General features: G+C 60.6%; 57 protein-coding genes, 1 other RNA gene and 1 riboswitch (1 of these 59 running past the window's edge). Of the genes, 21 read left to right on the top strand and 37 right to left on the bottom strand.

Annotation, left to right across the window (positions count from 1 at the left end; translation table 11 throughout):
* The 3 genes from E4680_RS07330 to E4680_RS07340 form a co-directional block, all read right to left on the bottom strand.
* A partial coding sequence (locus tag E4680_RS07330; RefSeq protein WP_479688844.1) for an arsenate reductase/protein-tyrosine-phosphatase family protein occupies positions 1–226 on the bottom strand: 226 nt, incomplete at its 3' end.
* A 147-nt stretch (positions 227–373) separates the two neighbouring features.
* Positions 374–700 carry a hypothetical protein gene (locus E4680_RS07335; RefSeq protein WP_135281761.1) on the bottom strand — a complete coding sequence of 109 codons (327 nt, stop codon included), beginning with the start codon at positions 698–700 and terminating at the stop codon, positions 374–376.
* Positions 701–750: 50 nt separating this feature from the next.
* Positions 751–1,512 (bottom strand): hypothetical protein, encoded by a 762-nt coding sequence (locus E4680_RS07340; RefSeq protein WP_205688808.1) that lies wholly within the window; start codon positions 1,510–1,512, stop codon positions 751–753.
* A gap of 565 nt (positions 1,513–2,077) precedes the next feature.
* On the opposite strand from E4680_RS07340, the gene E4680_RS07345 reads away from it, so the two are divergent.
* Both E4680_RS07345 and galE read left to right on the top strand, forming a co-directional pair.
* Positions 2,078–2,776: a sugar transferase gene (locus E4680_RS07345; protein ID WP_135281762.1), complete on the top strand. Its 699-nt coding sequence runs from the start codon at positions 2,078–2,080 to the stop codon at positions 2,774–2,776.
* Positions 2,777–2,938: 162 nt separating this feature from the next.
* Positions 2,939–3,946: a UDP-glucose 4-epimerase GalE gene (galE, locus tag E4680_RS07350; RefSeq protein WP_135281763.1), complete on the top strand. Its 1,008-nt coding sequence runs from the start codon at positions 2,939–2,941 to the stop codon at positions 3,944–3,946.
* Positions 3,947–3,979: 33 nt separating this feature from the next.
* Here the strand turns inward: galE and amoB are convergent, their stop codons facing one another.
* From amoB to E4680_RS07370, 4 genes are all read right to left on the bottom strand, one after another.
* Positions 3,980–5,296: a bacterial ammonia monooxygenase, subunit AmoB gene (gene amoB / locus E4680_RS07355; RefSeq protein WP_135281764.1), complete on the bottom strand. Its 1,317-nt coding sequence runs from the start codon at positions 5,294–5,296 to the stop codon at positions 3,980–3,982.
* 21 nt (positions 5,297–5,317) lie between these two features.
* Positions 5,318–6,106: a methane monooxygenase/ammonia monooxygenase subunit A gene (locus tag E4680_RS07360; RefSeq protein WP_135281765.1), complete on the bottom strand. Its 789-nt coding sequence runs from the start codon at positions 6,104–6,106 to the stop codon at positions 5,318–5,320.
* Between the two features lie 132 nt (positions 6,107–6,238).
* On the bottom strand, positions 6,239–7,036 hold the full coding sequence (locus E4680_RS07365; protein ID WP_167792427.1) for a methane monooxygenase/ammonia monooxygenase subunit C: 798 nt from the start codon (positions 7,034–7,036) through the stop codon (positions 6,239–6,241).
* A gap of 220 nt (positions 7,037–7,256) precedes the next feature.
* The gene (locus E4680_RS07370) at positions 7,257–8,807 is read right to left on the bottom strand and encodes an acyl-CoA synthetase (RefSeq protein ID WP_135281767.1); all 1,551 of its coding nucleotides are present in this window, start codon (positions 8,805–8,807) and stop codon (positions 7,257–7,259) included.
* A gap of 228 nt (positions 8,808–9,035) precedes the next feature.
* Between E4680_RS07370 and metK the strand changes: the two genes are divergently transcribed.
* From metK to E4680_RS07415, 9 genes are all read left to right on the top strand, one after another.
* Positions 9,036–10,196: a methionine adenosyltransferase gene (metK, locus tag E4680_RS07375; protein ID WP_135281768.1), complete on the top strand. Its 1,161-nt coding sequence runs from the start codon at positions 9,036–9,038 to the stop codon at positions 10,194–10,196.
* Between the two features lie 169 nt (positions 10,197–10,365).
* Positions 10,366–10,444, top strand: a riboswitch (S-adenosyl-L-homocysteine riboswitch).
* A gap of 83 nt (positions 10,445–10,527) precedes the next feature.
* Positions 10,528–11,943 carry an adenosylhomocysteinase gene (gene ahcY, locus E4680_RS07380; protein ID WP_135281769.1) on the top strand — a complete coding sequence of 472 codons (1,416 nt, stop codon included), beginning with the start codon at positions 10,528–10,530 and terminating at the stop codon, positions 11,941–11,943.
* 16 nt (positions 11,944–11,959) lie between these two features.
* Complete coding sequence (metF, locus tag E4680_RS07385; RefSeq protein ID WP_135281770.1) at positions 11,960–12,829, top strand: methylenetetrahydrofolate reductase [NAD(P)H]; 870 nt, start codon at positions 11,960–11,962, stop codon at positions 12,827–12,829.
* A gap of 85 nt (positions 12,830–12,914) precedes the next feature.
* Positions 12,915–13,898 (top strand): hypothetical protein, encoded by a 984-nt coding sequence (locus E4680_RS07390; RefSeq protein WP_135281771.1) that lies wholly within the window; start codon positions 12,915–12,917, stop codon positions 13,896–13,898.
* A gap of 20 nt (positions 13,899–13,918) precedes the next feature.
* A complete protein-coding gene (locus E4680_RS07395) occupies positions 13,919–14,692 on the top strand; it encodes a metallophosphoesterase (protein WP_167792428.1) in 774 nt (257 codons plus the stop codon).
* A gap of 320 nt (positions 14,693–15,012) precedes the next feature.
* A complete protein-coding gene (locus E4680_RS07400) occupies positions 15,013–16,281 on the top strand; it encodes a macrolide family glycosyltransferase (RefSeq protein ID WP_135281773.1) in 1,269 nt (422 codons plus the stop codon).
* Between the two features lie 132 nt (positions 16,282–16,413).
* Complete coding sequence (locus E4680_RS07405) at positions 16,414–17,436, top strand: sulfotransferase (RefSeq protein ID WP_135281774.1); 1,023 nt, start codon at positions 16,414–16,416, stop codon at positions 17,434–17,436.
* 27 nt (positions 17,437–17,463) lie between these two features.
* The gene (locus E4680_RS07410) at positions 17,464–18,171 is read left to right on the top strand and encodes a TVP38/TMEM64 family protein (RefSeq protein WP_135281775.1); all 708 of its coding nucleotides are present in this window, start codon (positions 17,464–17,466) and stop codon (positions 18,169–18,171) included.
* Positions 18,172–18,226: 55 nt separating this feature from the next.
* A complete protein-coding gene (locus E4680_RS07415) occupies positions 18,227–20,326 on the top strand; it encodes a thioredoxin domain-containing protein (protein ID WP_135281776.1) in 2,100 nt (699 codons plus the stop codon).
* A 9-nt stretch (positions 20,327–20,335) separates the two neighbouring features.
* Here E4680_RS07415 and E4680_RS07420 read toward each other — a convergent pair whose 3' ends face one another.
* The 10 genes from E4680_RS07420 to E4680_RS07465 form a co-directional block, all read right to left on the bottom strand.
* On the bottom strand, positions 20,336–21,280 hold the full coding sequence (locus tag E4680_RS07420; RefSeq protein ID WP_135281777.1) for a hypothetical protein: 945 nt from the start codon (positions 21,278–21,280) through the stop codon (positions 20,336–20,338).
* A gap of 21 nt (positions 21,281–21,301) precedes the next feature.
* Positions 21,302–22,237, bottom strand: coding sequence for a carbohydrate kinase family protein (locus E4680_RS07425; protein ID WP_135281778.1), 936 nt, complete (start codon positions 22,235–22,237; stop codon positions 21,302–21,304).
* Positions 22,238–22,260: 23 nt separating this feature from the next.
* Positions 22,261–23,763 carry an aminomethyl-transferring glycine dehydrogenase subunit GcvPB gene (gene gcvPB, locus E4680_RS07430; RefSeq protein WP_135281779.1) on the bottom strand — a complete coding sequence of 501 codons (1,503 nt, stop codon included), beginning with the start codon at positions 23,761–23,763 and terminating at the stop codon, positions 22,261–22,263.
* An 18-nt stretch (positions 23,764–23,781) separates the two neighbouring features.
* The gene (gene gcvPA / locus E4680_RS07435) at positions 23,782–25,143 is read right to left on the bottom strand and encodes an aminomethyl-transferring glycine dehydrogenase subunit GcvPA (protein ID WP_135281780.1); all 1,362 of its coding nucleotides are present in this window, start codon (positions 25,141–25,143) and stop codon (positions 23,782–23,784) included.
* Between the two features lie 15 nt (positions 25,144–25,158).
* Positions 25,159–25,551 carry a glycine cleavage system protein GcvH gene (gcvH, locus tag E4680_RS07440; protein WP_135281781.1) on the bottom strand — a complete coding sequence of 131 codons (393 nt, stop codon included), beginning with the start codon at positions 25,549–25,551 and terminating at the stop codon, positions 25,159–25,161.
* A 30-nt stretch (positions 25,552–25,581) separates the two neighbouring features.
* Positions 25,582–26,685, bottom strand: coding sequence for a glycine cleavage system aminomethyltransferase GcvT (gene gcvT, locus E4680_RS07445; RefSeq protein ID WP_135281782.1), 1,104 nt, complete (start codon positions 26,683–26,685; stop codon positions 25,582–25,584).
* 77 nt (positions 26,686–26,762) lie between these two features.
* Positions 26,763–27,977 (bottom strand): UbiH/UbiF/VisC/COQ6 family ubiquinone biosynthesis hydroxylase, encoded by a 1,215-nt coding sequence (locus E4680_RS07450; RefSeq protein ID WP_135281783.1) that lies wholly within the window; start codon positions 27,975–27,977, stop codon positions 26,763–26,765.
* Positions 27,974–29,233 carry a 2-octaprenyl-6-methoxyphenyl hydroxylase gene (gene ubiH / locus E4680_RS07455; RefSeq protein ID WP_135281784.1) on the bottom strand — a complete coding sequence of 420 codons (1,260 nt, stop codon included), beginning with the start codon at positions 29,231–29,233 and terminating at the stop codon, positions 27,974–27,976. The genes E4680_RS07450 and ubiH overlap by 4 nt, the downstream gene beginning before the upstream one ends.
* The gene (locus E4680_RS07460) at positions 29,230–30,528 is read right to left on the bottom strand and encodes an aminopeptidase P N-terminal domain-containing protein (RefSeq protein ID WP_135281785.1); all 1,299 of its coding nucleotides are present in this window, start codon (positions 30,526–30,528) and stop codon (positions 29,230–29,232) included. Before E4680_RS07460 ends, ubiH begins: the two co-directional genes overlap by 4 nt.
* Positions 30,525–31,079: a UPF0149 family protein gene (locus E4680_RS07465; RefSeq protein ID WP_135281786.1), complete on the bottom strand. Its 555-nt coding sequence runs from the start codon at positions 31,077–31,079 to the stop codon at positions 30,525–30,527. The genes E4680_RS07460 and E4680_RS07465 overlap by 4 nt, the downstream gene beginning before the upstream one ends.
* A gap of 118 nt (positions 31,080–31,197) precedes the next feature.
* On the opposite strand from E4680_RS07465, the gene E4680_RS14045 reads away from it, so the two are divergent.
* The 7 genes from E4680_RS14045 to rpiA all read left to right on the top strand — a co-directional run bounded on the left by E4680_RS14045 (position 31,198) and on the right by rpiA (position 34,619).
* Entirely contained in the window at positions 31,198–31,410 is a 213-nt protein-coding gene (locus E4680_RS14045; RefSeq protein ID WP_167792429.1) for a TIGR02449 family protein, read from the top strand.
* A complete protein-coding gene (locus E4680_RS14050; RefSeq protein WP_167792430.1) occupies positions 31,407–31,721 on the top strand; it encodes a cell division protein ZapA in 315 nt (104 codons plus the stop codon). Before E4680_RS14045 ends, E4680_RS14050 begins: the two co-directional genes overlap by 4 nt.
* 43 nt (positions 31,722–31,764) lie before the next feature.
* A non-coding RNA gene (gene ssrS / locus E4680_RS07475) (6S RNA) lies at positions 31,765–31,948 on the top strand.
* Between the two features lie 40 nt (positions 31,949–31,988).
* Positions 31,989–32,618, top strand: coding sequence for a 5-formyltetrahydrofolate cyclo-ligase (locus E4680_RS07480; protein ID WP_135281788.1), 630 nt, complete (start codon positions 31,989–31,991; stop codon positions 32,616–32,618).
* A gap of 10 nt (positions 32,619–32,628) precedes the next feature.
* Complete coding sequence (locus E4680_RS07485) at positions 32,629–33,093, top strand: EVE domain-containing protein (RefSeq protein ID WP_135281789.1); 465 nt, start codon at positions 32,629–32,631, stop codon at positions 33,091–33,093.
* 170 nt (positions 33,094–33,263) lie between these two features.
* Complete coding sequence (locus tag E4680_RS07490) at positions 33,264–33,896, top strand: PDC sensor domain-containing protein (RefSeq protein ID WP_135281790.1); 633 nt, start codon at positions 33,264–33,266, stop codon at positions 33,894–33,896.
* Between the two features lie 69 nt (positions 33,897–33,965).
* On the top strand, positions 33,966–34,619 hold the full coding sequence (rpiA, locus tag E4680_RS07495) for a ribose-5-phosphate isomerase RpiA (protein WP_135281791.1): 654 nt from the start codon (positions 33,966–33,968) through the stop codon (positions 34,617–34,619).
* A gap of 59 nt (positions 34,620–34,678) precedes the next feature.
* Here rpiA and E4680_RS07500 read toward each other — a convergent pair whose 3' ends face one another.
* The 20 genes from E4680_RS07500 to ftsY form a co-directional block, all read right to left on the bottom strand.
* Positions 34,679–36,484 carry a DUF1302 family protein gene (locus E4680_RS07500; protein ID WP_135281792.1) on the bottom strand — a complete coding sequence of 602 codons (1,806 nt, stop codon included), beginning with the start codon at positions 36,482–36,484 and terminating at the stop codon, positions 34,679–34,681.
* A 77-nt stretch (positions 36,485–36,561) separates the two neighbouring features.
* Positions 36,562–37,122 (bottom strand): cytochrome c, encoded by a 561-nt coding sequence (locus tag E4680_RS07505; RefSeq protein WP_135281793.1) that lies wholly within the window; start codon positions 37,120–37,122, stop codon positions 36,562–36,564.
* Entirely contained in the window at positions 37,119–37,532 is a 414-nt protein-coding gene (locus E4680_RS07510) for a RidA family protein (RefSeq protein ID WP_167792431.1), read from the bottom strand. The genes E4680_RS07505 and E4680_RS07510 overlap by 4 nt, the downstream gene beginning before the upstream one ends.
* Before the next feature lie 35 nt (positions 37,533–37,567).
* On the bottom strand, positions 37,568–37,924 hold the full coding sequence (locus tag E4680_RS07515) for a hypothetical protein (protein ID WP_135281795.1): 357 nt from the start codon (positions 37,922–37,924) through the stop codon (positions 37,568–37,570).
* 1 nt (position 37,925) lies between these two features.
* The gene (locus E4680_RS07520; RefSeq protein WP_135281796.1) at positions 37,926–39,155 is read right to left on the bottom strand and encodes an aromatic ring-hydroxylating oxygenase subunit alpha; all 1,230 of its coding nucleotides are present in this window, start codon (positions 39,153–39,155) and stop codon (positions 37,926–37,928) included.
* Positions 39,156–39,203: 48 nt separating this feature from the next.
* Positions 39,204–39,629, bottom strand: a complete 426-nt coding sequence (locus E4680_RS07525; RefSeq protein WP_135281797.1) for a RidA family protein — start codon at positions 39,627–39,629, stop codon at positions 39,204–39,206.
* On the bottom strand, positions 39,626–40,918 hold the full coding sequence (locus E4680_RS07530) for a styrene monooxygenase/indole monooxygenase family protein (RefSeq protein WP_135281798.1): 1,293 nt from the start codon (positions 40,916–40,918) through the stop codon (positions 39,626–39,628). Before E4680_RS07530 ends, E4680_RS07525 begins: the two co-directional genes overlap by 4 nt.
* Before the next feature lie 34 nt (positions 40,919–40,952).
* Positions 40,953–42,173, bottom strand: coding sequence for a DUF1329 domain-containing protein (locus tag E4680_RS07535; RefSeq protein ID WP_167792432.1), 1,221 nt, complete (start codon positions 42,171–42,173; stop codon positions 40,953–40,955).
* A 181-nt stretch (positions 42,174–42,354) separates the two neighbouring features.
* Positions 42,355–42,702, bottom strand: coding sequence for a hypothetical protein (locus E4680_RS07540; protein ID WP_135281800.1), 348 nt, complete (start codon positions 42,700–42,702; stop codon positions 42,355–42,357).
* A 14-nt stretch (positions 42,703–42,716) separates the two neighbouring features.
* Entirely contained in the window at positions 42,717–43,916 is a 1,200-nt protein-coding gene (locus E4680_RS07545; protein ID WP_167792433.1) for an aromatic ring-hydroxylating oxygenase subunit alpha, read from the bottom strand.
* Between the two features lie 22 nt (positions 43,917–43,938).
* Positions 43,939–45,234, bottom strand: coding sequence for a styrene monooxygenase/indole monooxygenase family protein (locus tag E4680_RS14055; RefSeq protein ID WP_167792434.1), 1,296 nt, complete (start codon positions 45,232–45,234; stop codon positions 43,939–43,941).
* 187 nt (positions 45,235–45,421) lie between these two features.
* Positions 45,422–45,940, bottom strand: coding sequence for a flavin reductase family protein (locus E4680_RS07550; RefSeq protein WP_135281802.1), 519 nt, complete (start codon positions 45,938–45,940; stop codon positions 45,422–45,424).
* Entirely contained in the window at positions 45,937–48,759 is a 2,823-nt protein-coding gene (locus E4680_RS07555; protein WP_135281803.1) for an efflux RND transporter permease subunit, read from the bottom strand. The genes E4680_RS07550 and E4680_RS07555 overlap by 4 nt, the downstream gene beginning before the upstream one ends.
* A gap of 13 nt (positions 48,760–48,772) precedes the next feature.
* Complete coding sequence (locus E4680_RS07560; protein WP_167792435.1) at positions 48,773–49,837, bottom strand: WD40/YVTN/BNR-like repeat-containing protein; 1,065 nt, start codon at positions 49,835–49,837, stop codon at positions 48,773–48,775.
* Between the two features lie 668 nt (positions 49,838–50,505).
* Complete coding sequence (locus tag E4680_RS07565; RefSeq protein WP_240696149.1) at positions 50,506–50,961, bottom strand: efflux RND transporter permease subunit; 456 nt, start codon at positions 50,959–50,961, stop codon at positions 50,506–50,508.
* A gap of 161 nt (positions 50,962–51,122) precedes the next feature.
* Positions 51,123–51,980 carry an SDR family oxidoreductase gene (locus E4680_RS07570; RefSeq protein ID WP_135281805.1) on the bottom strand — a complete coding sequence of 286 codons (858 nt, stop codon included), beginning with the start codon at positions 51,978–51,980 and terminating at the stop codon, positions 51,123–51,125.
* A 101-nt stretch (positions 51,981–52,081) separates the two neighbouring features.
* Complete coding sequence (locus E4680_RS07575; protein ID WP_205688810.1) at positions 52,082–52,522, bottom strand: winged helix-turn-helix transcriptional regulator; 441 nt, start codon at positions 52,520–52,522, stop codon at positions 52,082–52,084.
* A gap of 172 nt (positions 52,523–52,694) precedes the next feature.
* A complete protein-coding gene (ftsX, locus tag E4680_RS07580; RefSeq protein ID WP_167792436.1) occupies positions 52,695–53,720 on the bottom strand; it encodes a permease-like cell division protein FtsX in 1,026 nt (341 codons plus the stop codon).
* Positions 53,695–54,378 (bottom strand): cell division ATP-binding protein FtsE, encoded by a 684-nt coding sequence (gene ftsE, locus E4680_RS07585; protein WP_135281864.1) that lies wholly within the window; start codon positions 54,376–54,378, stop codon positions 53,695–53,697. The genes ftsX and ftsE overlap by 26 nt, the downstream gene beginning before the upstream one ends.
* A gap of 42 nt (positions 54,379–54,420) precedes the next feature.
* Positions 54,421–55,485, bottom strand: a complete 1,065-nt coding sequence (gene ftsY / locus E4680_RS07590) for a signal recognition particle-docking protein FtsY (protein ID WP_422666670.1) — start codon at positions 55,483–55,485, stop codon at positions 54,421–54,423.
* 493 nt (positions 55,486–55,978) lie between these two features.
* Between ftsY and E4680_RS07595 the strand changes: the two genes are divergently transcribed.
* The 3 genes in view from E4680_RS07595 to rsmD are tightly spaced (at most 2 nt apart) and all read left to right on the top strand, a layout consistent with a single transcriptional unit that may run on beyond the window.
* Positions 55,979–57,262, top strand: a complete 1,284-nt coding sequence (locus tag E4680_RS07595) for a bifunctional O-acetylhomoserine aminocarboxypropyltransferase/cysteine synthase (protein WP_135281807.1) — start codon at positions 55,979–55,981, stop codon at positions 57,260–57,262.
* A gap of 2 nt (positions 57,263–57,264) precedes the next feature.
* A complete protein-coding gene (locus E4680_RS07600) occupies positions 57,265–57,588 on the top strand; it encodes a DMT family transporter (RefSeq protein WP_135281808.1) in 324 nt (107 codons plus the stop codon).
* Between the two features lie 2 nt (positions 57,589–57,590).
* On the top strand, positions 57,591–57,671 hold the 5' portion of the coding sequence (gene rsmD / locus E4680_RS07605; RefSeq protein WP_135281809.1) for a 16S rRNA (guanine(966)-N(2))-methyltransferase RsmD. 534 nt of this gene lie beyond the right edge of the window; the window shows 81 of its 615 coding nt (coding positions 1–81); it begins with the start codon at positions 57,591–57,593; its stop codon lies beyond the right edge, outside the window.

Consider the following 57,671-nt stretch of genomic DNA (forward strand, 5'->3'; position numbering starts at 1 on the left):
TCCGATCAAACTGGCGCGCCCGATGCCCCGAGATATCCAAGCCCTTCAGATCTGCGACTCGGACAGCTTCCGGGTGCGCCGCTGAACCCACCAGCGCGCCGATCCCAGCAGAAGATACATTGGAAACGCTATCCGTTCGGCGATTCAAGAGGACGGCCTCTGCCAGCGGGCTACGACAAATGTTGCCGCTGCACACCATCAGTACGCGAAACCTTCTGCTCGCCATGGTGATCCCGAGAATCCTCTTGGCTAAAATTTGGCCGAATCAGCCCATGCCGACAAAAAAGCCGGGCAAAAAAAACCGTCCGGCCCCAGTCAGGGCCGGCACAACGAACACGCCGTTCGCCGAACTGTTGTCGTCGTTATGACTAACTTAGTGAACGGCGTTATAGGTTTTATAGAAAAAGCGAGCCAAACCCATGGACGGCCCGCCCCGACGACTTCCTTCCGGGTATTGCCGCTCCACAACCCGACCCGTCACTCGGCGCGTCACTGTTTTGGTATTGGCAACCGGATCGGCGATGATCTGCTTTTTCCCGGGAAACACGTACACGGTCTTGCCGGTTGCCGGGTTGAAGTCGATACCCCAGCCCTTCGTTCCCGTACTCCCGACCTTGAACCCTGCCATCGCAGGACTTGCGAACATCGCCGCAGCGCCCAGCAACACGACACCGCTGATTACACTCTTGAACTTACGCATGACCCACCTCCAAGTTTGAGGATTGCCAAAGTCCGGACTCGACAACCGGATCAGGTGAAATTAAAGCCGAATCCAACCGAGACAGCCAGCTCTGTATCTGCATCAAACCGTTCTGTCACATTCACAGCGCCAACGGTGACCGTCAGCGGCAGCCAAGAATACGGCGCAACAGATACGGCCGCATTGACGAAGCGTCCTGTATATTCACCGATCAACGCCACCTGGGGCGTCAGGTACAGCGCGCCGCTACCAAAAACGTTGACGCCCCCGTCATCCGGATCATTGAATACTTCCGTACCGGCCCCGATGGTCACGATACTGGCGAAGCGTCCGACCGGCACCATCTTCGAGTACGCTGCATAGTAGCTGGGATCATTGAAATCCTCCGCGCCACCCCAGACGCCGAACCCGTTCACGCCGACGGAAACCGCAGAATATCCCGGCAGATTCCGATGCACCTTGAACGAGAAGCCACCGGAATCCCCGAACGAGTCCTCGCTGTTATCACCAGTCAACGATGAAAACCCGACACCGAACTCAGCCCCGAGATACCGGTCCGGATCGCCGAGACCCACTGCAACCCCCATCGATGCATCAAATTCATCATCAGCAAGAGTCTGGCCAAATGCCCCGACCCCGACACTGCCCCAGCTACCACCAAACCCGACAGGTGTCTCGAGCGTGGGAGAGGCAAAGCTCTGTACTGCAATGATCGTGCTTGCCGCCTCGGGTGCTGACTGCGCCCATACCACAGAAGTCGCGCTCATCGCCAAGATGCCCGCTATTCCAAACCGATAGATATCCGCCGCCATTATCCCCTACCCCATACAAGACAGTCGTTTAAGCGTTATTTATACCGTCCCACCCAATTACAGGACCGTGCAGATCCTTTCCCGCCAGATTGGCATCGCCTGTTCTGCAATGCAACCTCCCGCGCGGCTTCGATCCATGTTCGCACGATACAAGAAGCTTGCTCAACACCAAAATGGTCACAAATTGCCCAAAAGGGGAAGAATGTGACGCTGCCGCGCACCCCCTCGAACGGTGCTTCCCGACTCGTCCCGACACTTGGCGACAGCCAGTCCCGCTTTACATGGCAGAGGATCTGTTCCATGATCCCGCACCAAATTGAAGCATGTCCTGCCCCGATTACTTACAGTTGTCGCGCCGCAGGGCTCACCGATGCGCATGTACGAACTACGCAATCCGGAGAAATGCCAATCTGCGCTTAAGATGCGGCGACACCGCCGTCGCATCTTCACACTGGCGCAATATCTGCACGCGATAATGCTCCTTGCATAGGAAGAACCGACGACCTAGTCTCCTGTAACAGCCATCCGACGTCGATTCCACTTAACACGCCTGAGAGGTGACCGCATGAATACCTCATCTTCCGATCTGGATATTCAGCTCGAACCCCTTCCTCGAGACCATCTCGATCAGCCACGAACCTTGGAATCAATGACGAGGCTCAGGACCGGCAAGCGCACACTGGATGTGATCGGCGCCTCGCTCTTGTTGATTCTCCTGGCGCCACTGATGGCATTGATCGCCATTCTGGTGCGGCTTAGCGGCCCCCAGGTCATATTCGCCCATCAGCGGGTGGGCCATTGCGGCAAACTCTTCCCCTGCTACAAGTTTCGCACCATGGTGCCCAACGCTCAGGAGGTTCTTCAGCGCCTTCTCGCCGACCGGCCCGATCTGCGGGCGGAATGGGAACGGGATTTCAAGCTCAAGGAAGACCCCCGCATTACCCGAATCGGCGGCTTCTTGCGGAAATACAGCTTGGATGAACTCCCGCAGTTCTGGAATGTCCTGCGCGGAGACATGAGCCTTGTCGGTCCGCGCCCGATCATTGCCGAAGAGTTGAGCCGCTACGGGCAGCATGCATCAGTCTACCTGGCTTCGCGCCCGGGTGTGACAGGGTTTTGGCAGGTGAGTGGTCGAAGCGACGTCGAATACGACGAGCGAGTCCGCATGGACCGGGAATACCACCACAATCAAAGCCTGCTCACCGATATTGGCATTCTGTTCAAAACGGTCACTGTGGTGATTCAACGACGCGGCGCTTACTGAACCAAACGCTATGCTGATTTCGACGCCAGAGCGAGGCCACGCGACTCTTACGCAGCGGCATTGAGCGCTTTACGCAGTCGGCCATAAAGCCGCATACACTGAGACTTGAGCTCGAGCCCTGTCCGAAGGGCTTTTTTGTTTGTAGCCTGGGAACGAGAAAGCATGACAACCAATCGAGGCCGAGTTCTGGTCGTGGGGGGCGCCGGCTACATCGGCTCGCATATGGTCAAATGTCTGAGCAGCCAGGGCTACATACCCGTCACGCTTGACAACCTCAGCCATGGCCATGCCGATGCCGTCCGCTTCGGTGAGCTGGTCGTCGGCGACATGGGTGATCGAGCCCTGCTCGACCGCCTGCTGTCCAAGCAACACTTCAAAGCCGTGTTCCATTTCGCCTCCCTGATCCAGGTGGCCGAATCGGTTCGCGATCCCGCGGCTTACTATCACAATAATTTCATCCTCACCAAGCAGCTCCTTGATGCGCTGGTGGATCATGGAATCGATCGATTCATCTTTTCCTCCACCGCCGCTGTGTACGGCATACCGACAACCGATCTGCTAACGGAAGACCATCCCTGCCACCCTATCAACCCCTACGGCCGAAGCAAGTGGATGATCGAGCAACTCTTGCAGGACTATGAAGTAGCCTATGGCCTCAAATCCGCCTCATTGCGCTACTTCAACGCTGCCGGGGCCGACCCGGACGACCGTCTGGGCGAACGCCATGACCCTGAAACCCATCTGATTCCGAGAGCGCTGCGGGCGGCCATGGGCACGGGGCCCGCGTTAACGATCAACGGGACGGATTATCCCACCGCGGATGGAAGCTGCATCCGCGACTATGTGCATGTCGGCGATCTGGCCGAGGCCCATGCCCTGGCACTCGCGCATCTCTTGAACGGCGGGCACAGCTGCCGACTCAATCTTGGCACCGGCCATGGCTATTCGGTGCTGGAAATTCTCGATGCCATTGAACACGTCGCCGGTTCGCCTGTACCCCGTACGGTCGGGCCACGTCGACCCGGCGATCCTGCACGATTGGTCGCCGACCCCACCACCGCCAAACGACTGTTGAACTGGACCCCGAAACGCAGCGATCTCGCTGTGATCCTGGAAGATGCGTGGCGATGGGAGAACCTTCAACATCAAAGCCATGCCGAGCCGGGTTAGGCTCGCCAACCCGGCTCGGCCATTTTCCCCCGTTCAGCTCACCGATTCTCGAGGCCTATTTGCCGCATGCCCTTCGTGCCGGTTCACGGGCACGAATCCGGGCAGAAAATTGGGCGTCATACGCGCGCCTATTTCGCGGATATGGCGCTGTCCATCAGTGCCATAGAAGAACAACAGCCCGGCGAAACGCAGATCCGGTTCAGCCACGATATCCGTCAGCCGCTGCTCCTCCCAAAGCGCGTCAGCCACGGTCAGATTGACGATTTGCGTTTGGCCTGGTCCGATCCATTCAACGTCGCTTCGCAACCCCGATGGCGCAACCGGATCGTAGCGGTCGGACTTTCGGTCCTGAAGCACCGCTGCGTCGACAAAACGTGCATAGCCGGTCACGAACTGGCCGATCCGCACCGGCTCGACCGACCGATTGGTCACTTGCAGCGTCAGATCCATCCGCCGAGCTGGCAGGTCGAAAAGTGCTCTTTCGACCTTGACGTCGACTTGCTGCTCAGACTCGGGCAGCGGGATCACCGGTGCCTCCACCTTCCCGGTCTGCAACGGAATCGTGATCTCATAGCGGTTGAATGACCACATCATCATGCCCAGCGTCATCCCGAGAATCGCCATCACGAAGGCCGTGCTGACTACGATGTCCTTGATGCTGATGAGCCGTCGCTCGGCTTCATGTTCACCAAACCGCTGAACGGTCACATAGCGCCGCATGATCACGGGTAAGCGCCGGAACCAATAGCCGACCCACAGCAGTCCCACAACGACCCAAAGCAGGTGAATCGACCACATAGAGGCCAGGCCATACCGCTCGACATCGACGGTCTCGCCATCCATCAGGGTGACGGTATTCGTGAAATCGGCCTTATCCCCCGTAATCTGGACGAATCGCGCCGGCCCCGATATCGGACCCGCCTCCCAGATGTTGATCAGCGGGTGAACATGCCACTCGCCTGGAACCCGGGCCTTGAGTCTGACTTCATACTCATAGAATTCACCACGCTTGAATGCCGTGGATTGATACTGCGGCATGCCGTTGACCGTGGCGTCCAAACGAATGAATACCGGACCCGGAACGCCGACATTCAGAAAGACCCATTCCTCGGGTTTAGCCACATAATCCGGCCAATGCCCCGATACCATGAACTTGCCACGGACCGTGACGATGTCGTTGACCTTGACTTGGGTGGGCTCGATCTGCGTATCGAACCAATGAATCGTCCGCATGCGGATTCCGGCCATCTGAGCGATCTCGCCGTGTCCGAATGCAACCGGCGGGACGAACGACCACATCAGTAGCATGAGGATGATCGGACGCAGGAAAATCTGACTGGTATGCTTCATGATTTGCCTCCTTTTCCCGCCTCAAACCAGCTTGCCGAGCCAGGATGGCCGGGCACCCTTGGAGCCGATCCATACGAACAGGTAATAGACCAGGATGGCAAAGAAGCCCGAAACGAAAGCACTCACCGGTGCAACATGGGTCCCAAAGGTGCGCAAGGTACCGGCTTCGATGATGCGCACGTATTCCGGCATCGCTGTCCGGATATACTGGAAGCCCATGTAATCGGCCAGCGTCATCACGTTATCGCCCAACTGCACGGGCATATGCATGGGCGCCACGACCGGCCAGTTCATGGCGGAGAAGAGCAAACCGAACAGAAACCCGCCAACCAGCCCAGTCACTGCAAAGCTTCGAGTGATGAGCAGGACCGCGTCCAGCACGACCGCCGCACCGATCCAGACCTCCGGCATGACCCAGTTCATGGGGAAAGCCGTAAAGACATGGAAATTGACATAGCGGCTGATGATCTGGGAAAGCCAGAAACCTAAAGCCAGGCCAGTTGCCGCAACCGGTAACTTGAAGTATCGCCAGAAGGCATAGGTCGCAACGGCGGGAAGGGCGAGGAGCAGGAGCGGCGTCAGAAGTGGCCACCAGCGCCGGTCACGCCAATCCATCCAGTAGCTCCAATCTCCGACCGTCAATGCACAGAGAAAAACCGCTGCGCCACCGATCAGAACGGATATCAGCGGAAAGAAAAATAAATCCGCATTGCGCCAGGCCTGTACCTGATCCTGAACGCTCAGGACCGCGCTCCCGCGTGGGGCACGGGAGGCGTCTGTCTGTTCGCCGGTATCGATTTGAATCGCCATCTCATCCTTCCTTGATATGAGGCCAACAATCGGAGCACGGTCCTCATCTCGCCGTCACCAGATCCGTCCAACCAAGCAGACGGGGAGCGAATGGGCGCTCCTTCGACCATTCGCTCCGGCGAGGTCGCCCGCTCAGTCGGTTAGGCCCATTTCCTTTTCCACCTCCTCCAGGCTGTACACCCGACTCAACTCATACATGCGCTGGATGCATTGAATGACGAAGCCAATCAGAAACACCAGAAAGAATCCAGCCAGCACGAAAAACCAATGCACGGGCGCCCCGAACAGTTCCTCGGCATAGAAAAAGGTGTGCGCCCATTCATTGAAGGCCACCACCGGCCCCGCCATCATGAAGCCGATAATCGCCAACGACAGCGGCATCGAAACGCGGTTGGCGAAATACGGTAGCCGGGTATGAACCCAGATCCACGCCATCACCAATCCACCCAATCCCGCTGGAATACCCAGATAGAATAGGAAGATATGCGTTGGCGTGAAGTCGGTATCCCGAATCACCACCTGATGCCAGGCCGCATCCGCTTCGGTCAACAACCCCAAAGCGGAGATGAGAGCAATCGCCGCCACCACGAGAATGCTGAACATCGCATAGAAGCGCCGCAGTTCATCGCGCGCCGGCAGATTGAGGATATCCCGATCACGGGTCATCCATAGCCAAAGCGCGCCGATGGCACCCAGCACCGGCAATCCGATGATTTGGACATAAAAGATCCGCATCCAGTAGGTCTGGAACTCATCGGAAAACGAATCGAGTCCGACGGACCAGGAAAAGGTATGCTGATACCACTTCACTAGAGCAATCACCCCAATGGCTATCGCCGTCACGCCAAAGGCCAGCCTCCACGGTGGGCGGGGTGCTTCCGTCGCTGCCTCGGATTTCTCCGGTACAGCGGTATTCATCACAGTACTCATGGGCCTGTCTCCTCTTGCTGTGAATGACCCTCTTTCCATGGGAAGAGGATTCGATCTATTTGTGCTTCCGGCTTGCGCCGGCGGATTCCGGTCCCAGGTGTTTGATTTCCAGCTCAGGGACCGATCCCGGGCAGTAGTCCGTGCTTTGATATATACGCCTGATTGAACGTTCGTTCAAGATCTTTCCAAAAGAAATCCGCGCGCAAAAAATCAACGGCCATCAAATCTTGCGTTCCCGACCTTCCCAATACGGATCGCGCAGAAAGCGCTTGTACAGCTTGCCGGTATCGAGGCGCGGCAATTCGACGGCAAAATCGATCGAACGGGGCAATTTGAACCGGGCTAGGCGCTCGGACGCGAAAGCCATCAGTTCTTCAGCCAGTTCGGGGCCTGGTGCAATGCCGTCCGCAGGCTGGATGACTGCCTTGATCTCTTCCCCCCACTCCTCGTTGGGAATCCCAAACACGGCGGCATCGGCCACTTTGGGGTGTTCCATCAACGCTTTTTCGATCTCCGCCGGGTAGATGTTGACGCCTCCCGAGATAATCAGATCTTTGGCGCGATCGCACAGAAACAGCCATCCATCGTCATCGACATACCCGATGTCTCCCACGGTAAACAGGCCATCCCGATGGCTTTCCCGGGTCTTGGCCGGATCTTTGTAATACTCGAACTCCCCAACCATCGATTTCATGTAGACATTCCCGGGCTCGCCTGCAGGCAAGGTATTTCCGGCGTCGTCGAAGATACGGATTTCCGTCCCAGGCCAAGGCCGGCCCACCGTGCCTGGTTTTTTCAGCCAGTCCTCGGAAGTCGCGATCGTCCCCCCGCCTTCGGTCGCGCCGTAATACTCATAGATCACCGGTCCCCACCATTCGATGAGCGCCTTTTTCGCCTCCACACCGATCGGCGCTGCACCATGGATGACGGCCCGCAGGCTGGACACGTCATATCGCTGTTTGACCGTATCGGGCAGTGCCAGCAGCCGATGAAACATAGTGGGAACCATATGGGTTGAAGTGATCCGGTGCGCTTCGATCAGGCGCAATGTCTCCTCAGCATCCCACTTGTCCATCAAGACCAGGGTGTGCCCCATATGAAGAGAAGCCGAGCCGAAACCGCCCGGAGCGGCGTGATAGAGCGGGCCCGTAACTAGATGCACCCCGTCGCCCGCACTGAGCTGAAAAAGCGCGCCCAGCATTCCCGCCATGCTGGCCACGACGTCGGGATTGCCGGGCATCAGGGGGCGCCGAACGCCCTTTGGCCGGCCGGTGGTGCCAGAGGTATAGAGCATCAACGTGCCGGCTTGGCGCTCGGCCGGCGGGGTTACAGGCTGTTCGGCCAAAAAAGCGTCATAACTGCGAAATCCCGGGATGTTGCCCACGGCAAAGCAGCGCGAGCGGTCATAGTTCAACGCTTCCACTGCCCTGATGGCCGCTGCCGCATGGCGCTCATGGGCGATAAAGGCCTTGGCCTCGCAATTCTCAATGATGTAGGCGACTTCGGGTCCGGTCAGGTGATAGTTGATCGGCGTCAGGTAAAGACCCGCCTGATGCGTCGCCAAGAAGATCTCGATCCAGGCAGGATCGTTATGCATCAACATGGCGATCCCATCCCGATATTGCAGTCCCAGCGACCGCAGGCCGTTGGAAAGCCGATTGCCGCGTTCATCAAGTTCTCCAAAACGCATGGATTGCCCGGCCGCATCGATCAGCGCAATCCTCGTCGGGTCGTTCTTCGCCTGTGCCCAAAATCCAGTCTTGACAGCCATGGCATCCTCCCAGGTTTGGCGTCCTTGAGCCGAGCGCCAACTCGGCATCATTGACATATAGTCCGAGGATCCCGCGCCTGCCAGGGCGGGATCACCTCATCCCATGTGCCCCCCGAACGCGGCCAGTCTTGGCAGCCCTATGGCCATCCGTTACGCTTTGCCGGTCAGCCCAAGCGCGGTACCCAGTGGGTGCCTTCCTCCATCCCTATCACATATGGATGACCTCATATGGCTCAAACCCGCCTGTTCACCTCCGAATCCGTGTCCGAAGGGCATCCAGACAAAGTCTGTGACCAGATTTCCGACGCGGTACTCGATGCCATCTTGGCGCAGGATCCGGCTGCTCGGGTTGCCTGCGAAACACTGGTCAAGAACAATCTGGTCATGCTGGCCGGCGAAATCACGACGAACACTCACGTCGAATTCGATCAAATCGCCCGGGAAGTTATTCGTGAAATCGGCTACACCGATGAAATGGGTTTCAGCCCAGACAGCTGCGCCGTGCTGACCGAGATCGGGCGGCAGTCACCAGACATCGCGCAAGGCGTCGATGAAGGCCGCGGGCTGGATCTGGATCAAGGCGCGGGCGATCAGGGCTTGATGTTTGGCTTTGCCACCAATGAAACAGACGTCCTGATGCCCCTACCCATCACCTTGGCCCATCGCCTGGTGCAACGCCAATCCGAAGTGCGCAAGAACGGAACCCTGTCCTGGCTTCGCCCAGACGCGAAATCCCAGGTGACGGTGCGGTACGATGCCGGTCAACCCATTGGGATCGATGCCGTGGTGCTCTCCACTCAGCATGCTCCTGGCATCGACCACAACATGCTGGTCGAAGCGGTGATGGAAGAAATCGTCAAACCCGTCCTGCCTGCGCACTGGCAGGACAAGAGCGTCAAGTACTTCGTCAACCCGACCGGAGCCTTCGAGATCGGTGGTCCGGTCGGCGACTGTGGACTGACCGGCCGCAAGATCATTGTCGACACCTATGGCGGCATGGCCCGACACGGTGGAGGCGCCTTTTCGGGCAAGGATCCGACCAAGGTCGACCGATCCGCGGCCTACGCCGCGCGCTATGTGGCCAAGAACATCGTAGCCGCGGGTCTGGCCCAGCGCTGCGAAGTCCAAGTGTCCTACGCCATCGGCGTGGCCGAACCCACTTCCATCAGCATCGACACGTTCGGCACCGGCACGCTGCCTGAAGACAGGCTGGTTACCCTGGTCCGCGAGCACTTCGATCTGCGTCCACGGGGGCTGATCCAAATGCTGAACTTGTGCCAGCCCATCTTCCTGTCCACCGCAGCATATGGTCATTTCGGTCGCGAGGAACCCAATTTCACCTGGGAACGAACCGATAAGGCGGCCGCCTTGCGCGACATGGCCGGTTGATCCGTCGTCGAAACGCCTTCAACGGTCGATCCACAATGCCTGTCGCCGCGCTGCTGCGCAGCGACAGGCACTCTGCCTTCTCGAAAACATTCAGCACCCGACGTTCAGCGCATCGCGCCGACCTCTCGGAACTATTCCACCGCCGACGATCGGCCGCTATACTCCGGATCATTCCGAGGAGCGCTGCAAGGCTCGGCTGCAACGGCCCTGCCCCAGGCTCGGAAGCGGTTCAACGGCGCTCTCCGACATCCAACCCGCTGGCGGGGTCTCATACGGATGACGGCGAGCACCTCGCCTTGCCCGTCTCGCCAGCCAATGCATGGAGACACCCATGAGTCATTTGGCTGAAGCTTCTGAGCCCGATTACGCCGTTGCCGATCTCGGTCTGGCCGACTGGGGACGCAAAGAGATCCGCATTGCAGAAACCGAAATGCCTGGCCTGATGGCGATCCGCGAGGAGTATGCCGCCAGCCAGCCGCTGCGTGGCGCGCGCATTACCGGTTCATTGCACATGACGATCCAGACTGCTGTTCTGATCGAAACGCTGCAAGCCCTGGGCGCGCAAGTACGCTGGGCCTCATGCAACATCTTCTCGACACAGGATCACGCCGCAGCCGCCATCGCGGCGACCGGGACTCCGGTCTTCGCCTATAAGGGCGAAAGTCTGGAAGAATACTGGGCGTTCACCCATCGCATCTTCGAATGGCCGGATGGCGGCCATTCCAACATGATCCTGGATGATGGTGGCGATGCCACCTTGTTGCTGCATCTGGGCAGCCGTGCCGAAACGGACCTTGCCGTGTTGAATCACCCGACAAGCGAGGAAGAGCGCGTTCTGTTCGCGGCGATCCGGGCTCGATTGGCCGCCGATCCGACTTGGTATTCCACGCGTTTGGCGCACATCCAGGGTGTAACCGAGGAAACCACGACCGGAGTCCACCGACTCTATCAAATGCACGAGCGTGGCGAGCTGAAATTTCCCGCCATCAATGTCAATGATTCGGTCACCAAATCCAAGTTCGACAACCTGTACGGCTGCCGTGAATCGCTGGTCGATGGTATCAAGCGCGCCACAGATGTCATGGTGGCGGGCAAGATCGCCGTGGTGTGCGGCTACGGGGATGTGGGCAAAGGCTCGGCGCAAGCCTTGCGCGCCCTGTCGGCCCAGGTCTGGATCACTGAAATCGACCCCATCTGCGCACTCCAGGCCGCCATGGAAGGTTATCGCGTCGTCACCATGAACGAAGTCGCTGATAAAGCGGACATCTTCGTGACAGCAACGGGCAACTATCATGTGATCACGCATGATCACATGGCACGGATGAAGGATCAGGCCATCGTCTGCAACATCGGACACTTCGACAACGAAATCGATGTCGCCTCGCTGGAACAGTACCAGTGGGAAGAGATCAAGCCCCAAGTCGACCATGTGATCTTCCCGAATGGCAAACGCATCATCCTGCTGGCGCAAGGCCGTCTGGTCAATCTCGGCTGCGCCACCGGGCATCCGTCCTATGTCATGTCTTCAAGCTTTGCCAATCAAACCATCGCGCAGATCGAGCTGTTCACGCGTGGTCAGCATTACCCGGTCGGTGTCCACACTCTTCCGAAGCATCTGGACGAAAAAGTTGCCCGACTGCAGCTGAAGAAGCTCGATGCCAAGCTGACCGAGCTTACCGATCAGCAGGCTGCCTACATCGGTGTTCCGAAGGATGGCCCCTACAAGGCCGATCACTACCGCTACTGAGCAAGGGGCGAACACCATGGGCGGCAGCCAAGCGGATACGGCTCTTTCCACGCTGAGCTTCGAGTTTTTCCCTCCCAAGACGCCAGCCGGGATGAGCAAGTTGCTGGATACGGCAAGTCGCCTTGCAGACCTGAAGCCGGCTTATTTTTCGGTAACCTTCGGCGCAGGGGGATCCACTCGGGAACGAACGCTGGATACGGTGCTGACCTTGATGCAGGAAACAGGTATCGAGGTCGCACCCCATCTCTCGTGCATTGGAGCGACCACTGACGGATTGCGGGAGATCCTGCGTCGATATCAAGACGCCGGCATTCGCCGCCTGGTCGCCCTACGTGGCGACCTGCCTTCGGGCATGGGTGATCCCGGCGCTCTTCGCTATGCCCGGGATCTGGTTCGCTTCATTCGGAGCGAAACAGGCAATCACTTCCATATCGAAGTCGCCGCCTATCCGGAAATTCACCCCCAGGCCCAGAACGCACGGGATGATCTTGCTAACCTTTGCGACAAGGTGCGGGCGGGTGCCGATGGCGCCATCACGCAGTATTTCTACAACCTCGATGCCTACACCCAGCTGATTGCGGAAGTCCGCGCATCAGAACTCGACGTGCCGGTCACACCAGGCATCATGCCCATCCTCAACCATGCCCAACTGGCGCGTTTTTCCGATTCCTGCGGCGCCGAGATTCCGCGCTGGATTCGCAAGCGCCTGGAAGGATTGGAATCCGATGAGCAAGCGCTCCGTGCCTTCGGTCACCAGGTCGTCACTGACCTTTGTCGCCGATTGTTGACGCATGGCGCGCCCGGACTTCATTTCTATACGCTCAATCAAGCCGAACCGACACTACACATCTGCCGGGAACTGCAGTCACTCACCATCGCCAATTGACCCTCAACCTTTTCTTCGAAGCCGCCGATAGCCAGTCAGGGCCTCTGAACACGAGGCGTTCGAGTGATGCAACAAGGCCGATGACATGACTGCTCTGGTATGGCTGGTTCCGGTATTCACGCTCGCGATTGGTTTGGCCATCGGGCGCCTGCTCGGGCGCGCTGGATCGGCATCGACAAAACTAACCGACGCCATCGGACCGTCATCCGCTTCGGACACCCAAGCACGCTGGCTGGCGCTCTATGCACTGGCAAGCGGAAACCGTGATCGGGCGCGTTTTATCCTTGAGCAGCGCATTAACAGCAATAGCCGTCCTCATCCGGATGACTGGATCATGCTGCTCGACATTCTGCATACCAATGGCGATCGGGACCCATTCGATGCACTGGCCAAGCGCTACGGCGAAAAATCAGGCGTCACCCCTCCGGAATTCAATGAATGGCGCCAGCTCCATCCCGAGTGCTCAGGTCTCAATCGGCGGCATGCCAAGCTGCTCGAGATTTTCTCCAGCCTCGGAAACCGCGATGAGCAGCGCAAGCTGATGACCGGCCTCGCTTGCGAATCCACCAAGCCGGGTCGACCGGGCTTCACGCTGGCTGAAGCCGAAGAACTGCTCAAACTGCGCATTCGACTCAATCCCAAGCCGGCAACTCAGCTTGCCCTGACGCAGCCGCATACCCTGTCGACAGCAGCTATCAAAGACGATGGCACAGGCACCGCAAAAAGCCCTGCCGTATCGGCAGTCAACACGGCCACCGGCAATATCATCCCGCCACGATCAACCCTCGGCCGGACAGGAACACACCCGACCCAAGTCCCATCGACCCCGTCTCAGACGGACGATCCGCGGTGCGCCCTCGAGCGACAGTTCCAACGAATTTCCGACAAGATTGCGGAAACCTGGCCAAACAGCGAATGCGCCCGTTACATTGATTCCCTGCTGGTGGATACACGCGGTGGACGGCAGGGCTTTCCCGCGGAGGTCATGTCGGAACTTTTCTTGCTCCACGCACTGATGGAAGCGCACAATCCCGCCCAACGGGATCCTTGGGATGTTTCCGCCCGCTAGACCGTTCCGGAAGGTGCCGCTTGCTGCGCATTGTCCATTTGACCGACCCGCATCTTCCCGCCCACCCTGAGCAAAGCGTCTTTGAGCGCGACGCTGACCGATCTCTCCAGAGCATCCTTGCCGCCACGCGGCGACCCCGGCCGGATCTACTGATCATGACCGGAGACCTGAGCGATACCGGGGATGTACGCGCTTACCGGCGATTGCGCGAGTTGATTCGAATCGCGCCCTGTCCCGTCCTTGCACTACCCGGAAACCACGATGATCCCGAGCCGATGCGCCGTGAGCTCGGAAGCGCGTATTGGGGCGTGGGTCGAATCATCGAAACAAGAGGGTGGCGCATCATTGGCTTGTCGAGCCACTGGCCCGGCCATCCGGGCGGGCGCTTGGGAATGCGCCAACTCAAATGGCTGGCTCATCGCCTGCGCGAAACTCACGAAACACCCACGCTCATCGCCTTACACCACCCGCCCATTCCGACCGCAAGTCGTTGGCTCGATGCCATGAACCTGCAGGATGCTCCGTTGTTCCGCGCATTGCTGAAGGGCCACCCTCAAGTCAAAGTCGTGCTATTTGGCCACGGCCATCAGCCATTCGATAGCCGTCACGGCCCGTGCCGCTTCTTGGGAACGCCTTCGACACTGAGGCAGTTTCTTCCGCGTCAGGACCGACCCATCTGGACGGATCAACCCGGGGGATGGCGCCGGCTGTGGTTGTCCGCGAGCGGACAAATCCACACCACACTCTCAACCCTCGATCCAACTCGAGTGCACGGCAACTTCATACTTTCTTAACAGTTTGCAAACTAAACTCTCGCTAATGCAGAATGAATCTGAAAATTCAGTTTAGTGGCAATCAACAACAAACCTGATCCTTGTTCATGAGGGAGATGTGGATGCGACGCCGTTCATTCTGAAAGGAGGATCGGCGGACCCATCGCTTTGTATGGCCCTTTTCATCGCTGAATGCATCAGCAACGGCCTCACGGGAAAAAACCTGCATCGACAAACCGAGCCCCCCATTCAAGACATCTGGTTTGGGACCGATACCGAAAAAGGGATCCCGCTCTTGCAGAGACGGAATCGGCCAAACCCCGGAACAGGAGCAGCCACCCATGGGAAAAGTCGTCTTCTTCAACCTTCCCGGCGCCACTGGACATATCAATCCGGCGGTCGGAATCGTCTCCGAACTCGTCCGTAACGGCGAAGACGTAATCTTCTATTCCGACCCTGCATCTTCCGCCAAATTCAGCGCGCTTGGCGCCCAGGCGCGAGATTACCGGCGGTGGTCCAGCTACAACCATGACCCGGAGATCGCGGCCGACCTGCCATCCATTGGCATCGAACTGTTCGAGATGACCGAGCAATGCCTGTTGGGATTGCTCGCCGAACTGCAGGAGATTCGTCCGGACTACATCATCTATGACAGCTGCGCCCCATGGGGACCGATCCTGGCCGATCGGCTCGGCATCCCGTCCATTAAATTCGTCACCCATGTGCTGTTGACCGGTCGCATGTCGCTCGATCCACGATTCTGGATGAATCGTGACATGCTCTCGATGATCCGTCGGAACTATCGGCTCGACAGCCGTATTCGCGGCATGAAGCTGGCGATCGGTGCCCGACGGCGCCTGCGGGACATGTTGGTGAGCCTTGGCCTTCCCAGCCACGGCATGGTGCGTGACACCCTGCAGATTTTCCGGCGCCCGAAGGAGCTGACGATCTGTGTCACCTCCGCACGCTACCAGCCCTTTTCCGCCCAGATGCCCAACAATATCCATTTCGTCGGTGCGTCGATTCCAGACAACCGGGACGATACGGCTTTTGACCGCCCGGGGCATTCGTCCGTGCCCATGATCTACATTTCTCTGGGCAGCGTGCACAACCAGAAGCTGGATTTCTACCGGGACTGCATCACGGCATTTGCCGATACGCCCTATGAAGTCGTAATGTCGGTCGGAAAACAGACTCCCATCGAAGATCTCGGTCCGCTGCCCACGAATATTCACGTTCGATCTTGGGTCCCGCAGATCAAGGTGCTCCAGCAAGCCCGCCTGTTCATCAGCCATGGCGGCATGAACAGCATCAATGAAAGTCTTTATTTCAATGTTCCGCTGCTCATGGTGCCTCAACAGATCGAGCAAGCCTATAGTGCACGCCGCATCCAACAACTGGGCGCCGGCCTATGCCTGCGCCCGGATCGCGCTTCCCCACACCGTCTACAGATGATGAGCGAGCAGATCCTGACCAATCCGTCCTATGCGCAACAAGCTGCATCACTGGGCGACTCGGTAAGAGCAGGGGGACACCTCCGGGCTGTGCAACTCATCCTGAGTCATATTCAGACTACCGCCCAGTCGAGTGATCGTGAGCTCGCCGCTTGACCGGCGCTAAAAACGTCGATATCTATGGCAGGATGGCTGACCATGGCCCCGCTGATCGGCCGTCCCGCCCCAACTTTTAATAAAAATCAATTTTAACTATAAAATAAACTGTTTCTTTTGCGCGAGACCACCATGAATCTGCCGATCGATCCGAATTTTCCCTTGCCCGGGGAGGATGCCCCTTATCGTTCCCACATCGATAACCTCGCGGCCCGCCCCGTGTTCATCATGGGACTGCATCGCTCTGGAACAACTTTTCTGTATGACTCGGTGGCCCGCTGCTTTCCCTTGGCCAATCTGAGTCTGTACCACCTGTTCTACTACGACCGCCTGCTCAAGAACCATCTGGAAGGGGGCGAAGCGCAAGACCGAAAAACGCTGAACACCCTGTTCCGGCGGCTCGGCATTACCGACCGCAAGCTCGATGCGGTCTATGTGGATGATCGCATGGTGGAGGAATACGGCTGGATGCTGCGCAATCATAGCTACAGCATGAAAGTGACTCGCCGGAACCAGGCCGTTCTGGACGAAATGTGTCGCAAGCTGCAGTTCGTCACCCCAGGCGCTGAAGCCGTTCTCTTGAAAAATCCTTGGGATACGGGCAATGCGCGCAGCATCCTTCAGTGGTTTCCGAATGCCCGATTCATCTACATCACGCGCGACCCGATCTATATCCTGAACAGCCAGATCAACGCGGCGATTTCCCTGCTGAGCGGCAGCCAGCCCTTCCAGACCTTACTGGTCGATAACTTCAAGACTGTCTTTGGCAAAGGCGGACTTTACCTCGCCTATGGCCTTTGGAAACTGACCAGAGGCGTGAAGCGATTGACCGGCGACCGCCCATTCGAAGCTGTGATACGTCCCTTTGCCGCGCGGGCGGTCGAAACTCAGCTCCAAGCCTATTATCGCGATCTTGAGGAACTGCCGGCCGAATCCGTCTACGCTCTGGACTACCAGTCGTTCAATGAACGCCCGGAACATCATCTACGTGAGCTGTCGGCTTTCCTGGATCTGCCGTTCGTCACCGAACCCTCAGACATCAAACCACAACCCCGCAAAGGTCACCTCAAAGGCCATCTCGAGGATTACGAGCCACGTTTCATGAATCGCCTGAAGCGCCGCATCCCGCAGCTCGAAATGCAACGCCGAGCCTGACTGGTGAGGCGCCCGCATGACTCTCTTATGTCACAGGAGCGGGCCCGAAAACACGCGTCCTGGCGTCGATATACGGTTGCACTTATCGCGCTTGCCGGGTTTGTCCTTATCGGGGTGACGCTGGACGACGCCGTTGGAACAGGCCAGATCCGTGATGCCTTGACGTGGATTCGCAGCCGTCATACGGCCATTTCGCCGATCGGCCCGCTGGTTTTCTGGCTGTTTGGCACATTGACCATCGTCGCCAATATTCCCACTGTTGTCGTGATTGCCTGCGCTTCTGTGCTCTACGGCAGCCTTGGCGCCGCAGTGATGGGGATGACCTGCCTGCTCACAGCCTCGATCGTCATTTATGCGGTGAGTCAGGCTGTGGGGCGATCACTGATTGCGCCGCACCTGAACCGATTTCTTCCTTTACTGGAACGACATTTCCAGGCCAAGGGACTGCGAACCGTCACTTTGGTCCGGCTGACGTTCTTTGCCCTGCCGCCGACCAATTGGGCCTTGGCGGTCATGAACATCGGCCTGCGCGAATACCTGATTGGGACCTTCCTGGGCTCGATTCCGCATGTCTTGATGTGGGCCTGGATCGGCGCTGCGGCCCTTGACATGGTCACCGGGCAAAGCGCGTTTTCCTGGCGGGCGCCAGAGGTCTGGGGCCCACTCACCGTCGGTGGAAGCGTGGCCATCCTGACTGTCCTCATCCAACGGCGTGCAGCTCGGCTGTCCACTTGACCCTGCCGCCCAGGTGGAGGAGCCTGATCCCTTGGGCTAGCCCGAGAACATCGCTATGACGCATACCGCCCCTGCCAACCGGCTGATCCACGAACACAGCCCCTATCTGCGCCAGCACGCCCACAATCCCGTCGATTGGTATCCATGGGGAGCGGAAAGCCTTGCGCTCGCCGTGCGTGACAACCGGCCGATCCTCCTGTCCATCGGGTATTCGGCCTGCCATTGGTGTCACGTGATGGAACAGGAATCATTCGAAGATCCGCAGACCGCCGCGCTGATGAATGCGCTCTTCGTCAACATCAAGGTGGACCGGGAAGAGCGGCCTGATCTGGATCGCGTCTATCAATTGGCGCATCAAATCCTGACGCAACGCAGTGGCGGCTGGCCGCTCACGGTCTTTCTTACCCCGCGCGACCACATGCCCTTTTTCGCCGGCACCTATTTTCCGCCCGAACCACGCCACGGACTCCCCGCGTTTCGGGAGTTGCTAACCCTTCTGGCGCGTTTCCATCGAGAGCGCGGCGAAGAGATTCACCAACAAAACACCGACCTCGCCGACATTCTCCAGGCGCAAATCGCATCAACCCAAACGCACACGCTCGATGCGAGCTTGGTGTCCGCGGCTGAAGCATCGCTCCTGGACTGGATGGACCTGGAAGACGGCGGTTTCGGGCAAAGCGCCAAATTTCCCAATGCCCCGGCGCTGAGACTCCTGCTGCAGCGCACCCCGGCGTTAAACGGCCAGGAACGCGATGCAATCGCGCGGGCAGCTGTGCACCGGAGCCTCGATGCCATGGCCCTGCGGGGACTTTGGGATCATATCGGCGAAGGATTTTTCCGGTACACCATTGATGCGCATTGGCAGATTCCGCATTTCGAGAAGATGCTCTATGACAACGCGCAACTGCTGGCCCTGTACAGCGAAGCTGCAACCACATTTCAGGAGCCCCTCTATCGGGATCGAGCGCTCGGTATCGTCCGCTGGGCCATGCGCGAACTGTGCAATCCGGGCGGCGAATTCTACACCAGCCTGGATGCGGACAGTGGCGGGGAGGAAGGGGCTTATTATCTGTGGAACCGCCAAGACGTTGAAACCGCGCTACCTCAACGGTTGTGGGCGTGTTGCGCGCCAGCATGGGGACTGAATGCCGCTCCGAATTTCGAGAACCGGGCCTGGCACCTGCAACTCCAAGCGCCGATTGGCGTTCTGGCCCAGGAATTGGGGCTCCCGCCTGATCAGTTGATGGCCGACTTGTTAGAAGCCCGGAATATTCTTCGGCCGCTGCGCGACCAGCGTCTCTCCGTCCATCGTGATGAAAAAATCCTGACCGGCTGGAACGGCCTCATGATCTCGGCGTTAGCCCTTACGGCACGCAAGCTCGGCGTACCAGAACTTGCCGAGACGGCGTTGAACAGTCTGCGTGCACTCCGCGCCGCTGTGTGGCGCGACGGCCGACTGCTCGCGGTTCACGCCGGCGGTGATGCATACCTTCCCGCGTATCTGGACGACTATGCGTTCCTGGCCGATGCAGCCTTGGGCGTGAGCGAAGCCTGCGGCTCTGCAGAGGCCCTGCATTGGGCCATCGAATGGGCTGAAGCCTTGATCTCCCATTTTCAGGATATTGAAAATGGGGGATTTTTCTTCACAGCCCACGACCATGAAGCGCTCATCCACCGCCCCAAACCTTTTGCGGACGAAGCGACGCCGGCAGGCAATGCGGTTGCTGCCCGCACTCTCCAGCGCCTCGGATGGATTCTGGCCGAACCGCGCTATCTCGTGGCAGCAGAGTCCACGTTACAAGCAGGCGCCGAGAGCATGCGCCGGATACCGCATGCCCACGCGAGTCTGGCACTGGCGTTGGAGGAGTTCCTCCATCCCCCCACACTCATCGTGCTGCGCGGCGCGACGTCCGTCACACAGGCGTGGCAACAGCGAATCCAGGCCGTGAAGACCGCGGCGGTGATGATTTTCGCCGTTTCGGATCCGGCCGACGATTGGCCGGATGCCTTGGCCGCTAAGCCAGCGCACGGGAAGATCTGCGCGTATCTGTGCCGGGGCACGCAGTGCGAAGAAGCTCCCTATCATGATCTCGCAGCCTTGTTGGAGCGTCTCACCGCTACGCCGCAGGATCGGGCGACATCCGGTCGCGTCTGAGCTGGTCGTTCAAATGCCGGATTGCGGCAGCCAATCCTGAAGAGAAACCGTCTGTACGCCATCTCCGCGGCTGTGTGCATAGAGTCGATCGAAGGGTTGCCGATGGCGATGATAGACGCCAAAACCGTGCACTCCGACGAACCAGCGAGACCATGGGCCGACGAAGCGATATTTCGGCTCCAGCGGCTCCTCATCGTAAGCGCTGAACGTCGCCAGCACCGCACCAGCGCCTGGATGGGCGGCTTCGGATAGCACGCCGACACGACGCGGCACAGGATCGCGAAGGTTCACGTAGTGGACATAGCGCGGCCCATCGGGCCACCGACTCGTCGCCCCACCGGCGGTTTCCACGCGGACGCGACGCAGAGCGCCTGCCAACTGCACCGCCGTCATGCGCTGCGCCATGATCCTGCGTGCCTGTTCCAACGCGTTGCGCAAATGAATCGCGCCCTGACTGTTTGCTTTGAGATGAATTTCGCTGCCTGCCCCCAAGCGCATCACGATGCTCTGTGTCAAGGTCGCGACCGGTGGGCTCTCCACCCCCAGACGAGCATCGTGGATGGCATCCGGAACTCGCCCCCCCTGGGTCGCGTTATAAACGGCGACGACGGGAGCGCCGGTCTGCTGAGCCAAAAGATGCAACTCCGGCAGAGTCCAATCGACCTGGTGATTGGCGCCGTTGACATAGACCAATTGCCGGTTGCCGGAATCGAACGTGCGCGGATCAGTCACTGCAGGAATGTCATCCAAGCCAATACGGGCTGGATCGTAGAGACACGCCTGCGCCCCCATCCATGCCCCGTCATAGGCGCTGTTCCATCGCCCGCCGGGTAACGCCGCCGGGTCAGTGCATAGCAATGCGCCGTGCCGGGCCGGACGATATTCGGTGGACAGGAGATAGAGCAGCCCATATCCAAGCAAAAGGAAAGCTGCCCATCCCAGGATGCGTATCATGCAAGCGCCTGTATGCCCGATTCAAAGCAGGTCCATCCCAAACGCGTCCCGGAATCTGGTCTCGAACTCCGCGAAATCAAATCGATGATTCTGCGTGCCCGGATGTGCGATCTTGATCGCACCCATCAGTGAAGCAATCCGGCCGGTAAGCGCCCAGTCCAATCCCCGCTGCAAACCAAAGATCAAACCGGCCCGATAGGCGTCACCGCAGCCGGTCGGATCACGCAATGCATCAGGGCGCGCTGGCGGAATGGCGATTTCCTTACCATCGGCATAGATCGACGATCCTTGAGCACCCCGGGTCACGATCACGGCATCCACATGCCCGGCAAGCCGTTCCAGGGAATGCCCCGTGCGCTCCTCGAGCAGCGCCGCCTCGTACTCGTTGACCGCCACCCACGTCGCTTGGTCGATAAAGCCCATGAGGTCGCCGCCGTTGAACATCGGCAGTCCCTGGCCCGGGTCGAACAGGAAGGGAATACCGGCTTCAACAAATTGCCGTGCATGCGACAACATGCCTTCGCGCCCATTCGGGGCCACGACCCCCAGCGTAACGGACTCATCGGCACGAACCGGATTCTCATGCGCATGGTTCATGGCGCCCGGGTGGAAGGCCGTGATCTGATTGTCATCGAGATCGGTGGTGATGTAGGCCTGCGCCGTATAGGTATCCGGGATCTCGAGGATATCGCGCTGGTCGATCCCACACCGTTCGAGCCAACTGCGGTAGGACGCGAAATCCTTGCCCACCGTCCCCAAAGGCCTGCCCTGTCCACCCAGGAGGCACAGATTGTAAGCAATGTTCCCGGCACATCCACCGAACTCACGGCGCATCTCTGGAACCAGAAACGACACGTTGAGCATGTGCACCTTGTCGGGAAGAATGTGTTCCCGGAAGCGCTCGGGAAAGACCATGATGGTATCGAAGGCAAGTGAGCCGCTGATCAAGGCGTTCATGGGGGATCCTAACGTTCGTTGATTCAAGCCGAAGGATTCTGGGTCGGCCGAGTCGGCACGTCCCAGCGCAAATCGAGTTCGCGAGCCGCCCGCACCTCGTCGAGGCGCCGCACCGGCAGGTGATGCGGCGCCTCGCGCAACCGTTCCGGCGCTGCATGCGCCTCGTCGAAGATCGCCGCCATGGCCTCAACGAATCGATCCAGATCCTGCTTGCTCTCCGTCTCCGTCGGCTCAATCAGCAAACACTCCGGCACCAGCTGCGGAAAATAAACCGTGGGCGCATGAAAGCCGTAGTCGAGCAGGCGCTTGGCGACATCCAGCGCCGTAATGCCCGTCTGGGCGGTCAAGGGTTTGAGACTGAGTGTGAACTCATGGCTAGCACGCCGTGCCGGATAGGCCGGTTGGTAGCCCACAGCGCCCAAGCGGGCAAGCAGGTAGTTGGCGCTCAAGGTCGCGTAGATGCCGACGCGCGACAATCCTTCCGCGCCCAGGAGCCGGGCATAGACATAGGCGCGAAGAAGCACGCCCGCGTTGCCCATGAACGTCGACAGTCGACCAATGGTCTGGGGACAATCGGTTCGTCCGGCCCAGCGATAGCCTTCCCCTTCCCTGCAGACGAAGGGAATCGGCAGGAAGGGCCTGAGGCGCTCACCCACGCCCACGGCGCCGGCGCCCGGCCCGCCGCCGCCATGCGGCGTGGCGAAGGTTTTGTGGAGATTGACATGAACCACATCGAATCCCATGTCCCCGGGCCGAACCTGTCCCAGAATGGCGTTGAGATTGGCTCCGTCGTAGTACAGCAGCCCGCCGGCTTCATGCACAAGTTCAGCAATCTCGACGATGCGCCGCTCGAACACCCCCAAGGTCGACGGATTGGTGAGCATGATCGCCGCCGTATGGGGCCCCACCGCTGACCTCAGCGCCTCCAGATCCACGTCGCCGGCCGAATCGGTCGGAATCTCACGCACCGTGTAGCCGCACATCACCGCAGTCGCTGGATTGGTGCCGTGCGCGGCGTCGGGCACGAGCACCTCGGTCCGCGCCAGATCGCCTCGCGCACGGTGGTAGGCCCGAATCATTGCCATGCCGGCGAGTTCGCCCTGAGCGCCGGCCATGGGCGTCAGAGATACCGCCTGCATGCCGGTCACCGCCTGAAGCGTTTCCTGAAGTTCATACAGGCAGGCCATGAACCCCTGTCCTCGCGAAACCGGCGCGAGGGGGTGGCGACTCAGAAAACCGGGCAGCATCGCCAGGGTGTTGCAGGCCCGCGGATTGTACTTCATGGTGCAGGAACCCAGCGGATAGAACTGGGTGTCGATGGAAAAGTTGCGCTGAGACAGGCGGGTGTAGTGCCGGACCACCTGCAACTCGGAAACCTCGGGCAGCTGAGGTTGCTCGCTACGGCGCAGCGCAGGAGGCAAATCATCCCAGGACTCCGCGACCGTCGGCGTCTGTGCAAAGGCCCGCCGGCCCGCCGCCCCCTGCTCGAAAATCAGCGCCGGGCTGTCGGTTGCCCGTAATTGCATGCTTGAGTCCAACACGGGTCAACTCTCCAGAATGTCGGCCAGCGCCGTGCCATAGCGGGCCAGGTCGGCTTGTGTACGCGTCTCGGTTGCACAGACCAGAAGCGCATTGCCCAATTCGGGATACGCCTCGGAAAGATCGAAGCCGCCGAGAACACCGGCACTGGCCAGTGCCTCCAGCACAGGCGCCACAGGCTGTGGCAGTGTCAAGACGAACTCATGGAAAAAGTGACCCCCGAACCGCAGCTCGACGCCGGGTATGGCGGCCAGCTGACTGGCCAATGCCGTTGCCCGCGCGTGGCTGGCCAGCGCGGCGCGGGCCAGGCCTTCAGAGCCCAACAAGGCCATATGGATGGTCGAGGCCGTCACCATCAAACCCTGGTTGGTGCAGATGTTCGATGTGGCCTTGGCGCGGCGAATATGCTGCTCGCGCGGCTGCAGTGTAAGCGTGTAGCCGACCCGCCCGTCCCGATCGACCGTTCGACCGACGATCCGCCCCGGCATCTGACGGGCATGATTGGCACGACAACACAGGAATCCGTAGTAAGGTCCGCCCCCTGAAAGTGGAATGCCGAGCGGCTGACCGTCGCCACAGGCGATATCGACACCACTCGCGCCGGTGCCCCACTCGCCGGGCGGTTTGAGCACGGCCATCGCCAAGGGATTGACCAAGGCGATGACAAGCGCGCCACGCGCCCGCGCCGCGTCCGTCAACGCGTCAACATCTTCGAGTCGACCGAAGAAATTGGGCAGCGGGATCACCAGCGCCGCCGCATCGGGCAAAGCATCCAGGGTCGCTGCCGGAGTCAGGCCCGTTTCCGGATCATACGGCACTTCAATGAGCTCGATGCCCTGGCCCTCGACAATGGTCCGCACCGTTTCGCGATAGAAGGGGTGCACCGACGCGGGCATCCAGATCCGTTGCGAATTGCCGCCTCGATGTGCCCGAAGGGCCATCAGCACCGCCTCGGCCAGCGCTGACGCGCCGTCGTAAAGCGAGGCATTGGAGATATCCATGGCCATCAGCGCGGTCATCATGGACTGGTATTCGTAAATCAGCTGCAAGGTGCCTTGACTGGCCTCGGCCTGATAGGGGGTATAGGCGCTGTAGAACTCGCCCCGCGTCGCAATTTCCCATACGGCGGCGGGGATATGGTGCTCATAGGCCCCGGCGCCGAGGAAACACAGATCGGCGCCATCGCGCGCCGCCCGCTCGCGCATCAGCCGGCTGATGGCCATTTCCGAAGCCCCGGGTGGCACCCCCTCAACGCGGGCCCAGCGCAGGGACGCTGGAATCTCGTCGAACAGCGCAGAAACCTCGGGAACACCGATGGCCGCTAACATCGCCTGGACATCCTCAGGCGTATGGGGAATGAATGGCATGCCCGCGCGCCTCCGTCAGCCGCCCTGATCCAGAACGGCGCGATAGCCCTCGGCATCGAGCAAGGCATCCAGGCTCACCGAGTCGGCAGGGGTCACCCGAAACAACCAGCCGCTGCCATAGCAGTCCTGGTTGACCTGCTCGGGATGATCGACCAGTGCCGTGTTGATCGCTGCAATACGTCCGGCGATCGGCGCGTAGATATCGGACGCCGCTTTCACCGACTCGACCACGGCGCATACCTCCCCAGCGGCCACTTCACGGCCGACTTCGGGTAGCTCCACGAAGACCAGATCGCCCAAGGCATCCTGCGCATGGTCTGTGATGCCCACCTGAAAATCACCACCCTCCTCGGCCCGCAGCCATTCATGGGTGGACACATACTTGAGATCGGCCGGAATCTGGCTCATCACGGAAACTCCTGGGAACAATCGAAAATCTTACAGGGCGTCCAAATCGATACTGGCTACCCCATGACGGACGAACGGTGGTTTGACCACACGCGCCTTCAACGCCTGCCCGCGCAGCAATACCTCACACTGATGCAGTCCCGACGCCTGAACAGGCACCCGCGCGAGCGCAATGGCGCGCTGCAAGGTCGGCGAAAAACCGCCGCTGGTGATCCGGCCTTCCGTGCCATCGGCAAAGCGCACGACTAGCCCGTTGCGCAACACACCCCGTCCCTGAAGCACCAACCCCACCTGCCGGCAGCGGGGTGTCGCGGCCTCCAGTGCGGCGCGGCCCATGAACGAGCGCTCGGGTGGCGCCATGGCAACAGTCCAGCCCAGACCGCATTCGTTCGGAGTATGCGCGTCGTCCAGATCCGTGCCGTACAGGCTCAGCCCGGCTTCCAGTCGCAGCGTATCGCGGGCGCCGAGGCCGCAGGGTTGCACACCTGCCGCCAACAGGGCATGCCACATACCTGGGGCGGCGCCAACCGAAAGCAGAATCTCGAAGCCGTCCTCGCCGGTATAGCCTGTCCGGGCGATAAATCCTTCTGGACGCTCGACGAACTGAAACGCCTTGAGCGCACGCACGGCGGTCAAAGTTTCGGCCGACACGACATGCCCCAGGGCGCGTTCAGCCATCGGTCCCTGCAATGCCAGCATCGCCAGGTCGGTGCGGTGGATCAGCTCGGTCGCGCCACCGATTTCCGTCCGACGGGCTTCAATCCAAGCCAGATCGCGTTCCCGAGTCGCGGCGTTGACCACCAATCGATAACGGTCCTCTCCCCGGAAGTACACGATCAGATCATCCAGAATTCCGCCCTCGGCATTGAGCATGCAACTATACAGCGCATGTCCGGGATGACTCAGCCGCGCCACGTCATTTGCCAGCAGCAGCCGCAAGAACGCCTTGGCATCCGGACCGGACAGATCGATCACCGTCATGTGGGAAACGTCAAAAACGCCGACTTCCGCACGCACGTGATGATGCTCCTGCAGCTGCGAGCCATAGTGCAACGGCATGTCCCATCCGGAGAACGGGACCAGCCGCGCGCTGGCGGCCACATGGCTGTCGTAGAGGGCAGTACGCTGGTTCACATGGGCTCCTCAAATCACGGTGAAGAGACGTCGGGACCGTCCCCGGCCCCCGTTACCATGGCACCAGGGCAGCGGCCTCAGAAGGTCGCGCGAGTGTCCCCGGAGACGGGGGTCAGGCCCATGGCTTGGCGCATGATAACGCGCTTGACCCATCCCAGCCGATCCACGCCGCCCAGACCGATGTTCCGCAATCCGGTAAGAACCGGATTGACGTTCCCGAACAGATACTTGAATCCATCCATCGACGCCGCCGTCAGAAGGTTGTCCGCTCGGCGCAGCCGCTGATAGCGCGCCAGCACCCACGTCTCCCCAGCGTCCCGCCCCTGGGACCGTCCGGCGCGAATCGCCTCGGTCAGTGCAATCGCATCCTGATAACCCAGGTTGACGCCCTGTCCGGCCAGCGGATGAATCAGATGAGCCGCGTCCCCCACCAGCGCCACTCGCTCGCCGACATAGCGCACCGCGTGAATCCACCGCAGCGGAAAGCTGATGCGCGGGCCACAGCGACGCACTTCGCCGAGGCAGCGCTCGCTGCTATCGGTCAAAGCCTGCAGAAAGAGCTCATCCGGCGCTTCCAGATAACTACGGGCAATGGGCGTCGTGCATGACCATACAATCGCGCAACGGCCATCGGCGAGCGGGAGGAAAGCCAGCGGGCCATCCGGCAAGAAGCGCTGCCACGCCGTATATCGGTGCGGCCGCTCCGTCTCGATAAGCGTCATGATCGCGAGCTGATCGTAGCCATGACCAAAGGTCGGTATGCCGGCGAGCGCACGGATGCCTGAATCGGCGCCATCGGCGCCCACCACCAGAGCGGTCTCCAGCATTGCGCCATCCGCCAGCGTCAGGATCGCCCGGTCTTTGTGCCAGTTCAACCGCTCGGCTCGGCGCGGTGCGAGACATCGAACGTACGGATGATCGTCCAGTGCGGACAGTGCCGCCTGTTGGACCAGCCGGTTTTCGGCGATGGTGCCGAGGTGCTCGGCTGGCACCATCGCCGCATCGAAGTCGATTGCCCCGCTCTGGTCCCAGACATGCATTTGCTGATAGGGACACAGACGGCCGGCCGGCATGCGGGGCCAGATGCCGAGCGAGCGCAGCCAGTGTTCGCTGGCCGGCGCAATGGCCGAAACCCGAGTATCCATTGGCGCATCCGCGAGCAGAGGCGGCGGCAGCGCAGCCTCGACAACGGCCACGGACAGTCCCTGTTCCCCGAGCGCGCAGGCGAGCGGCGTGCCCACCAGCCCGCCACCGACGATGACGACATCGTAGCGTTCAGTTGCGCCGCTCATGGACCGCCTCCGGTGATCCGGCTCGGACCGCTTCCCCGCGCCAGGGCCGGCATGCCCGAATCCAGCCCCATGGTGTGCAGAACGAATCCGGTTTTGAGGGCAGGCAACAGATCGAGCCCGAGCAAACCCAGACTACGGGCATGCTCGAATCCCGGAAAGCGCTGGGCGAACAATCGCGGCAGGGCATCGGAAAAGCCGATGATCTGATCCTGATAGCGCTCGATGCGCTGCTCGAAGCCTTCCAGGATATCCCGGTCCCCGGGATCGGTGGCTTCGGCCAAAATTTCCGCCAGGATGGCCGCTTCACGCAGTGCCAGGTTGAAACCCAGACCCGCGACGGGATGGATGGCATGCGCCGCGTTGCCCAGAAACACAGTCCGACCTTCCACCATGCGCCGCGACCGCACCAGTGCCAGCGGATAGGCCCGGCGGCGACCAACGCGTTCGAAGCGTCCCAGGCGACGCCCGAAGCGGGCCTCCAGTTCCTCCAGAAACTGTGCGTCCGGCAGCTCCAATGCCCACTGCTGGGCTAGGGACGAAACCGTCCATACCAATGCGCAGCGTGCCTCCGACAACGGCAGCAGGGCGATCGGACCATCCGGCGTAAACCGTTCGAATGCACGCCCCTGCGGCGCAATGCCCGGACTCACATTGGCGATGATCGCGCTCTGGCCGTAGTCACGCCGGGTCACCCCCACGCCGAGCAGGGTTCGCACCGGCGATTCGGCGCCGTCGGCCGCGACCAGCAAGCGGCTATGAATCTCGAAGCGTTCCGTCTGATCTTCCAGCCGCACCCGCATGCGCCCACCGTCCTGATGGACTGCCACCACGCGCGAGGGGGCATAGACGTCCAGATCTTCCTGACGCCCCAAGCGATCCAGCAAGGCCGCGATCAAATGGTGGTTGGGCAAAACCTGTCCCAGTGCGTCCACACCGACCTCCCGTGCGTCGAACCGGCTGACCCCGAAACCGCCCTGCTGGGACACGTGGATATGTCGGATCGGACTGGCATGTCGCGCCAGTGCAGACCATACCCCCAGAGACTGCAGGATGCGCACCGATGCGAATGACAACGCCGTGGTGCGTTCGTCATAGCCCGGTTGTTCCATCTGGTCGAGTGGCTGGGCCTCGATCAGCGCGACGCGCAGTGACTGGGGCGCCAGCGCCAGCGCCAGCGCCGCGCCCACCAGGCCGGCGCCGACCAGGACCACATCGTATTCCGCCCGCGCGCCGCCGCGCAGCGCATGAACGCTCATGACCGCATGACCGCCTCCACTTCGGCCACTTCCTTGACCGCCCCGGCAGTGAGCACCTCACAGCCCTCGCGGGTGACGACCACGTCGTCCTCAATGCGTACCCCGATATTCCAGAAGCGCGGGTCCAGATCCTCGGCCGGGCGCAAGTAGAGGCCAGGCTCAACCGTGAGCACCATCCCCGGCTCCAGCACGCGCCACTGGCCATCCACCTTGTAGTCGCCCACATCGTGTACATCCAGCCCCAGCCAATGGCCGGTGCGGTGCATGTAATAGCGCCGGTAACTCTGCGCCGCCAGCACCTCGTCAAGACTGCCCTGCAAAATGCCCAGAGCGAGCAACCCCTCGCTGAGCACCCGCACGGCGGCTTCGTGCGGGGCGTTCCAGTCGGCACCGGGACGCACCGCAGCGATCGCCGCCGCCTGCGCCGCGAGCACGCACGCGTAAATTTCACGCTGCGGGCCGCTGAACCGGCCGCCCACCGGAAAGGTCCGGGTCACATCGGCGGCATAGCCATCGAGCTCCGCGCCGGCATCGACCAGCACCAGGTCGTTTTTTTTCAGCGGCGCGGCGTTGTCGATGTAATGCAGGATGCAGGCATTGGCACCGCCCCCCACGATGGGCGGATAGGCATGCACGGCGCCATGACGCATGAACTCATGGGTGTATTCCGCCGCCAGCGCGAATTCGCGCCACCCCGGCCGGCAGCGAGCCATTCCGCGCTGATGACCATCCACGGTAATCGCCGCTGCCCGGCGCATCACACCCAGCTCCGTGCGCCCCTTGAACAAGCGCATCTCGTGGAGATGGTGTTCCAGTGACAGGATTTCCCAAGGCGCCTGGAGACCGGAACGGGATTGTTCCTGCAAGCGCCGCACCCAGCCCACGACGCGTTGATCGAATGCCGCATCGCGCCCCAGGGTATAGTGGATGCAGGAGCGGCCCTCCATGAGCCCGGGCAGGATGTCGTCGATGTCGTCGATCGGGAAGGCATCATCGGCACCGAATCGCGCACACGCGCCCTCAGGCCCGGCGCGCAGCCCATCCCATTGTTCACGCTCGGGATTGCGCTCACGACAGAACAGCAGGTATTCCCCTTGTGGCCGGCCTGGCATCAGCACCGCTACGGCATCCGGCTCCGGAAAGCCGGTGAGATAGAGAAAATCGCTGTCCTGACGGAAGGGATAGTGCGTATCGCGGTTGCGCGTCCGCTCGCGCGCTGCCGGCAGGATGGCCATACCGCGCTCCCCAATGACCTGCATCAGGCGGCGTCGGCGCCGTGCGTATTCCGCCGTCATGCCGGATCTCCGCCGCCCACGTCCCGGAGCCGCACCCGCTCGGCGTACATCAGCAATGCGCCCACCCGCACATACTCGACCAGCTCGGCATAGGCCTGTTCATCCTCTTCATCCGTGAGTCCTGCGCCACGCAGCCGCGCAATTTCGGCAAAATCCGTGATCACCTCACGCAATGGATCTGGCGCATCGGCCCAATCCATCCCGGCCTCGATGAGCCCGTAGAGAAAACCCTGCGTCCATTCTGACAGCCCGCCGACCCGTGCCTCGAGTGGCGCCGCATCGTCGGGCAACAGCAACGCAAAATCGAGCTCGATTCCGCTCAGGGCCGTCTGACTTTCAATAACCAGCCGCCGCAACAGGTCGACGACGTCCTGATCGATGCGCCCTTGACCATCGCAGGCCCATTGATCGACCAACGCCTCGATCCTGTCACGAGCTGCATCGCCGCACAACAGCCCACATATCTGGCCGTGACATTCGGATGGCGATGGCGCATCAAGACAGTCCACCTGCGCCATGGCAAGCATTTCAAAATCGACAGCTTGCGTCATTCTTTCTCTCCGTGATGCGTGCAGCGATGCCCCGAAAATCCGGTTTGCCCCGGTGACGGGAGCGCTCTATAGTCTACCCGTTCGATGCGTGTTGCTCTCCTGTGGGGAATTCTCCCTTATGAACCAATCGGCTTTCGACCGCCTGGAATCCGAAGTGCTGGCATTGATCCAGCAGACCGAAACCTTGCGCCGCGAGCAGACGGCCCTGCAGGCGCGCCTGGAACAGCTGATGACCGAACGCGCCCATCTGATCCAGAAGAACGAGCTGGCCCGGAATCGCCTGGAAGGCATCGTCAGTCGACTCAAGGACATGGAAGAGGGTTCCGTATGAACAACAACCCGACTCCGGAACGCACCACGGTCACCATCCGTCTGCTCGATCGCAGCTACCAGGTTTCCTGCTCGGCCGAAGAACGTCCCTTGCTGCTGGCTTCGGCAGAACTGGTCAGCGGGAAGATGCAGCAGATTCGCCAGACCGGCAAAGTGGTGGGCATGGAACGCATGCTGGCTGTGGTCGCCCTCAACCTCGCGCAGGAGCTGCTGGTGCAACAGCAAGCCAGCGAGCAGACCTCCGCCCTGGACCAGCGCATCAACCAGCTCAGCGAAAAAATCCGTCAGACCCTCGATGATTCGCTGGTCTGAACGCTTGCATCCGACGCATTCAAACCCCAGACTAGAACCACGACGCCTCCTGCGGTGTTCGAGGGCTGCCCAGGGTACCCTTGAGCCTAAATGCAAACCCAGGGCCGAACCGAATGGCGCCCTTGTGCATGTCCGCTTCATCGCGGAAAGCCTTCCAGCTCCATCGTTCTGCCCACTTGAACCGCTGGTTCAAGGTCACGGTCGGCCACGGCACAGGCGGGAGGCGTCTTTCATTCATTTCCATTCCGCCCTATCCCGACTGCCGCATTGAACACCGACCAGCGCACGCACCCGCACCCGATTAAGAATCCGGTCTCCCGCGCCGGCCTGCGTCGACAGTTGCGTCAGAAGCGCCGTGCCTTGCCGCCGCGGCAGCGACGCCAGTGGAGCCGGCGCATCCTGAAGCGACTGACAAGCCTGCCGATGTGGCGCACGGCGCGCTATGTCGCGCTTTATCAGGCTGCCGATGGCGAAGTCGACACCAGCGCATTGATCCCGGTGGCCATCCGGCAAGGTAAAAAAGTCACCCTGCCCCGATTGCATCCCCACGCGCCATTCCGGATGGATTTCATCCCCTATCGGCCCGGAACTGCGATCAAGCGTAACCGGTTCGGCATTGCCGAACCCGTCGGACGCGTCCTGCACCCGGCCACGCGTATCGACCTCGTCCTGATGCCACTGGTCGGTTTCGATCACCGGGGGCATCGCCTCGGAATGGGCAGCGGCTATTATGACCGCCGTTTTGCGTTCACCCGCCGCCGAGCCGGTTTACCACCGCGACTGTGCGGTCTGGCCTACAGCTTCCAGCAGGTGCCGACACTCGACAGCGCACCTTGGGACATTCCGCTCCGGAGCGTGATCACCGAACAGGGCTGGATCCGCTGTTTTTCGCCTTGAGGAACCAAACATGGCTGCCTACTGGCTGATGAAGACCGAACCAACTACTTTCGGAATCGATCACCTGCGCGAACGCGGTATCGAGCCCTGGGATGGCGTGCGCAACTATCAGGCTCGCAACATGATCCGCGATCAGATGCAACCCGGCGACGGCGCGCTGATCTACCACTCCAACTGCACGGTCCCGGCCATCGTCGGACTGGCCCGTATCCGCAGCGCCGCTTATCCCGATCCAACCGCCTTCGATCCCGACTCACGCTACTACGACCCGGCGAGCACCCCGGAGCGCCCACGCTGGTATGTGGTGGACGTGGCCTACGAACGCCACCTTCCCCGCCCACTCCCATTGGCGGAGCTGCGTACCTATCCCGAACTGGAGGGCATGGCACTGCTCCGGCGCGGCAATCGACTCTCGATCACGCCGATCAGCCCCAACCATTGGGAATTTCTGCTCGAATTGGCCGGAGCGGTCTGACGAGTTTGCGTCAATCCGGACACCGAGGCGTACAATATGCGCCCCTATAGCGCAGTATTTGCTGCGAGAAAACTCAAGCCATTGAAAATACAAGCCACGCTTTCCGGCGTGATCGTTGCTTCTTCAATTTTCACCACCCATCGAACTGTCCACCAGCCTCGGAGGGATTCATGATCATCCGCCTGCAATCGGCGAGCCTGAACCACTTTCTGTTGAAGCTCAGCGGAGAACTGCCTGTGCACATCGGCGAAAAACGGGAGACCGCGCGGCTGTTCGAGGAACACCGGGATGCCATCGGTTCGCTCATGACCGAGATCATGCAGCCCCTGCACAAGCTGGGGAGCAGCCTGCGAGACGACGACGAAGTCCTGATCCAGGTCATGCGGGAACTGGTCATTCGCTATTCATTCATCGAACTGCTCTACAGCCTCGACGAGAACGGCATCCAGCGCAGTGAAAACATCTCGGTCGACCGCACCCTCAGTGTCCACAAGGGTTCCAATCAGCGCGGCAAGGACCGCAGCACCCGTCCTTACTATCAGCAGGCCAAAGCGCGTTCGGATCTGGTCATCACCGAACCGTACGTTTCCATGGCAACCTGTGATTACTGCATTTCGGCAGCGCGCCCCTGGCTGCGTGAAGATGGCGAGATTGGCGGCTACGCCGTCGTCGATGTTCGCTTCCAGGCGCTCCTCGAGTTCCTGCGCGCCCGCGCCATGCATCGCCGCAGAGGATTGCTCTGGGGATTGGGCCTCGCCGGATCCGCGCTTGGTGCCAGCCTGCTCTCGCTTTTCCTGCTCTGAGTGCGCTTTCGCCGGCGAGGCCGGACACGCTAGGATAGTGGCCCGACCATCTTGTGGGCCCACTTCGTCATGAATAGCAATGCGTACAAGCGCGAGGTCGCCGTCGCGGCGGCTGCAGAAGTACCGGAAGGCATCACGCTGGGTGTCGGCAGTGGCAGCACCGTCGATGCCTTCATCGACGCACTGGCCGAGCGCCGGATCCGTTTGACCGCCACAGTCGCCGCATCGGAAACCAGCGCGCGACGATTGCGTGAACATGGTTTCGAAGTGATCGACTTGAATCAGGCCGATGAAATTCCGCTCTATGTGGACGGCGCCGATGAAATCGACCCCAAGCTTCACCTGACCAAAGGTGGTGGCGCTGCGCTGACACGGGAAAAAATCATTGCCAGCGCCAGCCGACGATTCCTGTGCATCGCCGATGACAGCAAGCTGGTCGACCGCCTGGGCCATTTCCCGCTGCCCATCGAGGTCATTCCCATGGCCCGCAGCGTCGTCGCCCGTCAACTGGTCAAGCGCGGCGGACGCCCGGCTTGGCGGGAAAATGTGGTGACGGACAACGGCAATCTCATCCTGGATGTGAGCGGTCTAAAAATCGCCGATCCGATCGCCTGGGAAAAAGACCTCAACAACATCCCCGGCATCGTCACCGTGGGGCTGTTCGCGCTGCGCCGGGCGGATCATGTCCTTCTGGCCGGCCCCAAGGGATTGCGTCGGCTTTGAAAAAATCGCCGCAGCACTGAGCCTGCGGCGCTCACAGTCAGACGAGGGCCGGTTTACACCTAGAAGTGGTAGCTCAGCCGGCTCAGAAAGACACTGCTGTCGCCGGTGGTTCCGAGCACATGTGTCTTGTTCTCTGGTGGACCGAATATCTTCTTGGTGTTGTTCTGGAAGAACAGATCCGCCTCAAAGGCCAGACGCCAATGGTCGCCGAAGACGAACGTAACCGCCGGGATCAGAAAGGCATCCGCCCCGTTGAGATTCACCCCGCCCGCCAAGGAGGGAAGAATCGTGTCGTAGCGGTAGTTGAGCAGCAACGAAGCGGTCAGGAATACGGTATGCTCATCCCGCCCCTGCCCATAAGACAGCACCTCGACAATGTCATCATCTTCGTCGTAGTCGACGATCCATTGGTCGATCAGCTGAATCGTCGCCAGCGAGCCTCGATCGGTCCCCAACCAGCGCATCAGGTCAAAGGTCTTGTCGGCGCCGATCATATAGGTAACGGTATCTTTTTCGATTACACCGGCCAGACCGGGCACATCGATGGTCCCCCAACCAAGCGGAATAGCGCCGGCAACCGGCAGTTGCGGCATGTAGGTGGGAATCGTGATCGGCACTTCGGTGCCATAGTTCCATGGGCGATTCGGCTGGTAGAGAAATTCCCCTCGCAGGACCGCATCCGCAAACATCCAATAGTAGTTAAAGGTCCCGCCGTAATTGGACTGCCGAGCGTAGATCAACTCCCCTCCCAGACCATCACCTTCAGGAACTTCCTTGTAGGGTTGGCAGGCCGGATTGATATCGACGGCGAACGGTACCGTGGTTCCCTGAACGGTGCTGCCAGCATCCAACGTTCTACGACAATTTGCGATCGGGTCCTGGATCAACCCGCGATAGAACAGCAGTGAATAACCCACGTCACCGAACGTGCCGCTCCACCGAAACCCATACTCATCGTCATCCACATCTCCCGCTGCGCCGTGGTAGTTATAGGGCGCGATGTTTTCCGTAATGTTCACACCCCAGTTGGGCTGACCTGCGTAACGGCCGCCCGCCAGGTCCAATTCGTTGCCGTAGTTTTCGGAACCATCGATCCCCCCCGGTTTGTAAATGAGTTGCAGATTGCCCGCGAGCTCCGGGACCTCGACGATCAGGTTAGCCAGAGTAGACGGCTTGCGCAGTTCCTCGTTCTCCAGTTCGAAGAATGATCGCCAGCGCTGATCGTAGCCATGCACGATATCGGTGATGCGGAAAAAATCTGTTTCCCCCCAGACGACCTGCTGGCGCCCTAGACGAAGAAATAGGCGGTTCACACCGGTGAAATCGGCATACGCCTCACGCAGAACCAATCCCTCGTCGTAGTAGTCATCGAGGAACTCCCCCCCCAGATCAGTCTGGATCAATCCGGGCGCGCAGTTGCGCGACGGCAAGGCCCCCTCGCCCTGACAGACCGGCCCCAATGCCGACAGCACAGGAACCGGCGCACTGGTCGGGGTAGCCTTCACGATGGTCTTTTTCGAAGCCCGCTCGAGTTTCTTCAGATACGGCGTCTTGGTCTCAGTGGCGTATCGCGTACTCACGAAGGCCCGCACGTTGTCGCCATCGAGCTGAAAGTTCAACAATCCCTGATAGCGATTCATGGACAGCTGGCCCTGCCCGCCGATCTCCTCGCCTTCCACATTCTGCGGAACCTTCTTATCCTCGAGGTTGATCGCCGCATGATTTCGTACATACCCACTGACCTCGGCATCCATGCCGAACACTTCGAATGCGGCCACCTCCTGCGGGCTGTAGGAACCGAAAGCAAAAAGGGCGAGGCCGAGTGGCATGCCGAACATGCCGCGGGTCTGTGTCACTCTGGTCATGATTACCACCTATCGTAACTTCAGATATTTTTGTAACCATAAATGGCGCAGTGTGAGCTTCGATATGATCCGTGCGCTCACGGCGGTGGCGGCGGTCCCTCGGGGAATCGAATGACCGGCGTATCCACCGGGGCACCCGGCGGCACGTAGGCCGGCGTTGGGTCGCCTGCCGGTCCCAGCGCCTTCACGAACCGATACATGGCGCGCGCATCGGATTCGGTGAGGGCGTTGAGCACGAACCATCCCATGGGGGGTCGAGTCACCACGTTCCGGGCATACATCACCCAACCGTCCTCGGTCAGCCCGGAAAAAAACAACCGGAGATTGACGGGATAGGTTGTCCCCCAGCCGCCCTGCCAGCCAACGGCGCTACCCGTCAGCCAAGCTGATTCCGGCAGGTCGCCGCCAGCCTCGACGTAGCCCGGTGTATGGCATTCGTTGCATCCCCCGACCACGACGAGGTAGCGCCCCCGATCGATTGCTTCGTCAGGCATCCCGCGACCCGGGTTACCTTCGGCTGCAATGCCCAGCGCTCCCCACATCGCCAACAGGCCGATCGCGGCGCCCACCGAAAGCCAGGGACGCCGCCGCAATGGCTGAGCGCTGCGCGCAAACGAGAATCCCGCCACCGAGCTCAACCCCCGACGATCGCCAAGGCCTGTACCTCGAGCATCATTCCCGGCACGGCCAGCTTGGTGACGCCGATTGCGGTTGACGTCGTTCGGCAGCCCGGCAGAATCTCTCGAAAGTATTGGAAGGCGGTCATGACCCTGCCGGAAAACTCCTCGGCGGTCGGCACGTCGACGAGATAGGCAATGATCTGCACGATGTCGGCGTCGGTTCCGCCGGCCTCGGCCAGCACATTTTTCATGTTCTCAAAGGTGGCACGGCATTGCTCCTCGTAAGTCGGCAGCGGCTCGAACCGATCATTCATACCCGCCTGCCCCGATAGGAAAACCAGATTGTCGGCCTTGATGGCTTCGACGATCCCAAGCTGATCGTAGAGGGGGGCGCTGTGGGGCATCGTGATGCGAGTCATCTCACTCATTGCGTCATTCTCCTGATGGATGGTCTGGTGTGTGATCAGCCGGGAATCGGCGTTTTGCATTCCGTCATCTGCGGACGCCACCATTCAAGCCCGAGGGGAACGTCCGGCTGCTCGTAGATTTCCACGGCAGCTGCGATATCCATGAAACTGCTGGCGAGAAAGAACAGCGGCAGCAACGATGCCGGAAGCTGTCCCGGAGCGAACTGATTGAGGTGTCCGGTCACCTCATCCATGCGGGGCAGCATGGCATCGTAGAAAGCCTTGAGCTCCTCTTGGGAACTGGCCATGCGCTGCTGGTAGCGGTCACGGAAGGTCGGCTTGGCCCACTTCTCCAAGTAGGCCTCCAGATCCCCGAAACCCTCAGGAAGATCGGTTTTGGCGATGTCGGTCATCTCAAGCTCCGTTGGCAAGAAGGTCACGAATGACGTAGTGGGAATGACGCACCACGACCTCCATGTCGCTCAACACCATCGAATCGAACGCGCCCGAGCGGAGATTCGACTGGGCCCGTTCCACGGTACTCAGATCTTCCAACGCCACATCGAAGATCATGGCCTTGGTGTGCTCGAAGCCGATGTAGCCGGCGATACTGGTCGGTTCGAAGGCGTAGACTGTCGCCTCGACGATGGAGGTCTCGGCCGTGACCGGCCAATAACACTGCGTCACCGACCACCCATTGGCGGTGTAGAACGAGCAATTGGGGAACAGCAGGTGAATATCGAACGCCCAATCATCACGGCGGTCGGGATTCACGCCTGGGGGGAAATCGCTCCATCGGGCGCCATGGGCTTGATCGTAGCGATCGCCCTGGATAGGCGCGTAGGTCGCCATCTGCTGGTATTTGAGCTCCAGAGCTGCGGCCGCAGTGGCTGTCTGACCGGGATTACCGAACATCGAAAGCGACTTGTGCTTGTCGTACAGACGGACCGAATTCAGGTGCCCCCACGGGTTTTCCTTGCTGGTAAAGGCATCACCCGCCGACTGGCCATGCAGCTGGACCACGTGATAACCCTCCAGAAAGGCATCCATGACCATCTTCCAGTTGGCATTCACTTCGGTGCGGATCTTCAGCATGGTGGCCATCTGTGGCAGCGGGTAGCCGTCGAACGCGCCGTGCAACTCGCCCAACCATGCCGCCAGGGGCTCCACCGGTTCCGGTGAGAAATTGACGAACAGCATGCCCATCCAGCGGTCGACCGGAACGGTTTTCAAGCTGCGCTGATCGCGATCGAGGTTGAAGAATGCAGCCTCATCGGGAACATGTTTCAGCGCTCCATCCAAGCCGAACGACCAACCGTGGAACGAACACACGAAGCGGTTCTTGTGCCCGCATTCGGTGATTTCCACGCGGTTGGCCCGGTGTGGGCAGACGTTGTGGAAAGCCTTGATGGATCCATCCTGCTGACGGGCGATGATCAGCGACGCCTTGAGTGGTGGAAAGTATTTCACGACGTAATCGCCAGCCGTCGGGATGTCGCTTTCGCGAGCGGCAAACAACCAGTTACGGCGAAACACCTTGTCGACTTCCAGCTTGAAGAACTCCTCGTCGTAGTAGGGAAAATAGGGGACCGGCTCGGTGTCCAGATTCCCGTAGTTGTGCGTGAAATCAGGGATTGCTGCCATTACTGTTCCTCCATATTGGGGATGATTCGAGGTGTCATATCCGAGCCATCAACCGCCCAACGCGCGGCCGATGCACTGGATTTCCAGCAAGAGCCTGGGAATACCGAACATCTGCGCGCCGACTAACGCGCCGGTGGCCGGTGAGCCGGGGAAGTTCGACTTCCAGCTACCGAAAATCACATCGGATGCCTCGGTGAGTGGAGCCTCCAACAGCCCGGTGTTCACATACACCGTCAACTGGCAGACTGCGGACGAATCGCCACCGACAGCCGCATAGGCCGCCTTCAATTGGCTAAACGCACGATCGGCCTGCATTGCCAGCCCGTCCAGGGCGACCAACTGGACATCGATACCGGCTTGGGCGGACACGAATACCCAACGACCGCGCCGACGCGCGTCGACACAGCCCAATGGCTCGAACAGTGGACGCGTATGATCGAACCAGAAGACCTGGTCCTGGGCTGCGGCCGTCATACTGCCGCCCCCATGGCGGGTGCCGGTGTGGCGTGATCGGCGATGAACCGCTTCGCCGCCTGCTCATCTTCGATATACGGCCACGCGCTCGGGGGATACCCGAACCAGCCGACGAACGCCTGGGCAATTGCCGGATCGCGGGTAGCGGCCATCTGAATGCTCATCAGCGCCTTGTTTGGCGCGTCCTGGAGCAACGTACAGAACCGGAACGCGAATTGACCGTACTGGTCCCAATGCTCATCCCAGACCGACTGCATCCAGTCCGGATCGTAGGCGGCATCGCCTCGCTCCAGAATGTGACGGACATAGCGATCGGTCATGCGGACCGCATTGTTGCCGCTCTGACCGGCATAGGGATCCTGGATCATGGCTGCATCGCCCATCCCCCAGACCCATGCGCCATTGTCCAGTTGCTTCACCGGACAGCGCACCATGGGCTCGGTTGGACCATACAACCACGCACCTTCATCGGGAATGACGGCATCCTCATACAGGAACGCATTGTCCGGAATGAGCTTTTCCGTGGCCTCGCGGGCAAACTCCAAATAGGCGGCCGCGGTCTTCCGATCTCGACCCGCATCGAACGGCCCGCCGGGAACCGTGCTCTGGAAAGCGAAGCCCCGACAGACACCGGCTGCGGTATAGAACGGCCAGGAAAACACATCGCCGACGCCCGGAAGAATGTCGAAACGCAGCGGCGAGAAGGGCACGTCATCCCAAGGCTGGTGGCTCGCAACCCTGGGTCCCACCAGAAATATTGCCGCTGAGGGCAAAGGGGGAAGGTGGTGCGTACTGCGTTCCTCGTCCTTGTCGAAGATCTGGCTGAGCGGTCCCCGGCCGGTCACCACCAGCGTCAGATCGCTTGCCGCAGCGATCTCTTCTAGATCCGTCACGGCGATATCTCGAACGACGAGCTTTCCACCACGTCGCTCCCACTCATCCATCCAGGTGGAAAACTTCAGACGATAGTCGACACCCAGGGCGTAGAGCCCGTCGGGGAATCTTCCGGTCAGGCGGAACAAGTCCTTGCCGGATCCACCGGGATCCTTGATGTGCATATCGAAGCCTTCGGCCCGTGCATCGACATCCTCCCAGAAATTGATACCCAGGCTCGATTCGCGCTCGAGCACCCAGCGAAAGGGCGCCGCCATGCTGAGCATGCGTCCATTGCGCAGCTGCTCGGCTGTGCGATTGGTGTAGACGGTGACCTCATAATCCCCGGCCTGCTGAAGCGAAAAGGCTGCATGGAAACCCGCCAATCCGCCGCCGATGATGGCGATCTTGCGCATGATGATTCTCCCTGGTTGGTGAGAGCCAGCCGCACTACTGCAGTAGCCGGCTAAGGGCACCTGGCGTGTAGTCAGCTGGTGAAGCCGGATAATCAGCGGTGTAATGGCCGCGAGATGAAGGCGCGACCGTGGCGTGGTTGCGCTGAAGGTCGATGACACGCACCGGACTGGGTGCATAGACCAGGCGATTGGTGGTGTTGGTGCGGTAGGTATAGAGACCCTGATCCATGGTTCGCCACAACTGCCCGCGGCGGTCATACGCCTCGAACACGTAGGGCAGCGACATGTAGGCGTTCTCCGCCTCGAAGTAGTAGGTTTTCTTGCTCGCAAGGTGGTCGTCGGGCATGGTCATCTCGACGACCCACACCTGACGCGGCTCGTAGGTGTCGTCAAAGTCCCAATACGGCGCAGTAGAGAGTTTCACGCCATAGTGCTTGTCCGGATCCTTGGCGGACTCGTCCATTCCCGGATTGGTGCTGTGGGCAACTGCCAAGATCCAGCGCTTGCCAATGACCTTGATATCCTTGTACCAGCGTGGGTCGGCATTCAGGCCGGTCTGCTCGTCACCCAGAAGATCCGTGCCGCCCAGGGGATCTTTCCAGGCTCCACCGGACAACCGGCGAACCCGGCGCACCGCCTTGATGTAGCCGTAGCTGTCCGGCAACGCGCCGTCATCCTTCATCATCGAGAGGATGCCCACGCCCTTGGCATCGGTCGGATAGGTAATGATCATCATCGATGCCTGACGCAGATCGTCGCTGAGCTCATGCGGCTCGGAGAGCCGGCCCTTCAGAAGCATCTTGGAAACCGTTGCATGAAGTTCTTTCTGCAGCCCACTCTTGGCGTCGATGCTGAGCAGCACCATGGGATCGAACTTGCCGACATCGCCCATCCAGGGCGTATACATGAAGTTGTAAACCAGCTTCACGCCAGCCAAGGGATCTTCTTCACGAATGTCCGGGAACGGCACGCCCGTCACGAAGCCTTCGACGTCCAAGGTCTGTGGATCGATGGTCACCGAACCGGAATGTTTCTCGGTCGCCGCCTTGAGCGCTGGATCGATCTCGATCGGCTTGGCGTGCGCCAGCTTCATGGTGATCCCGTAGTCACGGATCAGCTGCTGCTGGACCGGCGTCAGAAGGTCTTTCAAAGGCTTGCCCTCGAAGGTGTCGGTGAGCAACGAATCAAGATTGGCTGCCGACAGCACCGTCCCTTCGGCGATCTCGGCCTCTGCCACCGGCGATACGCCCAACATGATCAGCGCCGCCAGCCCAGCCGGGGCGAGACACCTTTTGTTAACAAACGTAACTAGTTTTAATAAAGTAACACTAATGGACATGACGATCCCCTGTGTGAGAGATGCGATAGCGTCTGCACCGGGATGGGTCTGCCGTCGCAAACCTGATCCGGTCGATACCTACTGCGATACGGCCGGGTTAGCCGCCGATGCCGATCCGGTCGATAAGCGCCACCCGATGGGCCTCAAAGCCCAGCCAGACATCGGGCTGCTTGTAGAGCTCGACGGCCGGTGACACGTTCATGGCCGCATAGGTCAGGTAAAGCAGTCGTCGGCTGGCATCCGGGAGATCATCGGTTGGCGCAAAACCGTCAAAGTGCGCCGCACAGCGATCCATTGCCGATATCATCGCTTGATAGAAGGTCTGTATCTCATCCATGGTACTGGTGATGCGCACCTGGTAGCGTGCCGCGAATGAGGGCTTGGCCCATCGCTCGGCAAACGCCTCCAGTTCCTCGAACCCTGCAGGCAACAGTTTCTTGTTCACGAGTGGCCTCCGCCTTACCGATTGATGATCTGATCGACGATGTGGTGTCCATGCCGGACCAGCACTTCCTGATCGCTGAGATACATCTCGTTGACCGCGCCGGACTTGAGCATCCCTTGTGTACGCTCCACCGTGCTGAGATCTTCCAAGGCCACGTCGAACAGCTGCGTCTTGGCATGTTCCCAACCGATCAACCCCTTGGTGTCCGTCGGCTCAAACATGTACATGTGCGACTCGTAGATGCTCTTGTCCGGCGCGATCGGCCAGTACATCTGGCGAAGGAACCAGCCATTCGAGGTGTAGAAGGAGAAATTGGGGAAGACCAGCGTGGAATCGAAGGCCCAGTCGCTCCGGCCGTCGGGATTGACGCCAGGTACTTTTTCCAGGGCCTGCGCGGAATGCGCCGGCGTATAGGACGGGCCAAACACGAACTTCAGCGCCAGCGCCTGAGCCGGCGTCGGAATCTGCTCGGGATTCCCATAGATCGACATGCTGCGATGCGGTCCGAGCAGACGAACCGAATTCAGATGTCCGTTGGGGTTGGCGTCACTGTTGAACGCATTGGGTGCCGAACGTGCATGCAGCTCCAACACATGATAGGCCTCCATGTAGGCATCCATGAGCAGCTTCCAGTTCGCATTCACTTCGGCGCGCAGGGTCAGAACGCATTTCATCCCCTCGTGCGGAAACCCGTCGAACATGTGCTCCAGCGACCCAAGATGCTCGCGCAGGGATTGCGCCGGCTTCGGATCCACATTGATGAACACGAATCCTTGCCATGTATCCAGCGCAACTTCTCGCAGACACATTTTCGCCTTGTCCAGGCCATGAAATGAACCTTCGTCCGGCACGTGTCGCAACTGGCCATCATTGTCATAGGCCCATCCATGAAAACCACAGACGAACCGACTGACGTTGCCCTGCGGATGAACGGCAACCTTGTTGCCGCGATGCAGACACATATTGTGGAAGGCGCGCAGCTGGTTCTGTCGATTGCGCGTGATAATGATCGACGTATCGCAGATCGGCAGGTCCTGCACGAAGTAATCGCCGGGATTCGGCGCCTGATCCTCGCGCCCGACGCATAGCCAGCTCTTCTTGAAGATCATCTCTTTCTCGCGCTGAAAGACCGATTCACTGTGATAGTTCTCCAGCGGAACCAGTCCTGTTCCCAGCGCTGCTGTGGCGGGATCAAACGGTGTTGCTACGGCCATTGGCTTGCTCCTGAGATTTGTTCTAGACGGCTTGACGAATTTCGGCTGCAGCGGAACTGGTCTGTCGCGCGCTTTCGACAAAACGCTTGGCATCCTCCACTGATCGCAGCCACGGAACCATGGTCTTGGGATCGGTAAAGGCTGTGGCGAAGGCATCTGCAACGCGCTGGTCAACACCTGCGGCCTGCAGAATCACCATCAGCGGCGGCCCTGGGTCTTTCAGCAAGCGGTTGGTGAACTCGATGGGGTATTGACCGTAGTCGTTCCAGTAGTCCTCGAACGTCTGCTCCATCCAGCCAGCACCAGCAGTCTGCGCCCCGAGATCAACGAGCTCTTCGGCAACCCGATGGACCATCCGAATGCCATTGTTCGCTCCCTGACCTGCCAATGGATCGGTCAACATCACCACATCGCCCAATCCCATGACGGGATGGCCGGAACGCGTATACCCAACGGGCTTGCGGATGGTCGGCGTCAACGCCCCTGCGACCCAACCGCCTGGCTCGCACAGAGTCGCCTGGGAAAACTCGGGCACGTCACCCGGCAGAAACTTGCGCATCAGATCAAGACCGACCTGCAGCAGCTCATCCCCGGACTGCGCACCCGTGAACTGATCAAACGGGGAACCCGGAATCGCCTCGAATGCCATACCGCGACAAGGCACGCCAGGCTTACCGAACATCGGAATCGAGAACACATCGCCGACTCCGAAGATGGTGTGCAGGCGCAGATGGGGGAAACCCACATCGGGCCAGGCGTGCTGGCCGGTAATGCTCTCCCCCTCCAACATCAGCACCCCCATATGACGCGCTGGCCGGTCGAACTCGCTGCGCACATCATCGCGTTCGAACAGCTTGCTCATAACACCCTTGCCGACCGCCACGAAGGTGACGTCGTATTCCTGGGCGATGGCGTCCAGCCGGACCTCATCGATATTCTCGATCCGCAGATCCCCACCCCGTGCGACAAACTCTTGCATCCACCGTGGAATACGGATTCGGTAGTCCACACCCTGGGCAGTCACCCCATCGCGAAATGCGGCTGTGATCGACGCGACAGTCTCGCCAGTCGGCAAATGCGCCTCCAGGTGGATTCCCATGCCGCGAGGCGTCACGTCATCCCAGAAATTCAGCCCGAGTTCTTGCTCCTTTTGCTGGACGTAGGAAAAGAATGCCGCCGTATTGGATAGCTTTCCTTCACCGTAAGCCTCGGGCGTCCGGTCAGAGAACAGAGTGATCTTGCCGACTCCAGCCCTGAGCAGAGCGAATCCCAAATGCAGACCGACCGGGCCGGCGCCGATGATGGCGATTGACTTCATCGTGATGATCCTCCGAAGGTGGAAGTTTGGATCATTAAAAATGCTTAGATAAAAAAGTAACTAACTACCCTAAAAGCAAACTCGATGCCAAAGAAAAAATCAACTACTTAAAGCGGGAAATGGCTTTAGATGACCCAGAATGCTCTGAATTTCTGCCCCGTTCGCGAGCACCATGCACGACAATCGATCATGCACACTGGTGCCCCAGATAGGTGTCCGAGTAGATCGCACCTCGATAGAACAGCAATGGCGAACGCTGCTGCTGCCATGAGTAGCCGACAACCTTGCCGATCACGATCGCATGGTCGCCACACGGGACAGCCTCCATCCGCTCGCATTCAAAAGCGGCCACCGCACCGTGAATAAGCGGGACCCCGGTTTCGCCCGCCTCCACCGGAATGCCGCGGAATTTGTCTTCGCGAGGCGTCGCGAACTGGTGGCATACCGCTTCCTGATCGTGAGCGAGAATGCTGACGCCGAAGTACCGAGCATCAACGAAATTCGCATGGTTGGGCGATTGGTTGCGAATACACCAGGACAGTGCCGGGGGGCTCATCGAGACCGACGAGATGGAATTCACGGTGATTCCGATCATTCGGCCTTCCGGTGTACAGGCGCTCACAATGGCAATGCCCGTCGCGAAACAGCCGAATGCATTTCGCATGTCCCGTGGATCAATCTCCAATGTCAGCGGGGTCTGGCTCATGATGCAGCTCGCATGGGGGCCGACGCAGGCGCGCCAGCAGGTTGAGGGGAAAGGGAGATGAAGAGCGCATCACCCTGCTGAATCACGTCATAGCGCCGGAGTGGAAGTTTGACCGGCGGCGCGACAGGCAGCCCTGTCCGGACATCGAACCGGCCGCCATGCCAAGGGCACTCCACGTGTCCGGTTGCGGGATCGTAGTCTCCTTCCGAAAGCGACGCTGTACCGTGGGTGCACAGGTCGTCGACGACGTGGAAGCCCTCTTCTGTGCGGAACACGGCGACGCGATGCCCGTCGCTCAGATCGATGGGTTTACCCGCGGCGATCGGCACTGCTTCCACGGCACACAAGGGCTGAAGGGCGGGCCGTCCCAAACGGGACGACAAGCGAGACCGAACCGCCTCCCACAACGGACGCAATGTCCCCGCTCCCGGGGTGCGCCGGCGCGAGCAGTCGGCACATGCGTTTCGGGCCAGCGGTTCCGCTGCGCCGGCAAAGATGAAGTCAGGCTGAAATACCAATGCCAGCGCGGGGATGACCGTGAGGGCAGCCGTTGCGGCAACCGCCATCCACAGTGCAATGAGCACACCCATCTCCGCCTGGAAACGCAATGCCGACAACTGCCACAACGACACGCTGACGATAATGGTGCTGCCCGTAATCACCACACCCTTGCCGGCGGTCTGCAGTGCCTCACGAACGGCCGCAGCAATATCCGCGTTCCGCCGATGGGCTTCCCGGATGCGATCGACGATATAGAACCCGAAATCCACACCCATCCCGATTCCGAGCGTAATGACGGGCAATGTGTTGATCGTCAGTCCGATATTTTGCGAGGCCATGTAGGCGAAGGTCACCGCATTGGACAACACGACGCCCGGCAGAAAGAACAAACCGGCCTGCCAGGACAAGCCATAGCTGAGCCAGCAGCATGCGAACAGCAACGCCATTGCAAACGCGATCGTCTCAACCAGATGCGCTGCAATCGTCTCGTTCACCGCCGCCAGAACAGCCGGGAATCCACCCCCGAAGCGAACGGTGGCGGGCAGGTCCGGCGGCAGCTGTGCGATGGCTTCGTCGACACGCGCCTGCACGGCTCGCAAGGTCGGCCCGCGGTGGTCCCTGAGCTGCAGGTGGATGGCCCCGTCTGCATAGTCCTGGGTGCGGTACTGAACGAGATCGCCTGGATCCGCCGATTGTTCGAGCATGGCGATCAGCTGACCTGTCGCCTCCCGATCCTCCGGCAGTTCACGATATCGGGGATTGCCTTCCCGCAGCGTCATGTTCAGCGGCGCAATCAGATCGGGCAAGGCCAGCGTACCCACGATCTCCGGCTGACGTGCAAGCTCGGACTGGATCCAGCCGACAGCCTGCAGCACCTTTGGGTCCTTCATCGCATCGGGCGCCTGCCCATCGACCACCAGAAACATCCGCTCCGCTCCGGGAAAGCGCTCATCAATCGCGGCGACTGCCTCATTGAATGTGGAGTCCGGCCACAACAGCGGCGTCCCCGGAAAGGCATCCCCGATCTGAAGTTCGGTGCTGCGCCAGATCGCCGCGCTGACGAGGATTAGCGCCACTGTCAATACCGAGGAGGCACCGAACCGTCCCGTCAGTCGTTGTCCGAGCCAACCCAGAACGAAGTCCAGAGGCCGATGCCAACTGCGGTAGTGGTAACTGGGCACCTGAACATCGGCCAGCACCAGCGGAATCAACGCAATGACGGTGATCGCAAGACTGGACAGCCAGATCACCCCAATCAGGGCGGCACCCTGCAGAATCGGAATGGGTGTGGTCAGCATGATGGCGACGGAACCCACATCTGTCGCCAGGCCTAGCGCGCTCGGGCGAAACAGCTTGACCAGGGTCTGACGCGCCGCGGTCATGGAATCCAGCTGCTCACGCTCCTCTGCATAGAGCCGACAGAACTGGACCGAATGAGAAACCGACCGGGCCGCCATCAGAAACGCCAGCACCATCATGAGCGGATCGAGCCGCAATCCCGCCAGTGAAACCGCACCCAGCGCGAAGGTTGCCGACAATCCGGCCGCCAACAGCGGCAACACGGTGCCCAGCCACGAGCCCATCGCCCCCCAGAGCAAAGCCACCAACAGCAGGAGGATTGCACCTGCCAGCAGCATGGTCTGCGGGATATAGGTCAGGGCCAGCGCCTGCAACACCGGCTCACCTACCACATAGGTTTCAATCGCCGGATTGTCGATCGCCCCGATCGCTTCATTCACTGCTTCGTGAATCTCGGCATAACTGGTATCACCACGGGCGATGGCGTCGTCAATGAAGCCCACCACGATCAACGCCGCCGTAAGATCCCGCGAAACGAAATTCCCGAGCACGATGTCGTTGGCCAGCACCCGGTCGCGCAGCTGCGCAACCTCGGTCACACTGGCCGGCGTGCCTGGCCACATCAGCGGCTCGATATCGACTGCGTCACTCGAGGCCGAAATATGCCGCAGCTTGCGCGACGCCAGGGACACCACCTGGTAGGGATCAACGGCCGGTACACTCTCGAGACGCCGAGTCAGCGCCGCCAACTCCCGCAACACATCGGCGTCGAACAGATCCCCCTCACGCACTCGGAACATGACAACCAGTGAATTGGTCGATCCGAATGTCTGGGCGAATTGCTGATGAACGGAAATCGTCGAATGATCGAGTGGATAGAGCTGCTCCGGGCCACTGCTAACTTGCAGGCGATTCCACGCAACCACCCCCATCACCATCGCCAGCGTCACGATGCCGAGGCGAAACACCCGACGCCAGCCAAACAATCCATCCAACACCAGTCGGGCAAGACTGCTCATATCGCGTCCCTCGTTATCGAATCACTGGGGACCGTGCAGCCATCTGCTGCCGATCGAATCGAAGCTGCCTTTCACCAGCCGGGGTGTCGGACGACGCTCTTGCCCGCATCGGAAGCGACAACTTCAACGGATGACTCGCAGTCAATGCCACCAGGTCGCGGCCGCGGAGATCCACATCCAGAACGACATCGGCAGGCGCCAACCGCCCATCCAGCGTTCGCAGGAACGGGTGCGTCCGGTGATCCAGCGTGAACAGCTGCCCCAAGGCGCCACCGAGAATTGCCTCCCCTGACTCATCCATGGCCGCGGCGTACAGGGCGGGTGTTGCCGAGTCCACCGGAATCCGGGTCCAGTGCTCGCCGCTGTCCTCGGTAGTCAACACGACACCATTCAGCCCGGCGATCACGCCATACGGACCGCGAAAATCCACCGCCATCAATGACTCGCTTACCGGCGCAGTGACGGATCGCCACGTGTATCCATCGGGTGAATAGGAGAGTCGGCCGAACTCTCCCACCAACCAGATCCCGTTCTCGGAGAAGCCGACGTCGTTCCATGCCATGTCTTCCCGCGCAACGACTTGCGTAAAGGATCGGCCTTCGTCACGGCTGACCAATGCAGCGCCCATGACGCCGACGGCCCACAGTGCCCCGTCCGGGGCTTGGCGAATGCGGACCAGTTTGTTCTCGATATCGGACGAGGGAACGCCGGGCACTGCCTGCCAGGTTTGCCCGGAGTCTTCTGAACGCAGGATATCGCCGCCGTTGCCGACCGCGACCACGGTGCCATTGCCAAGTGCGACAGCATCCTGAAGATGCTGATGCGTTCCCGTCCATCCGGACCGCCAATGCTCACCACCATCATCGCTTATTCGCACTTGCCCATAGGATCCGACAAGCCAGATCTGATCGCTGTTCTCCGGCGAAACGGCAAGACCGTAATAACGGTATCGCCCCGCGAATGGCTCATCCACTGGGGGCGTGATGCTGGGCTTGAAGTCCGCGTAGATTCCGGTCAGCAGCAACGCCGACAGAACCGTCAAACCCACAACGACCCTTGATACGCGGCGTCTCATCATGCTCATCTGGTCACCCCGACTTACTATTTAGTTACTATAAGTTCGTTGATATACCTCCTATCGCAAAACGCGTTCCAAATCGTCACTCGCGATACACTCAAAGTTGAATCAGCCACTTAGAAAAAACTCGCGCGTATGCTCTCGCGACACTCGCACAAATGCGGAGCGTTGCGCTCCAAAGCGGCGCAGTGTTTCGACCACCCTATGGCGCATAAACGCGTTCAACCGGAGGACACACCCGCCGTCGTCGGCACCCTTGAGATCGGGACCACCCCCGGACAAACAAAATGTCGGGGTCACGTTTTTCGTGCAAATCACACGGGTCCTGGAACTGCAAATAGGACAGCAGGTTAGCTCTTCTTTTGGGGCCGACTTTCAGACCCGTGGCTTCGTTGGCGAAGACCCCCCTCAGCGCGTTGGGAGCGGAAGCCGCATCGCACAGTGTCGTGCTGGATTGCGCAGAAACGGAAGGCCTGCCGCAGGATCACCGCTCAAGAGACTTGGGGGCATCCGAGATGAAGAACGCACGGCTTGGGGTTGCGCCGGTTCGCAGTTCGCGACCCTCCAGCACTTCCGCCACATCGCTCATTCGAACCGGTAGTCCATCGCGTGTTGCTGCGACAATTTTCCGCAGTCGTGCGATGTCAGCCACTTGTCCGGGATGCAGATCAGGTACTGCTCGCCATGACGTTCCATATTGCCGCGCCGCCGTTGGCGTTGTTCCGTGCAACAGCGTTGAGTCCGTCGTTCATCGTCGCTTTGTGGGCCAGCAACTTGACCGGATCGGGCGTGATATGGAACTGACGCACGTAGCCGCCGATGGTGTTGACCTCGGTGACACCTTTCAGATTGCGCAGCTGTGAACGCACCGACCAGCTCTGCAAGGTACGCAGTCCAATCGGCGTCCATATTTCCTCGTAGCCCGTTTCCGGTTCCAAGCTGCACATAACGATCTCGCCCAGGCCGGTTGCCACCGGCCTGCGAGCGGCTGCGCTGCAGGTTGCGATCGCTCCCCCAGAACACCGCCCCAGCGGCAACGTGGCCATGGATTCGACAATGTGGATGCCCGACTTGTCCAGCACCAGCAACTCGATCTGTTCGCGTTTTCCAGAACGTATCGGCATACGATGCAAGCACGACGTTATCGATGCATAGGCGTTATAGAGCTGCGACGCGGTCCAGCGGACGACCGGGCTGCAGTCGTCGTCAAACAAAAAAGAGCGGCCTGTTGGCCGCTCCTTGACGCTTGCTCAGTCAATGCTGTAAGAACCAGCGCGTCGGACCGTCAGCTAAAAGCCACCTTGTGATCCGTCAGGAATACCTCGATATTGCGAGCCGGCGCCCCCGCAATCGCCGATACGGTGTCGGCGACATCGCCCAGATAACCCGGCGGCGCAAGCGCGTACAGCTCGACCATGGCATCCGCCAACGGCTCCGGCATGCCCGCATCCAGCATTGCCGCCTTGGCATCATCGTTTGAGACAGCAACATATCGAATCGGTTTACCCAAACAAGTCGTCATGGCCTGAGCGATCTGCTCCGCTGTCACGGCGGTCGGCCCGGTCACCGGATACGCCTTGCCTTCATGGCCCGCCCCGGTCAGTGCCGTGACGGCAACCGCAGCGATATCCCGTGCATCGACCCAGGAAATCGGGCTGTTCTCGCCCAGCGGCAAATAAAACGCACCGTGATCCTTGATGGTGGGTGCCGACATGAAGAAGTTCTGCATGAAGAATGTCGGCTGCACGAAGGTCCAATCCATTCCGCTCTGCTTGAGCCGTTCCTGGTTCTCGCCATGCCAGCGCCCGAATTGCACCGGCGCATCCGGTGCGGCCCCGATGCCAGTCGACATGACCACATGCTTCACGCCGGCCTGGGCAGCGGCGTCGATCAAGGTATTGCGCATCGCCACCTGATCCAAGGCCAGTGCCGTAACCAGAAACACCTTGTTTACGCCTTCCAGTGCCACTGGCAGTGACGCCGGATCTCGCAGGTCGCCCTCGACGACCTCAACATCTTCGCCAAACATCGAGGTTGCCTTGGCCTTGTCCCGGACCAACACCCGGGTGGCGACGCCCTTCGCTCGCAACAGGCGAACAACCTCGTTTCCGATGTTGCCCGTGGCTCCAACTACCAAAATCATCTGCGCACCTCACCTTGTATATGGGACACAAGGTGATCTTAGCAACGCTTGTTACTTTTGTATACCTAATAAAAAAATTGATTCGCTCAAGGCCGGACCGCTCAGATTCCCTGCAGTCTGGGCAGGGTGGACCGCACCTCATCTGCCCCGGAAGCCGGCGCGCGACGCGCTGCTTGGTCTTCCGCAAACCACTTATTCGCAAGAGATTCCAGAGGAGTCATGACCTGTGCGAGTTCACGCCCCCGCGCAGTCAGCTCGTAACATACATGAGGCGGGATACCCAGGTGCTGCTCACGGCGCACCAGGCCGGCCGCCTCCAGCCGCCGGAGACGAACGGTCAGCATCCGGGCAGAAATACCGTGCACATCCTTCATGAGCTCCGAGAACCGGATCGAGTCATGCTGCAGCAACACCCATACGATATAGGCCGTCCATGGTCCCATGATCAGCGATACCAGTGCGTCGACGGGGCATCCCGACTCGGCGCTGGGCATTGGGGTATGGGGACTGTTCGATGCATTCTTCTTGCGATTCCCGGCCATGACCGTCTCCTCTGATTTCTTCACTTGAAAGCAACCGCTTACTTCTTTCCGTTACGAAAGTTTAGCACTAGTCATGTTTCGGTTCATATCTATCTCAAAACAACACGCGCTCGGTTCCGTAGACTCGTGATCGACGATCCAAGTGCACCCGCCGCGTCTGGGCAAGCCACGCTCAAGTCGGCTCGATCTGGCGAATCTGCCGCCGAACCGACCAGAACGCGCCGACCCCGCCAAGCACCATACCGATGAGAATCAGCAGGCCGACCTGGGCAATGCCCAGCCCGTGCAGTCGCGCGTCGCTCTGGTAAAGCATTGCCAGCCGGCTGACCGGGCCGCTCATGATCCAGACACTCATCTGCACGATGATCCAGGCGACCAGCGCCCCGGACAGGCCATAGCCAATGCCGGCATAGAGAAATGGCCGCTGGATGAAGCGGTCGGTTCCCCCAACCAGTTTGGTGATCTCGATCTCACTGCGCCGATTCTGTACTTCCATACGGATGGTATTGCCGACGACCATGATCACCGCAAGTCCGAACAGAAAGCCCATGAGGCGTGCCAGCCGCTCGACCAGAATCCCGACGGCCTGCAAGCGTTCCAACCATTCCCGGTCGAGCTGAACGCGATCCACCTCGGCAACGCGTTGCACCGCATCCACCAGCGGTTGCAGATCCTGGCCGGCTTCGAGTTGAGGCCAAAGAATGACCACCGCGGGCAGCGGATTCTCCTCGAGGGCCTGGATTGCGGCTTCGAATCCCGGCAAGCCGCGCAATTGAGCCAATCCCTCGTCGGGCGCAATCAGTTCCGCGCGCTGCACATCGCCGCGACCCGACCACTCCTGCAGCCGGGTCTCGACTTGCATGAGAGGCGTCCGAAGCTTGAAAAACACCGACACCTGCGTATCGGCGCGCCAGTCCGGGATCAGCTTCTGCACGTTATCGGCCAGCACGTACAACCCGGTCGGCAACGCCAGCGTCAGACCGATGACCAGCGCCGTCAGCAGACTCACGTGGCGCAGCCGGATCAGTCGCGCCGCCGTTTCTCTGGCGGTCCGCAGATGGATGGTCCAATAGGCCTGCAGGCGTGCTGCAATCGGAGGGCGTGCCCGTCGCGACGACATCGGTACGGCCGACTGCCGTACCGAACCGGCCTGCCGGCGGCGCAGACGGCGGTTAACCGGTTGTTTGGAGCGCTTCATCCACATGACTCAGCTCGCCGTCCTCGAGCGCCAGAATGGGCTTGTCAAAGCTACGAATCAGAGCCAGATCATGCGAGGCGATCAGAACCGTCGTCCCCGCAGCATTGAGGCGCCGAAACAACTCCATGATATCCCGTGACAAATCCGGATCCAGGTTGCCAGTCGGCTCATCGGCAAGCAAGAGCTCGGGCTTGCCGACGATCGCCCGGGCGATGCCCACGCGTTGCTGCTCGCCACCGGAAAGCGTCGGTGGAAACGCCTGCTCGCGGTGACGTAGACTGACTTGGTCAAGGGCCGCCCGCACCCGGCGGTCCATTTCCTCGCCCGGGGGACGTCCAGACACCACCAGCGGCAATGCCACATTCTCAAACACCGTGCATTCAGGCAGAAGCCGATGATCCTGAAAAATCAACCCGACACGACGGCGATGGTAGGGAATCTGGCGCCGCGTCAACTGCGCCAGCTGCGCACCGCACACCGACACCTGTCCCCGACTGGGCCGCTCGAGAAGCGCGATGAGCCGCAACAACGTGCTTTTTCCCGCGCCGGAGCGACCGGTCAAGAAGGCCATCTGCCCCCGCGGCAGGACAAAAGTCACATCCTTGAGCGCATCCCCGCCCCGCTCGTAGCGTTTGGTGACCGCATTGAACCGCACGATGGGCTCGACCGGCAGCGATTCAGACTCGCGCGAGGCCGACATTCAATCCTGCCCATCTGATCCGTTGCGCCCGAGCAGGGCGTCGACGAAGTCACCGGCCGCAAACGGCTGCAGATCCTCGATCCCTTCGCCGATCCCGATAAAGCGGATCGGCAGACCGAGTTTCTCGGCAATGGCAAACAGCATGCCGCCCTTGGCTGTCCCGTCGAGCTTGGTGATCGCCACGCCGGTAACGCCGACGGCCTGATGAAACTGCTGCGCCTGGTTGAGTGCGTTCTGCCCGGTCCCGCCGTCGACCACCAGGAGGACTTCGTGCGGCGCATCGGGATCGAGCTTGGCCAGCACGCGCTTGATCTTGGCCAGCTCCTGCATGAGATTGGACTGGGTATGCAGCCGCCCGGCCGTATCGGCGATCACCACATCGACCCCCCGCGCCTGCCCGGCAGCCACCGCATCGTAGATCACCGAAGCACTGTCGGCTCCGGTGTGCTGCGCCACCACGGGCACATCGTTGCGCGCGCCCCAGGTTTGCAGTTGTTCGACGGCGGCAGCGCGGAAGGTGTCACCCGCTGCCAGCATCACGCTGTGCCCGGTGGACTTGAATCGATGCGCCAATTTGCCGATGGTGGTGGTCTTGCCCGCACCATTGATGCCGACCACCAGAATCACGAACGGCTTGGTCGCTGTCGTGACGTCCAGTGGCTGGGCACTGGGGGCCAGCAGCGCGGTCATGTCGTCGGCCAGCGCCGCCATGACGGCCTCTGGCGTCACCGGCTCCTTGCGCCCGAGCCGTTCGGTCAATCCGTCCAGAATCCGGCGTGTCGCATCAAGCCCGACATCCGCCATCAGCAGCCGCGTTTCCAGTTCTTCGAGCAGCGCGTCGTCCAGGCGCTTGCCGCCCAGAAACAGGGCACCCAGACCATCCGCCAGCCCGGCGCGGGTCTTGCTCAGGCCTGCGCGAACCCGGCCGAGCCAACTCACCCGGGGAGCCGGCTGCTCGACGGGTACCTCAACCACCGTCGGTGCGGGTGGCGCGGGTGGCGCTGGAGCGGGTTCAGGCGCTTGCTCGACCGGGGCTTGTGCCGGCTTTGGTCTGGCGGGTTCCACCGGCGCAACCGGCGCAACCACTTCGGAGGGCGCAACCGTTGCGGCCTCCGGAGCCGACTCGGCCTTCGGCTCAGGCGCAGGAGGTTCCGGCGAAACGGCCGGCTCAGACGGCTCGGTCTCCCGCTCCAAAGCTGCGGGCTGGGACGCTCTGCGCCGGACCGTACGGCGCCGCCGCAGCACGAGCGCTGCAACCAGGCTCAACAAGGCCAGCACAACCGCACCCAGGCCCAACAAGACGCCCTGTTCATCACGCAGCCACGGCATCCATACGAGAATCTGGGCCAGCCACTCCCGCACCTGGATCATCATCTGTTCCACACGTTCCTCCTGCCACCATCTCGGCAACGCTGGGGGTCACCGGCTCTGGGCGGCTATGCTACCACCCGGCCCAGGGCCTCGATAGGAAGCCCCGATCGGCTTCGGTAGACTGATCGGCCGCGCCCAATTGCTTTGCCCGGGCTCGAGGTCATGACACACGGAGGAGACCCCGCTCATGAAACGCGAAACGCTGGCGATCCATGCCGGTTACACCCCAGAACCCACGACCCACGCGGTCGCGGTTCCGGTGTATCAGACCACGTCCTACGCCTTCGACGACACCCAGCACGGGGCCGATCTGTTCGACCTCAAGGTGCCCGGCAACATCTATACCCGCATCATGAATCCGACCAATGCGGTGCTCGAAGCGCGGGTCGCGGCCCTCGAAGGTGGTGTTGGCGCGCTGGCCGTCGCTTCGGGCATGGCCGCCATCACCTACGCCATTCAGACGCTGGCCACCAGCGGCGACAACATCGTCAGCACGGCCAAGCTCTATGGCGGCACCTATAACCTCTTTGCCCATACCTTGCCGCAACTTGGCATCGAAGCGCGACTGCGCGGCAATGAAGATTGGGACGGTATCACCAAGGCCATCGACGGCCGCACGCGCGCGCTGTTCTGCGAGTCGATCGGCAACCCCTCCGGCGACATCGCCGATGTGGCACGCCTGGCCGAGATTGCCAACGCCCATGGCATCCCGCTGATCGTCGACAACACCGTTGCCACACCCTGCCTGTTGCGTCCCTTCGAGCATGGCGCGGACATCGTCGTCCACTCGCTGACCAAGTACATGGGCGGCCACGGCACCACCATGGGTGGCCTTGTGGTCGATTCGGGACGCTTCCCCTGGGCCGATCATGCGGACCGCTTCCCCATGATGGTGCGGCCGGATCCGTCCTATCACGGAGTGGTCTACACCGAGGCCTTCGGCCCGGCGGCTTTCATCGGTCGCTGCCGCGTCGTCCCGCTCCGCAACATGGGCGCCGCGCTGTCGCCGTTCAATGCCTTCATGCTGCTGCAAGGCATCGAAACCCTGCCCCTGCGCATGGAACGCCATTGCACCAACGCACTGGCGGTTGCCGAGTTTCTGAAGCGTCACGCCCAGGTGAGCTGGGTCAAGTATGCCGGGCTCCCGGACAGCCCGCAGCAGGAGCGTGCCCAGCGCTACCTAGGCGGACAGGCTTCGGGCATTCTGAGCTTCGGCATCCGCGGCGGCGCTGCAGCCGGTGCGCGCTTCATCGATGCGCTGCAGCTCATCGTGCGGCTGGTCAACATCGGGGACGCCAAATCCCTGGCCTGCCACCCGGCCACGACGACCCACCGTCAGCTCGGTCCCGGCGAACTCGAAGCAGCCGGTGTGACCGCCGACATGGTGCGGCTGTCGATCGGCATCGAACACATCGATGACATCCTCGCCGACATCGACCAGGCATTGGCGCATGCCGCCGAGGACGCTTAAGGATGCAAGGCTGGCTCGCCCTGGCGCTGGCCATCGGCTTCGAAATCGCCGGCACCACGGCGATGAAGCTGTCCGATGGACTGAGCCGGCTCGGCCCGACCCTGTCCATGTTCATCTGCTATTTCCTGGCCTTCGCCGCCCTGGCGCGCGCGCTTCGCACCCTGGAGGTCGGCATGGCCTATGCCATCTGGTCTGCCGTGGGAACCGCCGTGATCGCCGGGATCGGCGTGCTCTGGTTCGGTGAGTCGTGGAACACGATCAAGGGGCTAAGCCTGGGCCTGATCATGTTGGGCGTCATCGGACTGCACGTGGGCAGCAGCACCTGACCATGGCCTCGGGGAAACGCAATCAGATCCGGCTCATTGCCGGACAATGGCGAGGCCGCAAGGTGGATTTCGCGCCGGTGCCG

Origin of the sequence: Candidatus Macondimonas diazotrophica (assembly GCF_004684205.1) — a bacterium.
Classification (GTDB): Bacteria; Pseudomonadota; Gammaproteobacteria; order UBA5335; family UBA5335; genus Macondimonas; species Macondimonas diazotrophica.

Bases quoted from the DNA above. Each gene is read 5' to 3' on its own strand.
- E4680_RS07335 (WP_135281761.1), bottom strand. From the start codon at position 700: ATGCGTAAGTTCAAGAGTGTAATCAGCGGTGTCGTGTTGCTGGGCGCT.
- E4680_RS07340 (WP_205688808.1), bottom strand. From the start codon at position 1,512: ATGGCGGCGGATATCTATCGGTTTGGAATAGCGGGCATCTTGGCGATG.
- E4680_RS07345 (WP_135281762.1), top strand. From the start codon at position 2,078: ATGAATACCTCATCTTCCGATCTGGATATTCAGCTCGAACCCCTTCCT.
- galE (WP_135281763.1), top strand. From the start codon at position 2,939: ATGACAACCAATCGAGGCCGAGTTCTGGTCGTGGGGGGCGCCGGCTAC.
- amoB (WP_135281764.1), bottom strand. From the start codon at position 5,296: ATGAAGCATACCAGTCAGATTTTCCTGCGTCCGATCATCCTCATGCTA.
- E4680_RS07360 (WP_135281765.1), bottom strand. From the start codon at position 6,106: ATGGCGATTCAAATCGATACCGGCGAACAGACAGACGCCTCCCGTGCC.
- E4680_RS07365 (WP_167792427.1), bottom strand. From the start codon at position 7,036: ATGAGTACTGTGATGAATACCGCTGTACCGGAGAAATCCGAGGCAGCG.
- E4680_RS07370 (WP_135281767.1), bottom strand. From the start codon at position 8,807: ATGGCTGTCAAGACTGGATTTTGGGCACAGGCGAAGAACGACCCGACG.
- metK (WP_135281768.1), top strand. From the start codon at position 9,036: ATGGCTCAAACCCGCCTGTTCACCTCCGAATCCGTGTCCGAAGGGCAT.
- ahcY (WP_135281769.1), top strand. From the start codon at position 10,528: ATGAGTCATTTGGCTGAAGCTTCTGAGCCCGATTACGCCGTTGCCGAT.
- metF (WP_135281770.1), top strand. From the start codon at position 11,960: ATGGGCGGCAGCCAAGCGGATACGGCTCTTTCCACGCTGAGCTTCGAG.
- E4680_RS07390 (WP_135281771.1), top strand. From the start codon at position 12,915: ATGACTGCTCTGGTATGGCTGGTTCCGGTATTCACGCTCGCGATTGGT.
- E4680_RS07400 (WP_135281773.1), top strand. From the start codon at position 15,013: ATGGGAAAAGTCGTCTTCTTCAACCTTCCCGGCGCCACTGGACATATC.
- E4680_RS07405 (WP_135281774.1), top strand. From the start codon at position 16,414: ATGAATCTGCCGATCGATCCGAATTTTCCCTTGCCCGGGGAGGATGCC.
- E4680_RS07410 (WP_135281775.1), top strand. From the start codon at position 17,464: ATGTCACAGGAGCGGGCCCGAAAACACGCGTCCTGGCGTCGATATACG.
- E4680_RS07415 (WP_135281776.1), top strand. From the start codon at position 18,227: ATGACGCATACCGCCCCTGCCAACCGGCTGATCCACGAACACAGCCCC.
- E4680_RS07420 (WP_135281777.1), bottom strand. From the start codon at position 21,280: ATGATACGCATCCTGGGATGGGCAGCTTTCCTTTTGCTTGGATATGGG.
- E4680_RS07425 (WP_135281778.1), bottom strand. From the start codon at position 22,237: ATGAACGCCTTGATCAGCGGCTCACTTGCCTTCGATACCATCATGGTC.
- gcvPB (WP_135281779.1), bottom strand. From the start codon at position 23,763: ATGCAATTACGGGCAACCGACAGCCCGGCGCTGATTTTCGAGCAGGGG.
- gcvPA (WP_135281780.1), bottom strand. From the start codon at position 25,143: ATGCCATTCATTCCCCATACGCCTGAGGATGTCCAGGCGATGTTAGCG.
- gcvH (WP_135281781.1), bottom strand. From the start codon at position 25,551: ATGAGCCAGATTCCGGCCGATCTCAAGTATGTGTCCACCCATGAATGG.
- E4680_RS07450 (WP_135281783.1), bottom strand. From the start codon at position 27,977: ATGAGCGGCGCAACTGAACGCTACGATGTCGTCATCGTCGGTGGCGGG.
- ubiH (WP_135281784.1), bottom strand. From the start codon at position 29,233: ATGAGCGTTCATGCGCTGCGCGGCGGCGCGCGGGCGGAATACGATGTG.
- E4680_RS07460 (WP_135281785.1), bottom strand. From the start codon at position 30,528: ATGACGGCGGAATACGCACGGCGCCGACGCCGCCTGATGCAGGTCATT.
- E4680_RS07465 (WP_135281786.1), bottom strand. From the start codon at position 31,079: ATGACGCAAGCTGTCGATTTTGAAATGCTTGCCATGGCGCAGGTGGAC.
- E4680_RS14045 (WP_167792429.1), top strand. From the start codon at position 31,198: ATGAACCAATCGGCTTTCGACCGCCTGGAATCCGAAGTGCTGGCATTG.
- E4680_RS14050 (WP_167792430.1), top strand. From the start codon at position 31,407: ATGAACAACAACCCGACTCCGGAACGCACCACGGTCACCATCCGTCTG.
- E4680_RS07485 (WP_135281789.1), top strand. From the start codon at position 32,629: ATGGCTGCCTACTGGCTGATGAAGACCGAACCAACTACTTTCGGAATC.
- E4680_RS07490 (WP_135281790.1), top strand. From the start codon at position 33,264: ATGATCATCCGCCTGCAATCGGCGAGCCTGAACCACTTTCTGTTGAAG.
- rpiA (WP_135281791.1), top strand. From the start codon at position 33,966: ATGAATAGCAATGCGTACAAGCGCGAGGTCGCCGTCGCGGCGGCTGCA.
- E4680_RS07500 (WP_135281792.1), bottom strand. From the start codon at position 36,484: ATGACCAGAGTGACACAGACCCGCGGCATGTTCGGCATGCCACTCGGC.
- E4680_RS07510 (WP_167792431.1), bottom strand. From the start codon at position 37,532: ATGAGTGAGATGACTCGCATCACGATGCCCCACAGCGCCCCCCTCTAC.
- E4680_RS07515 (WP_135281795.1), bottom strand. From the start codon at position 37,924: ATGACCGACATCGCCAAAACCGATCTTCCTGAGGGTTTCGGGGATCTG.
- E4680_RS07520 (WP_135281796.1), bottom strand. From the start codon at position 39,155: ATGGCAGCAATCCCTGATTTCACGCACAACTACGGGAATCTGGACACC.
- E4680_RS07525 (WP_135281797.1), bottom strand. From the start codon at position 39,629: ATGACGGCCGCAGCCCAGGACCAGGTCTTCTGGTTCGATCATACGCGT.
- E4680_RS07530 (WP_135281798.1), bottom strand. From the start codon at position 40,918: ATGCGCAAGATCGCCATCATCGGCGGCGGATTGGCGGGTTTCCATGCA.
- E4680_RS07535 (WP_167792432.1), bottom strand. From the start codon at position 42,173: ATGTTGGGCGTATCGCCGGTGGCAGAGGCCGAGATCGCCGAAGGGACG.
- E4680_RS07545 (WP_167792433.1), bottom strand. From the start codon at position 43,916: ATGGCCGTAGCAACACCGTTTGATCCCGCCACAGCAGCGCTGGGAACA.
- E4680_RS14055 (WP_167792434.1), bottom strand. From the start codon at position 45,234: ATGAAGTCAATCGCCATCATCGGCGCCGGCCCGGTCGGTCTGCATTTG.
- E4680_RS07550 (WP_135281802.1), bottom strand. From the start codon at position 45,940: ATGAGCCAGACCCCGCTGACATTGGAGATTGATCCACGGGACATGCGA.
- E4680_RS07555 (WP_135281803.1), bottom strand. From the start codon at position 48,759: ATGAGCAGTCTTGCCCGACTGGTGTTGGATGGATTGTTTGGCTGGCGT.
- E4680_RS07560 (WP_167792435.1), bottom strand. From the start codon at position 49,837: ATGATGAGACGCCGCGTATCAAGGGTCGTTGTGGGTTTGACGGTTCTG.
- E4680_RS07565 (WP_240696149.1), bottom strand. From the start codon at position 50,961: ATGCCGATACGTTCTGGAAAACGCGAACAGATCGAGTTGCTGGTGCTG.
- E4680_RS07570 (WP_135281805.1), bottom strand. From the start codon at position 51,980: ATGATTTTGGTAGTTGGAGCCACGGGCAACATCGGAAACGAGGTTGTT.
- E4680_RS07575 (WP_205688810.1), bottom strand. From the start codon at position 52,522: ATGGCCGGGAATCGCAAGAAGAATGCATCGAACAGTCCCCATACCCCA.
- ftsX (WP_167792436.1), bottom strand. From the start codon at position 53,720: ATGAAGCGCTCCAAACAACCGGTTAACCGCCGTCTGCGCCGCCGGCAG.
- E4680_RS07595 (WP_135281807.1), top strand. From the start codon at position 55,979: ATGAAACGCGAAACGCTGGCGATCCATGCCGGTTACACCCCAGAACCC.
- E4680_RS07600 (WP_135281808.1), top strand. From the start codon at position 57,265: ATGCAAGGCTGGCTCGCCCTGGCGCTGGCCATCGGCTTCGAAATCGCC.